The following is a 57,671-nucleotide window of genomic DNA, read 5'->3' as shown; positions in this document are numbered from 1 at the left end:
TGTTGAGAAGAGAAAGTTAATATAGGTAGTAGAGGGTAGGTCGCAGGTAGCAGCAATTTACCTGCAACCTATTTCCTGCAACCTAACCCCTACACAATGAAATTCAGAACAGAAGTTGATATTCCTGCATCAGAAAAGAAAATTGAAATTGAAGATAAAATATTTTCAATAGGTTCGTGCTTTGCCTCTGAAATGACGGATTTACTGCAAGACGGGCAACTTCAGACTTTAAATAACCCTTTTGGGACCATTTTTAACCCTTTTTCCATCAATTATGCGGTCAATAGATTACATGATTCCGCATTTTATGAAGAAGAGGAGTTGATTACCTATAATGAAGAATATATTTCTCTGGATCATCACACCAGTTTTGATACCCGTTATATTCATCAGACCTTAGATAAGATTAATGGAGCCATTGAAGCGGGAAATGCCTTTCTTCAGGAAGCTGACTGGATCATTATCACCTACGGATCTTCATTTATTTATGAATTTCTTCCCAAGAAAAAACTGGTGGCCAATTGTCACAAAATTCCTCAAAAGTTTTTTGAAAAAAGACTGCTTTCTCATCAGGAGCTTACAAATTCCATTTATCAAACAATTCTTGATCTTAAAGATATTTGTAAAGAAGGTGTACAGATTTTGTTCACTGTTTCACCTGTAAGGCATACAAAAGATGGAATGGTAGAAAACCAGTTAAGCAAGTCTAAACTGATTACTGCGATCCATGAATCTATTTCGATGCTCGAAGACTGTCATTACCTGCCTGTTTACGAAATTTTAATGGATGACCTCAGGGATTACCGTTTTTATAAAGAAGATATGATTCATCCCAGCACACAGGCGGTTAATTATATTTTTGAAAAATTCGGGAATGCTTATTTTTCAGGAGAAACTCAGAATTTTATCAAAGAAAATTTTAAGATTATCAAAGCGCTGGAACATAAGACGAGTGACAAGAAAGATCCAAAGTTTATTGAATTCAGAGAAAAGCTGGATCAAAGAATCGAAATTCAGCGTAAAAAGGTAAAACATAAAATATTTTAAATGCGTGATTTTACCAAAATTGATTATCTCAAAACCGGTAATGAAAGACAGAGAAAAGCTTACGAAATTCTGACAAAGTATCACGTTTTTGAGAAAATGAAGGACTATTCTCCCATTTTAGCGGGAACTGTTCCTATAGAAATTGACATCAAAGGAAGTGATCTTGATCTTATTTTCGAAGTGGATTTACAATATGAACAAGATTTTCTGGATGATTTACTATTTTGTCAGCTTATTCCTCAAGACACAGACGTTGAATATCCGATTATAAACGGTGAAAAATGCATTACCTTAAATTTTATGCTGGAAGGGTTTCCCATCGAAATTTTCGGACAGAATAAACCTACAATACAGCAAAACGCTTATCTTCATATGATGGCTGAATACAACATATTACAGGAAAAAGGAGAAGAATTTAAACAAAAAATAATAGAACTTAAAAACCAGGGAATAAAGACAGAACCCGCTTTCGGAATATTGCTGGGACTTGAAAATCCCTATGAAGATCTATTGAAATTTTAAATAAAATGATTGATACACATACACATCTATACGCAGAAGAGTTTGATGAAGACAGAAAAGAAGCTATTCAAAGAGCTTTAGATAAAGGAATTACAGAATTTTACCTTCCTGCCATCGATTCTGAATCTCACGAGAAAATGCTGCAACTGGAAACAGAATATCCGGGACAGATCTTTTCAATGATGGGGTTACATCCTTGTTATGTAAAGCCGGAATCGTGGGAAAAAGAACTTGAAATCGTAAAAAATTACCTTGATCAGAGACATTTTCCGGCAATAGGAGAGATCGGGATTGATCTGTATTGGGATAAAACAACGTTAGATATCCAGGTAAAAGCTTTTGAACAGCAAATTGACTGGGCTATAGAAAAAGACCTTCCCATTGTTATTCATACAAGAGAAAGCTTCGATGAGACATTTGAAGTACTGGAAAGCAAGAAACATCCTAAATTAAGAGGGATTTTCCATTGTTTCTCAGGAAATCTTGAACAGGCACAGCACGCTGTTGACCTTAATTTCATTTTAGGAATAGGTGGAGTAGTAACCTTTAAAAATGGGAAAATAGATCAGTTTCTGAACGAAATTCCTCTGGATAAAATTGTTCTGGAAACAGATTCTCCTTATCTGGCTCCGGTTCCCCATAGAGGAAAAAGAAACGAAAGTTCCTATCTTGACTTGGTAGCAGGAAAGCTGGTAGATGTCTACGGAAAGGATTTTTCTGAAATAGACCGCATGACTACAGAGAATGCAAAAAATCTTTTCAGATAATAAAAACATTAAGTTTTAAGATAAATAAAAACCCCTTTCCAATGTTGAAAAGGGGTTTGTTTTTTATTTCTTTCTGGTGAAATTCTTATTCTTTGGCTTTTTAAACCCAACTGAAGCTCCCGCAGAAGGCTTTTTACGGTTATTATTCGGCCTTGAATTATTACTATTGCCTGTTTTAGGTTTCTCACCACCTGCATTAAAAGGTTTGTTGTTAGAATCTCTTTTCTGGGCAACCAGATCATCAGTATGGAACGGATGGTCTTTGATGACAGGGATTTTCTTTCCAATCAGTTTTTCGGTATTCTTTAAGTTCAAAAGATCGAGTCCGTCTACAAAAGATATAGAATTACCTTCAGCTCCGGCTCTACCTGTTCTTCCGATTCTGTGTACATAGGTTTCAGAAACATCGGAAAGCTCAAAATTGATCACGAATTTCAATTCATCAATATCAATTCCTCTTGCTGCAATATCCGTGGCAACAAGAACTCTTGTTTTCCCGGATTTGAAGTTGTTCAAAGCATTTTGTCTCGCATTCTGAGATTTATTACCGTGAATGGCTTCAGCAGAAATATCGTCTTTCTGAAGTTTTCTGGAAATCTTATCTGCACCATGTTTTGTTCTTGCAAATACCAATACAGAATCTGAAATATCATTTTGCAGAATGTGAGAAAGCAAATTCAGTTTGTTATCTTTTTCTACAAAATACACAGATTGTTTAATGGTATCCGCTGTAGAAGAAACGGGAGTAACCTCTACTTTTATAGGATTGTTTAAGATAGAATTAGCCAGTTTCTGGATTTCAGCCGGCATTGTTGCTGAAAAGAATAAAGTCTGTCTTCTCTGAGGTAAAAGTTTAATGATTCTTTTTACATCATGTACAAATCCCATATCCAGCATTCTGTCTGCTTCATCAAGAACAAAGATCTCAAGATTTTTTAAGCTTATGATGCCCTGAGCAATAAAGTCAAGAAGTCTTCCCGGTGTTGCTACCAGAATATCAATTCCTTTTCTCAAAGCAGCTTCCTGGTTTCCTTGTTTTACCCCTCCAAAAATAACAAGTTGTTTTAATGGAAGATATTTACCGTAAGCATTAATATTTTCCTCAATCTGAATGGCCAGTTCTCTGGTTGGAGTAAGGATTAATGCTTTTATATGTTTATTGGGAATTTTATTTTTGGATAAATTCTGTAGAATAGGGATGGAAAAAGCAGCTGTCTTTCCTGTTCCTGTCTGCGCACAACCTAGAAAGTCTCTGCCTTCTAAGATATCAGGAATAGATCTTTCCTGGATAGGAGTAGGAGTCGTGTATCCCTGTTCCTGGATTGCTTTTGCAATAGGTTCTATTAAGTTTAAGTCTGTAAAATTCAAATGAATTATTTTAAAATTTAAATAAAAATTCCTTCAGTCTGAAAGAATTACATTTTGCAAAGGTAGTCTAAATATTTTTAAGTATCTTATTCCACTTTTTTAGACTTATTTACTATGCGAAAACAGAAATGGTCACCCAATATGAGAAGCCATTTTATTGATATGAAAATCTGAAGTTTATTTAAATTTATATCCTACACCAGCTTGCAGAAATCCAATTTTAATAGGAACTGCATTGCTTTTATTCATTTCTATAAAATTGAAATTGTATCTGGCGTCCACAAAAAACTTTTCATTAATTTTATATTCTGCACCCAGGAAAGGAAATAAATTCAAGGTTTTTAAAGATTCGTAATTGTGGGTTTCTGACTCATCAAAAAGATTATCCATTTTTACTTTGGATGATATGTTAAACCCTAAGTTGATTCCTGCAGATGCAGAAAGTTGCGGAATAATATAGTATTTTACTGAAATAGGAACCTGTATCTGATTGAACTTGTAATCAAAGTTCATATTACCCATGTTTACCACTTCATTTCCCACCAACTCATACCAGGGATAAGCATCTTTACCACCCAATTGAGTATACAGTAATTCAGCCTGCAAACCAAATTTAGAGGATAAAGGTTGTTCTGCTACGATACCTGCATAGAAATAGGATTTTGAATCCAGTCCAGTTCCAAAAAACTTCATGTTGGATAAGGAATATCCTCCTTTTACACCAAAGCTCATAGATGCCTGGTCTTTTGTGTTTTCTTGGGCATTAAATAGTGCTGAGAAAGCCATTGCTGCAAGAAAAAAAATGTTTTTCTTCATGTTTATTTTAAATGGTTACTAATTTTACAAAAAAATAATTCCTCCAAATGAAGGAATTACTGTTACAAAGATAATTTAAATATTTTTTAGTGAATCTATTTCACTTTATTCCATTGTTGGTTCTTTCTTAAGTTTTCAAAAAACTGATAGACTTCTGAAAGCTTTTCACTTCCGTGTTTTCCATAGTCTTCAATGTTTTTTGAAGTTCCGTCTGCGAATTTGATTCTTAAATAAGAGGTTGGAAGATCGGTAATATTTCGTTCACCATATTTGTCGTTTAAGCTTTTTACATTCAATCCATCCAGTAAACTGATGAGTTTATTGTAATCTTCTTCCTTGATGGTTCCTTTAAAAGTTCCCTCACGTGGCTTTGAAAACTCGTCTTTTGAAGGTTTGTCATTGAAATTAAAATGTTCCGCTTCAAAAACGGCTGTTCTGTCGGCACTGATGGTCATTTTAAAGACAGGACAGAATCCAAAACATGGAGTAGCCTCATATTCAATGGTAGAATATTTGGAGTTTATTTTTTGAGAAGTGCAGGAAAATAATAATATAGATGCACAAAAGGCTAGTAAATATTTCATAGTTTTTTTCAATTTCAGAGGATGTTTCAATAATTGTTCCAAAAAGAGAAACTCTTCTTTTGTTTTTATGTTAAATATAAAATGCAAAACCTGCTAACCTTTTATTTGAACCATTAAGATTGTATTAAGTGTTAAGAATATGAAGATGAGCTCCGCTTTATACTTAAGAATCGGAATGATTCATCTTAACTACTCTTTATTTCTTAAACCTTCTTAATGGTTTAAAATATTGTCTAAAAGAAATAGAGTTAATTGTATAAAAAAACAGCCTCAGATTTTTCTAAGGCTGTTTTGTATGTTGCAGTTCCATTGTAAAATAAAACTGGTGAATCAATGTTTTTCCTATCCGTGCAATTGCTTCCAGATAGCATCTTTAAGCTCCATAAGGCCTTCTCCGGTAACTCCTGAGAAGAACAAAGGCTGCTTGTTTTCAGGAAACTCTGCTGCAATTTCTTTCTTCAGCTCATCATCCAAAAGATCAGATTTTGAAACAGAAACAATAAAGTCTTTATCCAAAAGTTCAGGATTGTATTCTTTCAATTCATTCTCCAGAATTTTAAACTCCTGGAAATGATTTTCAGAATCAGAAGGAATTAAAAATAGCAAGATAGAGTTTCTTTCAATATGTCTCAGAAATCTGTGTCCTAATCCTTTTCCTTCTGCTGCTCCTTCAATAATCCCCGGAATATCAGCCATTACAAAAGATTTGTAATTTCTGTAATCTACAATTCCAAGATTAGGAGTCAGAGTGGTAAAGGCGTAATTGGCAATTTTTGGTTTTGCTGCAGAAACAGATGCTAAAAGTGTAGATTTTCCAGCGTTTGGAAATCCAACAAGTCCTACATCGGCCAAAATTTTAAGCTCGAAGACCACATAGCCTTCTTCACCATCCATTCCGGGTTGAGCATATCTTGGAGTCTGATTGGTAGAAGATTTGAAAAATTCATTTCCTCTTCCACCTTTACCTCCTTGCATCAGAATTATTTCCTGCTTGTCATCAAGGATTTCTCCGATAATTTCACCTTCTTCATTTTTAGCGATAGTCCCAATGGGAACATCGATATAAATATCAGAACCGTCAGCTCCTGTCAGCTGGTTTTTTGCTCCGTTTTCACCTCGTTCTGCTTTTATGTGACGGGTGTATCGAAGTGGAAGTAAAGTCCATTCATTAGCATTTCCTCTCATGATGACATGACCTCCACGACCTCCGTCGCCACCGTCAGGACCACCTTTAGGAATATACTTTTCACGGCGAAGGTGGGCAGAACCAGCACCTCCGTGTCCGCTTTTACAATGGATCTTTACGTAATCTACAAAGTTAGACATATAGTTTGTGTTGCGAGTTGCAGGCTACGGGACGAAATTTTCTATCCCGCACCCGTATCCCGATTATTTAATTTTCTCTACCTCAGCGAAAAGTTTTTGGGAAATCTCATCAATTTCTCCAACACCGTTTACCTCTACATATTTACCCTGCTGCTTATAAAGCTCGGCAACTTCTGCTGTTTTAGTATAATATTCTTTAATTCTGTTTTCGATGATCTCTACATTGCTGTCGTCTGATCTTCCGCTGGTTTCTCCTCTTTTAAGAAGTCTTTCAACCAAAATTTTATCCTCTACTACCAATGAAAGACAGATGTCAATATCGTCATTCAATACATCTTTAACGATGGTTTCCAAAGCTTCTGTCTGAGCAGTTGTTCTTGGGTATCCGTCAAAAATAAAACCATTGGTATCAGTAGGTTTTTTGATCTCGTCGATCAGCATATCTGTTGTTACCTGATCCGGAACCAATTCTCCCTTATCGATGTATGACTTAGCCAGTTTTCCAAGTTCAGTGTCATTTTTCATATTGTATCTGAAAAGATCACCTGTTGAAACCTGTTTTAAATTGAATTTTTCGATTAGATTCTGAGCTTGTGTTCCTTTTCCACTTCCTGGAGGGCCGAACAGAACAATGTTTATCATAATGTTGATACGCTTCCAGCCGTTAGTGATACACTGTTGGCTTTTAGCTTTTTTAAGTTAATATTTTACTTTTATTTCGATTAAGTTTAAAGCTAACAGCCAATAGCCAGTAGCTAATGACAATAATTAATGGTTGATTTGTCCGTCTTCCAATTGATATAAATTAGGTAGGTTTCTTCCCAATTCATCATAATCAAGGCCGTATCCAAGTACAAATTTGTTTGGAATTTCCATTCCGATATAATCCAGCTTGAAATCCTTTTTGTAAATCTCAGGTTTCAGTAAGAAACTAGCCAGCTTTACAGATTTAGGACGTTGTGTTTCCTTAAAATATTTGAAAAGACTTTCAACCGTATTTCCTGTATCTACGATGTCTTCTACAAGAATAATGTGACGGTCTCTTACATCTTTAGTCAGCTCCATTTTCTGATAAACAATCCCTGTAGATTCAGTTCCAACATAAGAACTCATTTGAATGAAGGCAATTTCGCATTCCCCCGGGTAATATTTTAAAAGATCTGAGAAGAACATTACCACCCCATTTAAAACACCAATGAAAACAGGTACTTCATCTTTGTAATCTTCATAAATTCTTAACGCTGTCTCTTTTACAATTTCCTGAATTTCGGCATCCTTTAAATAAGGAACGAAAGTTTTGTCGTGAACTTTAATGCTTTCCATAAAATTTTTAGTAGGAGGCAAAGTTACGGATTTTTGATTAAAATACTTTCCTGTTTTTATCAGTTTGAAAAGTTTGGTGGTTTCAGGACTGTAGAATTGAATAATGAGATGAAGTCTGTTTAAATCATAATAAGGGTAAGCTTTTTTATGAGATAGAAAGGTATAGCTTCAAAAAAAGGACTTTGAAAATGATTCAGAAAAATACGTGTTTAAAAAAGGAGTGTAAGAAGGGATGATAAATGTCCTGATTATTGACGAAAATTGAATGTTCTCAAAAATTACTATCTTTGTTCTTTCAAAACCCAAAATACAGACATGTAGGATATCATTTCTTTCAGATTCAATAAGACGGTAACAAAGATGTTGCTGGTGTTCAACCATTATTAAGAAAGAAATCATGATTTTACTGCAAAATATATCCTTTGGGTTTCCGGGAGGAAATCTTCTATTTAATCATATCAATTTAACAATACAATCTCACACCAAATCAGCTTTGGTGGGAAGCAACGGCATGGGGAAATCAACCCTGTTGAAAATGATTGCTGGCGAAATACAGCCTTTAAAAGGGAATATCAATATCCATGGTGATATTTTTTATGTTCCTCAGATGTTCGGGAACTTTAATCATCTTAGCATTGCTGAATGTCTGAAAATTGATCAGAAACTTCACGCTCTCCAAAAAATTACCGAAGGAGAGGTGGATGAAATTTATTTTGAAATTCTCAATGACGATTGGGATATTGAAGAGCGTTGCCAGCAGGCATTGGAACATTGGAACCTCGATAATTTTGAATTAACTCAAAAGCTGGAAGGCTTGAGTGGCGGTCAGAAAACCAAGGTCTTTCTTGCCGGAATTGAGATCAGCCAACCTGATAGTATCATATTGGATGAACCTACCAACCATCTGGATCTTGAGGGAAGGAAGCTCCTGTATGATCTTATTGACAAAACAGATGCAACAGTTGTTATTGTAAGCCACGACCGCACATTGCTCAATCTCGTTGATGTCATATTTGAGTTAAGTAATCAGGGAATTGCATCTTATGGAGGGAACTACGATTTCTATGCTGAGCAAAAAGAAGTGGAGGAGGAAGCTTTGCATAATGATATTCACTCGAAAGAAAGAGCTCTGAAAAAAGCAAAAGAAAAGGAAAGAGAAACCTTGGAACGAAAACAAAAGCTGGATGCAAGAGGTAAAGGAAAGCAGGAAAAATCAGGAGTAGCGAGGATTATGATGAATACGCTTCGTAATAATGCTGAAAAAAACAGTTCAAAACTGAAAAGTGTACACGCTGAGAAAATCAGTGGTATTTCTGATGATTTGAGAGATCTGCGTTACTCTTTAAAAAATTCGGATCAGATGAAAGTGAATTTTAATGATTCCAATCTGCATTCAGGAAAAATACTTGTGGCTGCTGAAGCTATTAACTTCAATTATGGAAAGGAAAAACTCTGGAAAGAAAATATCAGCCTTGAGTTGCGAAGCGGCGATAGAATCTCAGTTAAAGGCTCCAATGGCTCCGGAAAAACTACGCTGATCAAGCTTCTGCTGGGAAATAGTAAGCCTTCGGAAGGGAAAATAACAAGGGCAGAATTCAACAGTATCTATATCGATCAGGAGTATTCTCTGATTGATCATGATTCAACGCTTTATGACTTTGTTCAGACCTTCAATGACAGTGCATTACAGGAATCTGAAGTGAAAACATTATTGTCAAGATTTTTGTTTTGGAAAGATACCTGGGACAAGAAATGTGGAATGCTGAGTGGAGGTGAACGTTTGCGGTTACTTCTTTGCGGACTTTCCATCAGCAATAAAGCACCAGATATGATTATTCTTGATGAACCTACCAATAACCTGGATCTGCAAAATGTAGAAATTCTCACTCATTCTATTAAAGATTATCATGGAACATTATTGGTGATTTCGCATGATGAAGTTTTCCTGAAAGAGATTGGTGTGAATAGTGAGGTTTTGTTGGATTAAGAACTGTATTCATACTTTGTCATTCCGTAGGAATCTAAATATTATGAGGTTTCTGCGAAAGGCTAATTATTTGTTTTCTGCGAATGAATAATGTAGTTGTATTCAATAGGGGCGGCTTTAGCCCGCCTTTAAATATAGAATAAGAATCCATTGGCTTTAGCCAAAACCTATCATAAAAAAACCTGGAAATCAATTTTCAGGTTTTTATTTTTATATGAAAAAAAGATCATTTCTTCGTTTTCTTAATCGCATCCAGATAAATCTTTTCTTTTATAAGTTCTTCTATGGTCACAGGTATTGATTTTTTCAGTGTCCTAAATTAATAATTCTGCTGAAAGTAACATAACCTTTGTCATTGTGAGCAAAGCGAAGCAATCTCTATATAGGCTGTTTTATTCTATCCAAAATAATATCCATCTTCTGTTGCAGTTCATAATCACCTGAAAGCTCAATTAAAGGAGTATTCATCCCGGACAGCCATTCCAAATGGGATTTTAAAGTTCTGTTCGCAATACCGGTGTTGTGATCGTAATCTTTAGCCCAATCCATAAACTCCTGGAATTTTTGGGCTCTTTCCGGACTGGTAATGATTTCATCACCATATCTTTCGTATTCTCTTTTTCTCAGTCTTTCCATTCTGAGTTCAGAAGGCAGATAGAGAAATATAATCAGATCGAATGCCGGAAATACATTTTCACCCCAATGAATGATTGAACCTCCAAAAATCCAGCTGTCTGTGGAGTGAAGTTTATCTGAAACAGCTGCGTTTCTTATTTCCGGGTTTTGTCTTTCTGTAAAGGGATTTGATGTGGTAAGCCAGAAAAAATCATCACTGTCTAAGTATTCAATATGGAGTTCCTCAGACAATGCCTTCCCTAATGTTGTAACTCCGGAACCGGAAGCTCCGAAAATATGTATTCTCATGGTTTTTAATTTTATAAAATCTGCGGGAATTTTTAATGTTTTGAAATCCAATGATTAATTTCATCTAACACCTGCTCCCGTATTTCCTCATTCAAAATCTCATGACGCATTTCCGGATAGATTTTCACATCCACATGCTGAAAACCGTCAGTCTTTAAGTTGTTGACGGTATGCATTACCCCTTTTCCAAAATCACCAATCGGATCATTCTGTCCACTTACAAATAAAAAAGGAAATGACTTTGAAATAGAAGATGCCCAGTTTCTCGCTGTAGCCTTTTTATAAATAGTAAATAAAGTATAAAAAGCATTATGAGTAAACGGAATCCCGCAAAGCTCATCCTGTTCAAAAGCTTTTCTGTTGTTAGGATTTATACTGAGCCAGCTGGTATCACTGAAATCTTTATCGTTTTTAAAATGCTTGTTATTGACACTCGTAAAAACAGAATTCAAGAAAGTACGATGATGTGGGGCGATGGCATTGGTTAATGATAAATAAGCTCTTAACAAATCTATTCCCGGTAAAGGCCCGCCGGTTCCCGTAATGACAGCTCCTGCAAACTTATTGCTAGCCTTTTGAAGGAGACAACGGGTGATAAAAGATCCCATAGAATGTCCCATAATAAAATGAGGAACCTCCGGAAACTGCTCTGCAAGATGATCTGCCATCATTTCTGCGTCTGCAACAAGCCTTTCATCCGGTTTTTCAAGCTGAAAAAAACCAATATCTTTTTTCTCTTTGACAGATTTTCCGTGTCCCAAATGATCATACGTCAATACAGCAATCCCATGAGCTGCAAAATATTCTGCAATCTCTGTGTATCTTCCACTGTGTTCCTGCATGCCGTGAACGATGAGTAAGGTGGCTTTTGCTGTTTCCGGAGAAAACAAGGTGTAGAAAAGTTGTGAGCTGCTGTTTGTTTTTGAGACTAGATAACTTGATTTTTTGGATGTAGACATAAGAATTTGTTTATAGGCTAATCAAAGAGTAAATAATTTTATAGATTATGAAATTAAGATTTTATTTGTCATCCATAATCGAACTTGGACTAATTATTCCAATAAATGTCTTAGGTATTTATAAGCAGAATAATATTCAATATCATTAGTTAAGTTTTTTTCCATATATTCTAATTCATTCAAAACTTCAATGTTATCAGGGCATTTAGATTTTAAAAGCGAACTGAAAAATTCGAAATCAAGGATATTTCTTTTTGTTGCTAATTTTCCCAATTCATAATGATATGAAATTTTTTTATTTATATTTTTATTTGGTATTAATTCATTGTTTATTGTTGGTAATGCAATTTCTGGAAAAAAGCTTTCTTTTTTACCTGTTAGTAAATCTATATTATCTTTAGTAAAGGATATATATTCCTTAAGATTTAAATAAAACTTATCAATAAAATAATTATACCTCGCATGTTCTTTTACCTTAGAATAAATAATTTTTAAAGAATCAATGTCATAAATAAATTCGGAGTCTAGAAATTTTTCAAAACAAGCTGAGATTATACTAAGTAGCGTTTCAAAGTTTTGTATGGTAATATTTTGTTCTAAAATTTCTATCTGACTTTTAAATTTTATTAAAATATTTTCTAATTTTTTTATTATTAAATCAAAATAATTATTTAAAAAAAGGATATGACGATTTTTGATATCCTCAATTTTGATACTAATTTTTTCAAAATTATAGTTGTTGTCTATATGGTATCTTAAATATTCAATATTCTCACTGTTTGAATTATAACTGAATAAAGTTGAAGAAATAAATTTTCCATTAACCTTTCTAATTGGATGCCCTACGAGTTCATTTCTTATATCTCTATTTAAAGAATATGTCAGATCATTTTTTAAATCACCTTTATTTTTATTACAGTTGAAAATATATAATAATTCTTCTATAAAATCTTGTTGTACATATATTGCTTGTAAAAAACTTATATAAAAGGCAAATTCACTTGAATTATTTTGAATTTTTGGTATTTCGAAAATCAAAGAAAATGTATCATGAAAGTATCCTAAAATATCTCCAAAATAATTTGTTTTAACTTCATCTGTGAATTTGATCTTATTATTGCAAAACTTGTATTCAAGTATAAAATCATTCCAAATATCTGCTATTTTATTTAACTTGTTTTCTGTATTATGATTTAATATAACCATGAAAGTAAATATAGTTATTTTTATAAAGATAAATATTAAGGAATCCTTGGGATTAATTAGCTATTCAACTTCATGATTTTCACCCTACCCCAAAATAAAATCCACCACAAATTTGCTCACCCAATTTTTTAAAAGTAATTTTGCACGAATCTAAAAACAAAAGTAAAATATGTCAACTTATGTAGTTGTAGGTCTTCAGTACGGAGATGAAGGCAAAGGAAAAATCACGGATGTTTTATCAGCAAAATCGGATTATGTAGTGCGTTTCCAGGGTGGAGACAACGCTGGTCACACGGTTTATGTGGGTGAAGAAAAATTCGTTTTGCACCTTCTTCCTTCAGGAGTTCTTCAATGCAAAGGGAAATGTATCATTGCGAACGGAGTAGTGGTAAACCCTAAATCTTTTATTAGAGAAGTTGGTCAGATCGAGAGCAAAGGCTTGAGAACAGATCATATCTTTATCAGCAGAAGAGCGCATGTAATCATGCCTTACCACATCCTTTTGGATACTTACCGTGAAGAGGAACACGGAGGAACACAAATCGGAACTACCAAAAAAGGAATCGGACCTTGTTATGAAGATAAAATTGCAAGAGTCGGGATCAGAATGGTAGACCTTTTAAATCCTGAAATTTTAAGAGATAAAATCGAGAAAAACTTAAAAGTTAAAAATTCTCTTTTTGAAAAATATTACGGAAAACCAACTTTAGACGTTGAAGAAATCTACAATGAATATTTAGAAATCGGAAAACAACTTCAGGACAGAATCGTTGATACTGAATTAGAGCTGAACGAAGCAATCAGAGACGGTAAAAACGTTTTATTCGAAGGAGCACAGGCATTAATGCTTGATATCGACTTCGGAACGTATCCATACGTAACTTCATCTTCTCCATCTACAGGAGGTGTTTGTTCAGGAGCTGGTGTTCCGCCAACTGCACTTCAGAACTTAATTGGTGTGGCAAAAGCATACTGTACAAGAGTAGGAAACGGACCTTTCCCTTCTGAATTGGATAACGAACTGGGTGAAAAAATCAGACAGATCGGTGGTGAATTCGGAGCGACTACAGGTAGACCAAGAAGAACAGGTTGGTTAGACCTTGTTTCTTTAAAGCATGCTTGTATGATCAATGGTATCAACAACCTTGTAATCACTAAGCTTGACGTTCTTACAGGAATTGAAAACCTGAAAGTGGTAACACACTACAAAACTGAAGACGGAAAAATCATCGATTATTTCACTTCTTCAACAGAAAAGCTATACAACTACGAGCCAATCTATCAGGATTTACCAGGTTGGAGCGAAGATATTACTAAAGCAAGAAGCTATGATGAACTTCCTGATACTGCTCAGAAATACATTGAGTTTATTGAGAAATATTTAGGAATCAATGTATACTTAGTTTCTGTAGGTCCTGAAAGAAGTCAGAACATCATCAGAAAAGAATTATTCTAATATTTTTAGACTTAAAATAACAAAGAGATCATCATAGGATGGTCTCTTTTTTTGTTTAAAGTTTACTTTACCGGTTTGTTAATCAATCCTTGTCAAGGTTTTAAACCTTGACAAGGATGTTAGGGAGCTGATCAATTAAGAGAGGATTCCAGTTTTGAATTTTTGTATACTTTTGTTTTAGTAGAAAAATATAAATAAGAAAAATAATGGAAGAGAATAAAATACCCCAGCGTTTTCTGAACAATATAGTGATCAGTTTATATCTTACAATGGCATATTCTGTTTTAATTATTGTTTATTTAGGATTACCATTCAATGTGAGTTCAGATTTTTTGCTGATCTTTTTTATTGTCTGCAGTTTGCTTTTTAGCATAGGAGCAATCTATTTTGCCGCTAAAAGCTATTCGAAAACAAAGATCAGCTCTATCATTTTGATTATTATTAATACGCTTGGATTACTGATACCGCTTGCTCTTCTTTTAATGCTTATATGATTTCTTTACTAGGCTATTAATCTGTTATTTCTGTTTTTCTGTTCTTATTTATTTTTATGAAAACTGTAGGGTTTATCTCTATAAATTTTCTATTTATAAATGTTAAAATTTAAACATTGTCATAAAACTTTCTAATATTGTGTTGTTTTGGTAAAATTTTGGCAAATGTTTTGATATTACAACAGTGCTTATCGATAAGAGCTAACAAAACTAATAATCACAATTTTTAACAGTTTAAATAGTAGTAGTGATGAAACAACATAACCAAAATCAGGAATTTCGTTTTAATGAAGTCCTGTTCGAGCACCGCAATAAAGACTATGGTGCCTATGCATTAAGAAACGAATCAGATAGAATATTAACTAAAGCACTTTTCATAGGAGCAAGTTTAATGGCAGCAGTATCCATTACACCATTTGTGATCTCTGCATTCAAACCTGTAGAAACTCCTACAGGAACCATTTATAATCTTCCGCATGTGATTGATATTCAGGATGTAGAAAGACCGAAAGATCCACCTGTACAAATTGTAAAACCCACTCCGCCAGCTCCTGCTGTAAAGACATATGATAACACATTGCCGGAACCTAAAGCAACAGTTACCAATGAAAAACAAGTAGAGGATAAAATAAACGCGGTAGCAAGTACACAGACATCAGAAGGTAAGGAAACTCCAAATACTGCCTATATTCCGATTGCTCCAAGAGTTATCGGAGGTGATGGGCCGCCTACAGTAAAGGCTGATCCTGTAGTTGAAAAAACAGACCCTTCAGTAATTGATAGAGATCCTAGCGTAGAAGCTAGCTTTGCAGGAGGAATAGACTCCTTCAGAAATAAAGTAATGAACAGCTTCGACGGCTCAGGAGTCGAATCAGAAGATGTTGTAAAAACGACAGTTACCTTTATTGTAGAAATGGACGGAACCATCTCAGGGGTAAAAGCTAACGGAACCAACGCCGATTTTAATAATGAGGCAATGAGAACAATTAAAATGATTTCCAATAAAGGAAAATGGATTCCCGCCAAAAACAAAAAAGGAGAATACGTAAGAAGTTATTTCAAATTTCCCATCTCCATGAAATTTGATAATTAATACGGAAAAGTAAATTTCAAATAGTTATCCACAAAGAATTTTTTTTGTGGATAATTTTTTTTATTGTTAAATTGCTTATTAACAATATTTTAACTCAATTTTGATTTTCCCCACTTACCGAGAGCAAAGAAAAAAGTGTATTTTTGAAACTTAAAGTTCTAATAATGGCAAAAATCATAGGTATTGCTAATCAAAAAGGAGGGGTGGGTAAAACTACCACCGCTGTAAATTTAGCAGCAGCATTAGGAGTATTGGAAAAAAGAATATTAATCATTGACGCTGACCCTCAGGCGAATGCAACTTCCGGCCTGGGTGTGGAAGATGTTCAGTATTCTACATATAATCTACTGGAGCACAGTGCAGATACAAGAGTTTGTATCAAAAGAACGGCAACTCCAAACCTTGATATTATTCCGTCACATATCGATCTGGTAGCTGCGGAAATCGAATTGGTAGACAAGGAAGACCGTGAATATATGCTGAAGAAAGCATTAGCTACAGTAAGAGATGATTATGACTATATTATCATCGATTGTGCACCGAGTTTAGGTCTTATTACAGTCAATGCGCTTACGGCAGCAGATTCTGTAATCATTCCGATTCAATGTGAATATTTTGCATTAGAAGGACTGGGGAAACTTTTGAATACTGTTAAAAATGTTCAGAAGATCCACAATAAAGATCTTGGAATTGAAGGTCTTCTTTTAACAATGTATGACAGCCGATTGAGATTATCCAATCAGGTTGTGGAAGAAGTGAATCTACACTTCCCGGAAATGGTTTTTGAAACCATTATCAGCAGAAATGTAAGATTGAGTGAAGCACCAAGTTTTGGAGAAAGTATCCTGAATTATGATGCAGAAAGTAAAGGAGCAATTCAGTATATTCAGTTAGCTGAAGAAGTTCTTTTAAAGAATGAAAACTTAATAAAGAATTAAATTAATAATAAATGGCCAATAGGTGAATGCTAGGCATCACTTATCAAACATCATTTATCAATTATATCTATGAAGGATAAAAAAAGAGCTATGGGACGCGGCTTGGGCGCCATTTTAAGTGCAGAATCCAAAGCAACGATCAACTCCGCTACTGATGAGGGAGCAGATAAGTTTGTGGGAAATATTGTAGAAGTTGCGCTTGAAGATATCTATCCGAACCCGACGCAGCCGAGAACTTATTTTGATGAAAAAGCATTAAACGAACTTGCACAGTCGATCAAAAATCTGGGTGTAATCCAGCCGATTACTTTGAGAAAAGACGGTGAAAGGTTTGAAATTATTTCCGGGGAAAGACGTTACAGAGCAACGAAAATTGCAGGGTTAACTACAATTCCTGCCTATATCCGTTTAGTCAATGATCAGGAGCTTCTTGAGATGGCTCTTGTTGAAAATATCCAGAGAGAAGATCTTGATGCTATCGAAATTGCTTTGACTTATCATAGGCTTTTAGAAGAGATCGGTCTTACTCAGGAAACACTGAGCCAGAGAGTAGGGAAGGACAGAAGTACCATCACCAATTCCATCAGATTATTAAGGCTGAACCCGGATATTCAGAATGCCATCAGAAGTGGTGAAATTTCTGCAGGACACGGAAGAGCTATTATCAGTCTTGAAAGTGAAGAAGATCAGCAGATTCTGTTTGATCTGATTATCAAAGAAAAATTAAACGTTCGTCAGGCAGAGCAGGCTGCTGCTGCATTGAAGAACCCAAAGTCTCCCGCTGCAAAAAAAGCAAAAGTGGAACTTTCCAATAACTATAAAAAAGCCCAGAAGACCATCGCTGATATCTTAGAGGTAAAAGTGGAAATCAAAGCTTCTGGAAATGGTAAAAAAGGTAAAATTGTTCTGGACTTCAAAAACGAAGAAGAGCTGGAATACATTTTATCCCATATTAAATAAATGAAGAAAATATTTTTCACATTTTTCTTGTGTATTGCTGCACTGGCCTTTTCACAAGTAAAACCTATTGATACCGTTCGGATGCAGACTCCTCCGAAAGAGGAATCACGTTTAGTGAAGCCGAGTAAGACGGAGGCAAAGATCATTGAAGATCTTGAAAAAGCAAATGGCCCCACGGTGAAAACGATAAAACTTAATCCTACCAGAGCAGGATTGTATTCTGCTGTTTTACCCGGATTAGGACAGTTTTATAACAAAAAGTACTGGAAAATTCCCATTGTATGGGGAGCGGTAGGAGCAGGAGTCGGTATTGCTGTATGGAATGATAACCAATACAAAAAGTATCGTGAATATTACGTAGCAAAACTGAATGGTACACCTAATGAATTTGTAGACAGTCATCCGTGGCTGGACAAAAAAGCTTTGGGAAATGCTCAGGACAGAGCCAAAAGACAAAGGGATTATGCCATCGCCATTACAGGGTTGATCTATATTCTGAATATTGTAGATGCTGTAGTTGATGCTCACCTTTACGAAAGCCGTCATGACCCGGATTTGGTTTTTAAACCATCAGTAATCCAGGATCAGTATGGATATAGTGCTCCAAAAACAGGATTCAGTTTAAGTTACAGATTTTAAAATATAACATACCTGCAGAAAGATCTGAAGATTGAATGCAGGAGTAAAAAAATAAAAAGATCATATGAAAATAGCATTAGTGGGTTATGGTAAAATGGGTAAGATCATTGATGAGATCGCACAGAAGAGAGGTCATGAAGTTGTTGCCCGCCTGAAGGAAACCCCAACTGCTGAGAATCTTAATAATCCGGATGTTGTGATTGAATTCTCATTACCGGAAGTAGCATTTGAAAACATCAAAGCTTGTCTTGAAAATAAAATTCCGGTGATTTGCGGAACTACAGGATGGCTGGATCAAAAAGATGAAATAGAAAAATTAGCTGTAGATAACGGTACAGCTTTCTTATATGGTTCCAACTTCAGTTTAGGAGTGAATTTATTTTTTGCCTTAAACGAAAAGCTTGCCGATCTGATGAAAAATGTAGATGAATACTCTTGTCAGTTAGAGGAAATTCACCATATCCATAAAAAAGATGCTCCAAGTGGAACGGCTATTTCTATTGCTGAAGGGATCATCCAAAACAACCCGAAATTTGATGCATGGAAACTGGAAGAAACAGAAGGTAAACAGCTTGGAATTTTCGCAGTACGTGAAGATGAAGTACCGGGAACTCACAGCGTGTATTACAGAAGCGAAGTAGACGAAATCGAAATCAAACATACTGCTTTCAACAGAAACGGTTTTGCATTGGGAGCTGTAGTAGCTGCTGAATGGATTAAAGATAAAAAAGGAAACTTCGCAATGAAAGATGTTTTGGGACTTTAATTTGTAACAAATTCTGTAAATTGCAGACCAATAAAACAGAAAATGATGAATAGTGAATTGTAAACAGCGGACTGCTTTTATCATTTATTACTCATCATTTTATCATTTATATCTTAAGAATAGGCACAAAAATTTATGAATTATTTTTTAACTTATACAGTATATGTCCTCATACTATCCGTATTGATGGGGATTTCATCTTGGAAACTGTTCAAGAAAATGGGCTATAGCCCTTTATTTGCTTTTATCCCTTTTTACAACTATTTCATCATTCTGAAAGAAACAAAACACCCGAAATGGTGGGCAATTCTTTCTTACCTTCCGATAGTAGGGCCCATTATGATGTCTGTTTTTCACCTTTATCTAGTGAAAAAATTCGGGAAAACACTTTTCAAAGATCAGATTCTTACCGTAATCCTTCCATTTATTTATATGGCAGTGATTAACTATTCTAAAGATGTAGAGTTAGAAGATGAAAATGCCAACGAGCTATTTCTTACAGATGAAGAGAAAAATGATAAAAAGAAAGATACATTCATTGGTTCAATTACCTTTGCAGTAGTTTTTGCAACCATCATCCACGTTTTTGTAACACAGCCATTCGGAATCCCTACAGGATCTATGGAAAGAACATTACTGGTAGGTGACTTCCTTTTTGTTAACAAATGGAGCTACGGATACAGACTTCCGATGCGTCCGGTAGCTATACCTTTCCTTCAGGGAACAATTATGGATACAGGACAGAAAGGCAATCCGAAAGATGATCCCAAATCTTATGTAGATGGAGTAAAACTTCCTTACACAAGAATTTTACAATTCAACAAACCACAGAAAAATGATGTTGTAGTTTTCAACTATCCTCAGGATTCCGTACATACTGCAATTGATAGAAAAGATCCTTACGTAAAAAGATGTGTGGCTGCTGCAGGTGACACTTTTGAAATGAGAGCCGGAAGACTTTTTGTAAATGGAAAACCGGAAACTGTTTTAGGTGATCAGGAAGTACAGCACAGATATATTGTCACTACAGATGCTCAATTAGATATCCCTACTTTATATAAAGCGTATGGATTTTTACCGGTTCAGGAGGTTCAACAAAATAGTGGAGGTTTCCTTTATGGGTTTCAGGGTTTAACGGATAAAACGGCTAAGGAAATTAAAGAACTTCCTCATGTTATTGATATGAAGGAAGAGGTTTCAACAAAAGGTGAAGCTGCAGTATATTACAGAGACGAAGCTAAAACTAAAATTGATACAACACAATCGATCTTCCCAATCAACAAACCTTGGAATCAGGATTGGTATGGCCCGGTTAGAATTCCTAAAAAAGGAGATGTTGTAGCCATTAATCAGGAAACACTTCCAATGTATCAGTGGATTATTTCTGAATATGAACACAACAGCTTAGAGAAAAAGAACGGAAAAGTTTTCATCAACGGAAAAGAAGCCAGCCAATATACTATTCAACAGGATTATTATATGATGGTAGGAGACAACAGGGATGCTTCACTAGATGCAAGATTCTTTGGTTTTGTTCCGGAAGAAAATATTGTTGGAAAGCCAATGTTCACATGGATGAGCCTTCAGGGTGCTTTTGCTGACAGCAGTTCTACGTATCAGGCGCCATTCAAAATCCGTTGGGAAAGAATGTTCAAAGCAACCAATACAGGAGAAGCCAATAAAACCTCTTACTGGTGGATTGCAGCGATGATTCTGATCCTGTTCTTCGGATGGGAGTATTTCATGAAATTATTCGGAAAGAAAAAAACTGAAGACGACTAACAGAAAAATTAAACTTAAAATAGAATGAAGTATTTGAAAAAATACTTCATTTTTGTATTATGAATATGAAGAACGTATTATTACCGGCATTTTATATGCCACCAATTTCATGGTTTTCAGTGTTTTTAAATCCTGAGAGTGAAATTGTACTGGAACAGTTTGAAAACTTTCCCAAACAGACTTATAGAAACAGAGCCAACATCTATGGAGCCAACGGGAAATTGTCATTAATAATCCCTATCAATCATAACGGAAAAAGAGAATACAAAGATGTTGAAATCTCTTACCGTGAAGACTGGAGAACGCTTCATTGGAAATCAATCAAAACAGCGTATCAGAGCTCTCCGTATTTCGAATATTATGAAGATAAATTCAGAAAAATATTTGACCTTAAAGAAAAGTTCCTTCTTGACTTTAACCTTAAAGGGATAGAAGTAATCCAACAGATACTGAAAACAGAAAAGGCACACTCTTTGAATGAAGAATATATCAAAAATCCTGAAAGTATCAATTTCAGAGAAAAGTTTTCGGCAAAGCTTCCTTCAGAATTTCAGATGGAAGACTATTACCAGACGTTTTCTGATAAATTAGGATTTTTGGAAGACCTTTCGGTTATTGACCTTATTTGTAATAAAGGTCCGGAATCACTGGTGTATATAAAAAATATAAAACAATTATAGCATACCATCGCTATTAAGGAAATATTTAGCATAGAACACATGAAGGTGGCGATTGGGATATGTCTTTAAAAAATTAAATATCAAAATATGAAAAAGGTATTATTAGCTGCAGTTTTTTTAGCAGGCTTTAATTTCTCTTTTGCACAGGAGTCTAAAGCTAAAAGTATTGATCCAAACGAAGATAAAGATCTGATGACATGGTATCATAAAGATTTTGCAACTTCAAAAGTATATGGAGTAAATACGGCAAATGCTTATAAATACTTAGAATCTAAAGGATTGAAGCCTAAAACTGTTGTGGTAGGAGTTCTGGATAGTGGAGTACAGGTAGATCATCCCGGATTGGTAAAGAACTTATGGTCAAACCCTAATGAAATTCCTGGAAACGGTAAAGATGATGATGGAAACGGATATATTGATGATGTACACGGATGGAACTTTATAGGAGGTAAAAACGGTGATATCGATATCGATAATATGGAGGTAACAAGAGTTGTTGCTAAATATAAGCCTGTTTTCGAAGGAGACGATTCCACAAAGAACAAAGCCAATCAGGCTAAAATGAAGGATGAGTTTGATATGTATATGAAGGCCAAAGATATGTTCAATAAAAAAAGTATCGAGGCAAAACAAAGCTTTCAGACCTATTCTATGCTAAACGAGCTGATTCCTAATATGGTAAAATTATTGGGAGGGAAGCCTGTGACTTCAGAAACAATTTCAGCTATTAAAGCCCCAACAGATCAGAGAGATGCTATTGCCCTGGATTTCTTGGGACAAATCTCTCAAAGTCCGGAATTTAAAGGGAAATCTGCAGAGGAATTTGAAAAGAAGATGAAGGAGGAGATGAAAGAAGCAATCGATCATTTTGCGCCTGCAGCAAAACAATATGACCTTTCCTATGATCCAAGAAAAGAAATTGTGGGTGATAACTATGATGACTATTCTGAAAAAATCTACGGAAATAATCACTATGAAGGAGCAGACGCAGAACACGGAACCCACGTAGCAGGAATCATTGCCGGATTGCCACAAGGAAAAGAAGTTCAGTACGGAGTAGCCTCGAAAGTTGCTAAAATCATGTCTGTAAGAACTGTTCCGAATGGAGATGAAAGAGACAAAGACGTTGCTAATGCTATCAGATATGCCGTTGATAACGGAGCAAAAGTTCTAAACATGAGCTTCGGAAAACCTGTTTCTCCAGGTAAGGATGTTGTTTGGGATGCTTTTAAATATGCTGAAGATAAAGGGGTGCTTTTAGTGAAAGCAGCTGGAAATGAAAATGAAGATGTAGCAGAACATTTGGCATATCCTACCAACTTTAAAAACGTTACTGATGAAAAGCCATTTGTAAGCAACGTTCTTGTGGTAGGGGCAAGTACTAATAAAAACAATGCCTTGAGAGCCGATTTTTCTAATTATAATAAGAAAATGGTAAATGTTTTTGCTCCGGGAGAGGAAATCTATTCTACCGTTCCTAAAAATCAATATAAATACCTTCAGGGTACTTCTATGGCTTCACCTGTAGTTGCCGGAGGAGCAGCTGTTTTATTAGCTTATATGCCAGATCTGAAGCCTTATCAGATCATTGAAGCGCTTGTAAAAAGCAGTAACCCAAGTACAGCAGATGGATTTGGAGACCAATCCCAGGCGGGTGGAGTGATCGACCTGAAAAAAGCTGCAGAATACGCTTATACCAATTTCTACAAAGGGAGTAAGCCGTCAAGTAATACCAAGCCTTCGAAATCCGTAAAAAAGGCTGTTAAAAAATAATTTATCTCCCTGTGTTTAAGGAGAAATCATAAAGAGTCCGAATTTTTTCGGACTTTTTATTTTTTATTTTAAATTTTGGCACGGTTTTTTGTAACTTTATAGTAACAAAATAATAAACAACAAAATGAAAAAGTTACTACTTGCAGGGATGTTGGGAACATCACTTTTTGCAGTTTCGTGTTCCTCTGTTAACAAAGCAGCTACATCTCAAAATCAAAGAGCAGATTTCCTGAAAATAAAAGGAGACTGGCAGATTGTGAGCATAGATTATGATAAAGGTTATAAAATTAAACCTTTTGACGAAGGCGCAGACGCACAGTGCTTCGTAGGAAGCCACTGGAGATTGATTCCTAATAACTGGACAGGAGCGTATACTTTAAACGGAGGTGGAGACTGCCCGGCAATTACACAGCCTATCAAATTTGAAGTAAAAGGCGGTAATACGTTTATGTTTAAAAAAATTGCTTCAGGTACAAAAGCAAAACAAAATACAGCGGGGTACAGCCTTACTCTGATCAATCAGACTACAGATCAGTTTTCGCTTGAGCAAGATGTTCCTTTTGAAGGAGGTAATGTAAAAGTAGTTTACAACTTCCAGAGAGCAGGAATGAAATAATTTATCAACATAAAAGATCAAAAAAAATGAAATTTACAAAAACATACGTAGGAGCTCTTTTCTTGTCATCAGCATTATTATTGACAAGTTGTGAAGCCGTTCAGAATTCAAATCACCAACAAAGAGGTACAGCCGTAGGTGTTGCTTCAGGAGCAGTACTGGGAGGTATCCTTGGTAATAATGTAGGTAAAGGAGGAAACGGTGCTATTGGTGCTGTATTAGGAGGTATTATCGGAGGTGTTGCTGGTAACGTTATCGGTAACAAAATGGATAAGCAGGCAAAAGATATTAAAGAAACTTTACCAGGTGCTCAGGTAGAAAGAGTAGGAGACGGTATTAAAGTAACAATGAATGAAAGTATTGTTAACTTCGCTTTTGACTCTTCAAACCTTACTTCGGTAGCCCAAACAAACCTTGATAAATTAGCTGAAGTATTGGCTAATAACCCAGATACAAATATCAATATCTATGGTTACACAGACAGCAAAGGTGCGGATGCTTATAATCTTAAACTTTCTCAGAGAAGAGCTGATGCTGTGAAAGCATATTTATCAGGAAAAGGAATTGCATCAAACAGAATGTTTACAAAAGGTGAAGGAGAAGCAATGCCTGTAGCAAGCAACGATACTGATGAAGGAAGAGCTAAAAACAGAAGAGTAGAGTTTGCTATTACTGCCAATGAAAAAATGATTAACGACGCCAAACAAGGCCAATAGTTAATTTAATATATAAATATTTTCGTAAAAGACCGCCCCGGCGGTTTTTTTTGTATTTTTATGCTAGAAACTTTGAATTTATTATTTTTGTATTTGAAATAACATAAATGAAGAAATATTTAAAGCTGCTCCGTGTGGAGCAATGGGTGAAAAACCTTTTTGTATTTGTCCCTCTGTTCTTTTCAGGTAATATTACCAATATAGATCTGCTCCTCAAAAGCATTTTTGCATTTGTTATATTTTCGCTTGCTGCCAGTGTGGTGTATATCCTGAATGATTATAATGATATTGAAGCAGACAAAAAACATCCTGAAAAAAGGAGAAGACCTTTGGCGAGTGGAGCTATTTCAAAATCAAAAGCCATAGGAATTCTTATCGGTCTTATTGTTGCAGATATTGCTCTTGTATTCTTTACCAAACTTTATTTCCATGAGCTACTCTGGAAATTTGCAATCATCATAGGGTTTTATGTGGTAATGAATCTTGCCTATACTTTTAGGCTTAAACATGTTCCTATCATTGATATTTTTATTATTGCCATAGGATTTGTATTGCGTGTACTGGCTGGAGGTTATATTACCGGAATCAGTATTTCGCAATGGGCGATTCTGTTAACGTTTGTGTTGGCATTAGTACTGGCTATCGGGAAAAGAAGAGGAGAGCTTATCAATGCTCAGGTTTCAGGAAAAACAAGAAAAGCTCTGGATGGATATAACGTTCAGTTTGCAGATATTGCCTTATCCATTTCTATTACGTTAGCTATCATTTGTTATCTGATGTTTACACTGTCTCCAGAAGTTCAGGAAAGATTTCATGAACGGGTTTTCTATACGGTGATTTTCGTTGTGTTCGCATTGTTAAGATATCTTCAGCAGACATTGGTTTATAACAGGACAGAATCTCCTACAAAAATTGTTTACAGAGACCGTTATATACAGGTTACTCTGTTGCTTTGGGTAGTTGCATTTTTAATTCAAATTTATTTTAAGAAATGAAGCCTAATTTCATACAGAAAGTTACAAACTGGGGAAACTTTCCCATAGTAGAGAAGGAAATGAGATCCGAGGACAGTTTCAGAAAAATAAAAGAATTTGTACTCAATCACAACGAAGTTATTGCAAGAGGGAATGGAAGATGTTACGGAGATGCTTCGCTGGGAGAATCTATATTTTCAACAAAAAAATTAAATAAGTTCATCAATTTTGACCGTTTGAACGGGATCATAGAATGTGAATCCGGAGTACTGCTTTCCGATGTACTGGAAATAGCTGTTCCGCAAGGATATTTTCTGTATGTAACCCCTGGGACAAAATTTGTATCAGTAGGAGGTGCTATTGCTTCCGATGTTCATGGAAAAAATCATCATGCTGAAGGATGTTTTTCAGAATATGTGATTGAATTTAAGCTAATGACTGAGAACGGGGAAATTATTACCTGTTCCAGAGAAGAAAATTCAGAAAAGTTTTGGGCTACCATTGGAGGAATGGGACTTACCGGTATCATTCTTACAGCGAAATTTAAACTTAAAAATATAGAATCTGCATACATTCGTCAGGAAAGTATAAAAGCAGACAATCTGGATGAAATATTTAAACTGTTTGAAGAAAGTGAAAACTGGACCTATACGGTGGCCTGGATTGATTGTCTTCAGAAAGGGAAAAATATTGGTAGAAGTATTTTGATGAGAGGAGAGCACGCTTTTCAGCATGAACTTCCACAGAGCTTTTCAAAAACACCCCTACGGTTGAAGAAAAAATTACAGCCTACAGTTCCTTTTTATTTTCCGGGATTTGTACTGAATGCCCTCACTGTTAAAATATTCAACTGGCTCTACTATAAAAAACAGTCTAAAAAAGAAGTGAAAAACTTTATCGACTATGAGACGTTTTTCTATCCTTTGGATGCCATCACAGATTGGAATAAGATCTACGGGAAATCCGGTTTTATACAGTACCAGATGGTGATTCCTAAAGAAACCGGAAAAGAAGGAATGAAAAGAATTCTTGAAACGATAGCCAATAGCGGGAACGGATCATTCTTAGCGGTTTTAAAACTTTTTGGAAAGAACAATCCTCAGGCCTACAACTCATTCCCTGTGGAAGGGTATACACTGGCTCTGGATTTTAAAGTCAATTCAAAACTGAAAAAACTGGTAGATCAGCTTGATGCTATTGTTCAGGAGTTTGGAGGAAGAATTTATCTTACCAAAGACAGCATGAGCAGATCATCATTGACCAGCTACCTGAAAAATATTCAAAATCCTAAATTTGTGTCTTTACAGCACAAAAGAATCATAAATAATAACTCATAATGATAGTTCTGGGAAGTACATCTGAAGTGGCACAGGCTTTTGTGGAAAAAGCACTTCAGGAAGGAGAAAAGTTTGAAAAAATCTATCTTTTTACCTCAAATAAAGAAACTACAGAGCGTTTTGCTAGACATATTGATGTAAAGTTTCTGCAGCAGGCGGAAGTCATTGAACTGGATCTGACGAAAGAAATTGATTACAATAGATTTGATAATATCAATTCAAATGTATTATTTTGTGCCGTAGGATATTTAGGTGATGGAACAGAAGAAGGATTGTATGATAATCGAAATACAGAACGTATCATCGACATCAATTATTCGAAACTGGTTCCTGTGATGAATTATTTTGCCCATAAGTTTGAAAACAGAAGATCCGGAACGATCATCGGGCTTTCATCCGTGGCAGGAGACAGAGGAAGACAGAGTAATTTTATCTATGGAAGCGCAAAAGCAGCTTTTACAGCGTATCTGAGTGGTTTAAGAAACTATCTTTTTGATAAAAAAGTACATGTTCTTACCATAAAACCAGGGTTTATGGCCACTAAGATGACAGAAGGACTTCCTTTGAATCCGAAGTTGACAGCAACTCCCAAACAGGCCGCTGCCTGTATTTATAAAGCCTTCAAAAAGGAGAATAACGTGGCATATGTTTTGCCGGTTTGGAGTGTTATTATGATGATTATCAGGAATATTCCTGAGTTTATATTCAAAAAATTAAAGCTTTAAAAAAATGAAAAAATTGTATTGTTTTGATTTTGACGGAACCTTGACGTATAAAGATACCATGTTTATGTATCTTAAATTTTACGATTCTACAAAATACCGTATACAATTTTTAAGACATGTACCTCTGTTTATTCTGCTGAAACTGAAACTGGCCGAAACGGAAAAAGTAAAAAAAAGCTTTATCGGTTCCATTTTAAGAGGACAGACTCAGCAAAAAATCGAACAGAAATCTAAACAGTTTTTTGAGCAGCATTATCCTAAAATAGTGAGGGAAAATGCGTTAGACTTTATAAAAAATATCGATAGGAATAATACACAAAGTTTATTGGTAACTGCGTCATTAGATATTTGGGTAAAACCTTTCGCCGATGAACTGAAAATGGAGCTTGTTTCTACGCGGGCAGAGTTTAAGAACGGGGTTTTCACAGGAAATTTTGTAGGAAAAAACTGCAACGGGAAAGAAAAACTGGTAAGAATTAAAGCAGAAATCAACGATTCTAAATACGATAAAATTATTGCATTTGGGGATACTTCAGGAGATCGGCCAATGTTGAAATGGGCAAATGAGGGACATTACCAATTTTTTCATTAATTTTGGGAGATAAAATTGTAAAAAATGAAAAGCCTGTTAATAGCATGTGCAGTAATTTTTATGAGCTGTGCAAGTACTTCAACTCAGAAATCTTCTGCTGTACAGGAAAATACGGAACTTCTTGTCTCTGAATCTCAGGGAGGAGCTGAGGCGCCCGGCTTTAAAATCATTAAAGACGAAACAGATTTCCGTACTATTATTAAAGGAAGTTTTGGAATTGCAGACCTGGGAAATGAATCGTATATCAAATACCCGCAGTTTCCGAAAAACAAAAAAGTCGTTTTATACAATTTGGGAACCTTCAGATCAGGGAGCCATAAAATTGAAGAGATCAAAAGCATATCTGTGAAAAACCAGATTCTGTATGTAGAAGTTCCGGCCGGAGAACCCTCAGGCGGAATGGAAATTCAGGTGATCTCCAGCCCTTGGTTTATTTTTACTGTTCCTGCAGATTACAAGTTTACCTCCGTAGAATTAAAATATTCAAAATAATAATGGATAAAGTATATTTAGATAATGCCGCAACCACTCCGCTTGCAGAAGAAGTTATAGATGCAATGGTTGGCACTATGAAAATGAATTTCGGAAACCCGTCTTCAACACACAGTTTTGGTCAGGAAGCAAAAATCCTTATTGAAAATGTAAGAAGACAGGTTGCAGACTATCTTCATGTAAGTCCTGCTGAAATCATTTTCACTTCCTGTGGTACCGAATCAAACAACATGATCATCAAATCCTCGGTAGAACATCTGGGAGTAGAAAGAATCATCAGCTCTCCTCTGGAACATAAATGCGTTTCTGAAAGTATTCTGGATATGAAAAGCAGAAAAGGAGTAGAAGTGAACTACATCCGTCCCAATGAAAAAGGAGATATTGATCTTGCTAAATTAGAAGAGCTTTTAAAAGCTTCAGATAAAAAAACACTGGTAAGCTTAATGCATGCCAATAACGAAATCGGAAATATCATCAACCTTAAACAGGTTGCCCAACTGTGCAAAGAACATCATGCGCTTTTCCACTCAGATACTGTACAGACCATGGCTCATATGAACCTTGACTTTTCAGATATCCCCGTAGATTTTGCATCCTGCAGTGCCCACAAATTTCACGGACCAAAAGGAGCTGGGTTTGCATTTATCAGAAAAGCAACAGGTTTAAAAGGAATTATTACCGGAGGACCTCAGGAAAGAAGCCTTAGAGCCGGAACTGAAAATGTTTGCGGTATTGTAGGGTTAGGTAAGGCATTAGAGCTTTCCCTAAATCATATGGAGGATTATACCCACCATATGCAGGATATCAAAGATTATGCAATTGAAAGACTTTCTGCAGAAATAAATGGGATTAAATTCAACGGAAGAAGTGCTGAAAAGGAAAACAGCCTTTATACCGTTTTAAGTGCTTTATTGCCTTATAAAAATCCATTAATAGGGCTTCAACTGGACATGAAAGGAATTGCAATCTCTCAGGGAAGTGCATGCTCATCAGGAGCATCAAAACCTTCAATGGTAATGATGATGGTGCTTTCTGAGGACGAAATGGATCACTGTACACCATTACGTATCTCTTTCAGCCATATGACGACCAAAGCGGAGATTGATACATTAGTCAATGCCTTGAAAGAAATTTCAAGCGATTACACTATAGAAAAAACTAATGTTGAGCATAGATAGTCTTATGCTCTAAAAATCGTAATTTTGAACATCCAATAAAGGATTAAAAGAAAAATAATATTAATTAAAATAAAAGAGACAAAAAATGGCTTTAGAAATTACAGACAGCTCATTTCAGGATACGGTTTTAAAATCAGATAAACCGGTATTAGTAGACTTCTGGGCAGTATGGTGTGGACCTTGCAGAACTTTAGGACCAATCATCGAAGAAGTAGCATCAGATTTTGAAGGTAAAGCAGTAGTTGGGAAAGTAGATGTAGACAACAACCAAGAGATTTCTATGCAGTATGGTATTAGAAATATTCCTACAGTTCTTATTTTTAAGAATGGAGAAGTAGTTGATAAATTAGTAGGTGTAGCTCCAAAAGAGGTAATCGCTGAAAAATTAAGCGCTCACTTATAAAAAAAATAAGTTTGATAATGAACGCCTTCCAGCATTGGGAGGCATTTTTTTTAAAATAATTTGCAGATAACAAAAAAAGTTGTAATTTTGCAACCACGAAAAAGAAACGACGTTCTTTAAAATAATGATCCGGTAGTTCAGCTGGTTAGAATGCCGCCCTGTCACGGCGGAGGTCGCGGGTTCGAGTCCCGTCCGGATCGCAGAGTTTTCTCAATTTCTTTTAAAAAAATTGATCCGGTAGTTCAGCTGGTTAGAATGCCGCCCTGTCACGGCGGAGGTCGCGGGTTCGAGTCCCGTCCGGATCGCAGAAGTTTTCTCAATTTCTTTTAAAAAAAATTGATCCGGTAGTTCAGCTGGTTAGAATGCCGCCCTGTCACGGCGGAGGTCGCGGGTTCGAGTCCCGTCCGGATCGCAGAAGTTTTCTCAATTTCTTTTAAAAAAATTGATCCGGTAGTTCAGCTGGTTAGAATGCCGCCCTGTCACGGCGGAGGTCGCGGGTTCGAGTCCCGTCCGGATCGCAACTGCGATATTAAAGTAGTCAGAATACTGTAAAATAGATCTATTTTACAGTATTTTTTTTGTGTTATATGTTTGAGGAGAATGAGTATGAAAAGCCTTTCTCGTAAGCTGTGCAATGGTTTTACTTTTTTAACTTTATTCTCAAAATATTCCTGATACGGAAGATTATATTTTGAATAAAAATTAACATATAATATTAAAATTAATAATAATAATTATTATCTTCGTTTGATAATAAAAACCACCAGGTGTTGAATTAATGAAAATGGTGTTTTAGGTTTATTTGTATATGGGGGATGTATTTAAAATCAGGGAGTTAAGGTATATGCCCAGGTGGTCGGTTTTTCTTATTGATATTTCTGTCATTTTTTTTTCTGTTTTAGTTTCATATTTGCTTTTAAATAGTCTAAAAGTAAAATTTAATTTTGCAGAATATCAAAATGAAAAAATATTTTCCGTAGTTGTTGTGAATGTTTTGTGTATACTTCTATTCAAAACGTATGCGGGAATTATAAGGCACTCTACTTTTTTTGATTTTTTTAAAATTTTATGGTCTTCGGGTAGTGCTCTTATTGCTATGTTAGGACTTAATTTTATGTCAGAATTGATATTGGGTAAGCCTGTGTATTTGTATCCTGTTCTTTTTCTATTTTTCTTTATCTCTATTTTTCTGATGTTCTTTTTCAGAATGGCAACCAAACAGATTTTTGGTATTTTGCTTCCTAAGGAGGTTGCACACAAAGAAAGAATTGTTATTGTAGGGGTGGAAGATACTTCTATTTCATTAGCAAAGGCTATTATTCATAATCCCGATCATCCTTACCGTCTGGCAGGATTTCTTAGCACAAGATCGGATTCTCAAAAGGCAATGTTGCTTGGTCATAAAATTTATAATAAAAAACAATTTTTCAAAAGTGATACGCTGAAAGGTCAATTTGATGCGGTTTTAATCAAGGATGTTATGACAAAGTCTGAGATGGAAGAATGGACCAGTCTTGCATTGGATAATGGGTTGAAGGTGTTAAAAGCATCTGTAGTCAATATCACAAAAGAAGATGATATTGTAAGAAATATCCGCCCGCTTCAGATAGAAGATTTACTTGATCGCCCGGTCATTAAAATAGAAAATGATGAGGTAAAGAGTTACCATGTTCATAAAAATATTTTAGTAACCGGAGGAGCCGGATCTATAGGAAGTGAAATTGTAAGGCAGGTTGCCCAGTTAAATTCCTCACTTATTGTTGTTGTAGATCAGGCCGAATCTCCTTTATATGAGTTACAGCTTGAGTTGTTGGAAAGATTCCCTAATCAAAGGTTCAAATTTGTATTGGCGGATATTTCGAACTATTCCAGAATGGAAAAATTGTTTGATGATAATCAGTTTTCAATAGTTTATCATGCCGCAGCATACAAACATGTCCCTTTAATAGAAGATAATCCTCATGAAGCTATTTTCGTAAACATTGGCGGGACTCAAAATGTAGCCCTTTTATCAAAAAAATACAATGTTAATCGTTTTGTGATGGTCTCTACAGATAAAGCTGTAAACCCTACGAACGTGATGGGAGCTTCTAAAAGGACTGCTGAACTCTTTGTGCAGTCTCTGCAAAATTCTTCGCAGAACACAACAAAATTTATTACAACCCGTTTTGGAAATGTACTAGGTTCCAATGGTTCCGTAATACCCCATTTCAAAAAACAAATTGAAAAAGGAGGTCCGGTGACGATTACTCATCCTGATATCATTCGTTATTTCATGACTATTCCTGAAGCTTGCGAATTGGTACTGCAGGCAGGAACAATGGGGCAGGGAGGAGAAATTTATGTTTTTGATATGGGGAAACCGGTTAAAATTCTGGATTTGGCGGAAAGAATGATAAAATTATCAGGATATACTCCGGGTATTGATATCAAAATAGACTTTATAGGTTTAAGACCTGGTGAAAAGCTGTATGAGGAACTATTAACAGATCATTCTACCACTATTCCTACCCATCATGAGAAGATTATGATCTCAAGAGATCCGCTTATGGAGTTTGAAGAGATAGAAATTTTGTGTAAACAAATTATTCTGTCAGCAATGAATAAAGATAGTTTGCAGATTGTGAGAATATTAAAAACCATTGTGCCGGAATTTATAAGCAATAATTCCGAATTTGAAATTCTTGATAAGATATCTGAATATGAAGTATCTTGATGAAATTAAAGAATAAAATAAACAAAAAACTAATATAAAATAATAATTTTGCTATTTTATTTCCAAACGGAATGAAAATTGCTAGAGAAAGAATTAATTTAAATATACAGATTAATATACGCTTTACACCAGTAAAATTACTCGTAAAATAGTGAAATATATGGTTAGCTTCTTACAATAAGTATCTTAAATTAATTTAGATAGATTTAAAATAATAACACAAGTAGACTTAGAATAATAACATATGAATAAAAAGATTATTACATATATAACACTGTTATCGGTTATATTGTTATCATGCAGACCGAAGCAGAATATGGTTTATATGTCGAAACATAACATGGAAGAGGAGGTTGCGAAAGCAAAATTTCAGGGCTTGCATATTCAGGAAGGAGATGTGCTTCTCATTCTTGTTTCCGCACTTGATGAAGTTGCTGTAAAACCTTTCAATCTTAATACAACAAATAAAGTAGGAAGCAATTCTAATACCGGAGTAAATCAATATGTCCAGCCAAGTGAGTATTTGGTAAATGAAGAAGGAAATATTTATTTTCCTGTAATAGGAAATGTATATACTAAAGGAATGACGCAGGTACAGCTTAAACAGGACCTGGAAACTAGGTTGAAAAGATACCTGACAGACCCTTTGGTTACAATTACCCTGAAAAATTTTAATGTAAGCATCTTAGGGGAAGTAAAGAATCCTGGACAGAAAGAAAGTATTTCCCAAAAGATCAATATTTTCCAGGCTCTTGGTCTTGCGGGGGATATGACAGATTTTGGAGACCGTACCAATGTAAAATTGATCCGTTCCGGAGATGATGGGACAGATCAGATTGTCAATGTTGATCTTACGAGATCAGATATTGTAAATTCACCGTACTATTATATGAGGCAGAACGACATATTGTATGTACAGCCGGACAAAAACAAACAGGTTCAGGCCAACTCTAATCCGAACAGAGCCCTTACATTCCAGATTATTGGTGCTTTACTGACAGCTGGTACACTTATTATTGCTTTAACTCGTAGATAAAATATGCAGCAGATAGAATTTCAGGAAAGTGAAGAGTCTTTAGATCTGAGAAAGATCATTGGAAAGTATTTAGGCAAATGGCCTTGGTTTATAGCATCTGTATTATTATTTGTTATCGTTGCCTTTGTATATCTTCGGTATGCTGTACCTCAGTATCAGTCTACCACAACTCTAAAATTTGATAAAAAACAATCGGATCTAAGTGGTGCTTTGATTGATCTTGACAATCTTGGGCTTGGCTTGGGAAATGCAGACGAGCTTAAAAGTGAGGTTGCTGTAGTAAGTTCCAGACCTATTTTGATGAAGGTTGTTGAAAACCTTAATCTCAATGTACAATATTATAACTCTGGTGAAATAAGGGATTCTGAATTATTTATAAAAGTACCTATCGAAGCCAAAATTATATCTTATAAAACTGATATCAAGAAATTTGTTTCATCCGAATATCTTGTGAAAGAAGTCAATGGAAATGATTTCGTTTTAGAGGGTATAGATCAGAAAAAAATAAAAGGTAGTTTCAATAAAAATCTGGCTCTTGATTTCGGAACTGTAGTTCTCCAAAAAGTTCCGGGACTTACTTTTAAGGATAAATATAAAATTGTGTTCTGGAATCCTCAAGAGAAGGTAAAATCTTTGGAAAAAAAGGTTCAGGTTGATATTCCGGATCAGAAAGCGATGCTTATGGACATTAGCATCATAGGAACTGTTCCTGAAAAATCAGAAGCTATTCTTAATGAAGTAACCAAACAGTATAACCTGGATGGGCTAAGAGATAAAAACTTACAAGCTCAAAATACTCAGGAGTTTATTGATAAACGATTAGAAGTTATTTCACGAGATCTTTCTGGCGTTGAAAATCAGAAAGAAGACTTCCAGAACCGTAACCGAATTGTAGACTTGCAGGCGCAGGCGCAGTTGGCGCTTCAAAATACGACCGATAACACAAAACAACTTCTTCAGCAGCAAACGCAGCTGGATCTCCTTAACTCTCTTCAATCTGAAGCTTCCAAGGGTTCTAATCAGCTTATGCCTTCTAATTTAGGATTAAACCCTTCTCTGGAACAGGCAATTTCACAATATAACACTCTTGTTATTAGCAGAAATAAAACTCTGAAGCAGGCTACCAATGAAAACCCTGCTGTGATAGAAATGAATAAGGAAATTTCATCATTGAAAGAAATTGTAAGAGATAATATAAGTCAGCAAAAGGCTACAATTCAGGCATCTATTGCACAGATAAACAGTCAGATTTCTGCCAGTAACGGAATGATTGAAAAAGTTCCCGGACAGTCGAAAGTTTACAGAGGTATCGAACGTCAGCAGAATCTTAAAGAACAGCTTTTCCTTTTCCTTTTACAGAAAAGAGAAGAGAACGCAATCAATCTTTCTGTTAATGTTCCGAAAGCTAAAATTGTAAATCCTGCTTATACAATTGATGCACCTGTCTCTCCAAAGAAGATTATAATTCTGTTGGCTGCACTTATATTAGGATTGCTTGCACCTGCAGGAATATTTTATCTTTTCTTTATGTGGGATGATAAAATTTACAATCGTGCCGATATTGCAGAAATTTCATCACTTGGGGTACTCGTAGATATTCCTTCGCTGAAAGACGATCAGAATCACCTTGTACAGAGAAACGATTTCTCAGAATTAGCAGAATCATTCAGAATATTGGTTTCCAATCTTAAATTTGTACTTCCTAAGAAAGATTCGGCGAAAGTCATATTGGTAACTTCTTCAGTGAAAGGAGAAGGAAAAACACTGGTTTCAGTGAATCTTGCTCTGACATTGGGAAGCAAAAACGGAAGATCGTTACTAATTGGTTCGGATGTTAGAAATCCACAGATACAGAGATATGATGATGAGCGTATTAAGAATACTGGTCTTACGGAATATTTATATGATGAAACGATAAATGTGGAAGATCTTATCCATACTTCCGATACCAATCCTGAATGTGATGTCATTTATGCAGGATCTATTCCTCCAAATCCTCAGGAACTTCTTTCTAACGGTCGTTATCAGAAGCTTATCAGTGAGATGTCATCCCGTTACGAATATATTGTAATTGATTCCGCTCCGCTGATGTTGGTTTCAGATACATTGAGTATTTCTGATACAGCTGATGCTTCTATATATGTTGTAAGATCAGGAGTATCAAGAAGAATATTAATAGAATTTGCAAATAAACTTGTAAAAGAATCAAAAATAAAGAATGTCTCTTTCGTAATTAATGATGTTGCTAAAAATGTAGGAGGATATGGCTACGGTTACAACTATGGCTATGGTTACGGATATACTGTGGATAAAAAGAAAAATTGGTGGCAGAAACTTTTTAATAAATAATCAATTATCTTCAAAAATAGACATAAAAATAAAGTAAGAACATCACATATAATATGAATATACAGAATAAAATTGGGGTAATCGGACTGGGGTATGTAGGATTACCTCTGGCCCGTTTATTTGCAACAAAATACGCGGTAGTTGGTTTTGATATTAATCAGACCAGAATTGTAGAACTTAACAGTGGAAAAGACTCTACTTTGGAGGTGGAAGATGAAGTACTGCAGCCGGTTTTAGTAAAAGAGAATCCATTTTCAGGTTTATCAAAAGGATTGCTTTGCTCATGTGATCTGGAAGACATTAAAGAAGCAAACATCTATATCGTAACTGTTCCTACACCGGTAGACAAACATAACCGTCCGGATCTCACGCCTTTATATAAAGCATCTGAAACAGTAGGGAAGGTATTGAAAAAAGGAGATATTGTTATTTATGAATCTACTGTTTATCCTGGCGTTACAGAAGAAGAATGTATCCCTGTGCTGGAAAAAGTTTCGGGATTGAAATTTAACGAAGATTTTTTTGCAGGATACTCTCCTGAAAGAATCAATCCGGGAGATAAAGAACGTACCGTAGAGAAGATTTTAAAGGTAACTTCAGGTTCTACACCGGAAATTGGTAAAAAAGTAGACGAATTATATAAATCTGTAATTGCAGCAGGTACACATTTGGCACCGACTATCAAAGTTGCTGAAGCATCAAAAGTGATCGAAAATTCACAGCGTGATATTAATATTGCTTTTGTGAATGAGCTTGCAAAGATATTTAATCTCTTGAATATTGATACACATGCAGTTTTAGAAGCCGCAGGAACCAAGTGGAATTTCCTGAAATTCAAGCCCGGATTGGTAGGAGGGCACTGCATTGGGGTAGATCCTTTCTACCTTGCTCAGAAAGCACAGGATGTAGGATACTATTCTGAGCTGATCCTTACAGCAAGAAGACTGAATGATTCTATGGGGCAGTTTGTTGCTTCCGAGGTGGTAAAAACAATGATCAAGAAAAGAATCAATATTACAGATGCCAAAGTGCTGAATCTTGGAATCACCTTTAAGGAAAACTGTCCGGATGTAAGAAATACGAAAGCAGCAGATGTTATTAATGCACTGGAAGACTATTCTATCAATGTGACAACGTATGATCCGTGGGCGAACCCGGAAGAAGTAATGCATGAATATGGCATTACATCTACAAATTCTATGGAAGATGTTAAAGAGAAGTTTGATGCAGTTGTTCTCACAGTTTCTCATGATGAATTCCTGAATATTGATCTTTCCAGTTATTTAAAAGAAGGTGGGGTGGTATATGATGTTAAAGGAATTTTAGAGAAATACGATAATCGTTTATAAAAAAGAAATTAGAAAATGAAAATAGCAGTAGTAGGAACAGGATATGTAGGTTTGTCTAATGCCGTCTTATTGGCCCAGCATAATGAAGTTGTAGCTTTAGATATTGTTCAGGAAAGAGTAGAATTGCTTAATTCTAAAAAATCTCCTATTGAGGATGAAGAGATCAGTACATTTTTAAGTACAAAACCGCTTAATTTTAAAGCTACTTTAGATAAAAAGGAAGCTTATGATAAAGCTGAATATATTATTGTTGCCACGCCCACAGATTATGATCCTACAACAAATTACTTCGACACAAGCAGTGTAGAAAATGTAATAAATGAAATTGCAGAATATAATTCCGAAGCTGTAATTATCATTAAATCTACAGTTCCGGTGGGTTATACTGCAGATTTAAAAAACAGACTAAATACAAATAATGTGGTGTTTTCTCCTGAATTTTTAAGAGAAGGCAAAGCCCTGTATGATAATTTATATCCTTCCCGAATTATTGTGGGGGAACAGAGTGAGCGCGCAAAAATTTTTGCAGAATTACTGAAAGGAGGTGCCATAAAAAAGGATATTCCAGTTTTATTTACAAATCCTACAGAAGCAGAGGCAATTAAATTGTTTTCAAATACCTACTTAGCATTGCGTGTGGCTTATTTTAACGAATTAGACAGCTATGCACAGATCCATGAACTGGATACCCGTCAGATTGTAGAAGGTGTTGGTCTGGATCCAAGAATTGGTTCGCATTATAATAATCCGTCTTTTGGCTACGGAGGATATTGTCTTCCTAAAGATACCAAACAGCTTTTGGCAAATTATAACGCTGTTCCTAATAATATTATTCAGGCCATTGTAGATGCAAACAGAACCCGTAAAGACTTTATAGCAGATTCCGTACTTGCCAAAAAACCAAAAAAAGTAGGCGTTTTCCGTCTGATCATGAAATCAGGTTCAGACAACTTCAGAGCATCTGCTATACAAGGTGTAATGAAAAGGATTAAAGCTAAAGGAGTTGAAGTTGAAGTGTTTGAACCGGCTCTTAAGGAAGAATATTTTTTCGGTTCCAAAGTGGTAAAAGATTTAGTGAAATTTAAGGAAGAGTGTGACGTAATTATATCTAACCGTAACACTACTGAACTATCTGATGTCCAAAGTAAAGTATATACTAGAGATTTATTTGGAAATAACTAATGGAAAAAATATTAATAACAGGTTGTGCTGGATTTATTGGTTTTCATTTATGTGAAAAACTTTTAAATCTTGGCTATGTCGTTGTAGGTCTGGATAATATCAATGATTATTATGATATAAACCTGAAATATGATCGTTTAAAAGAATTAGGTATACATAGATCAGAAGCCGAAAAGGAAAATAATTTAGTTGAATCCTTTACATTTTCAAAATTTAGTTTTATACGTTTGAATTTAGAGGATAGAGAAAATTTGCCCAATCTTTTTAAAGTACAAAATTTTGACTATGTAATTAATTTGGCTGCTCAGGCAGGTGTTAGATACAGCTTAGAAAATCCGATGGCTTATGTTGACAGTAATTTGGTAGGTTTTGTAAACGTATTAGAATGCTGCCGACACAACAAAATTAAACATCTGGTATATGCATCAAGTTCATCTGTATATGGTGAAAACGATAAAATTCCGTTTGGTGAAAATGACCAAGTAGATCAGCCGGTAAGTTTGTATGCTGCAACCAAAAAAGCAAATGAATTAATGGCACATACTTATAGCCATTTATATAAACTTCCAACCTCTGGTTTGCGATTTTTTACAGTATATGGACCTTGGGGAAGACCAGATATGGCACCCATGCTGTTTGCTGATGCTATGACTAATCATAGAGAAATAAAGGTTTTCAATAATGGAGAAATGAGCAGAGATTTTACCTATATCGATGATATTGTAGAGGGAATTATCGTTACTCTCAACCATCCTTCTGATAAAGGTAATTTTTATCAATTATTCAATATTGGAAACGGATCTCCTGTATCATTATTATATTTTATTGAGTGCATGGAAAATTCTTTAGGATTAAAAGCAAATAAAAAAATGATGCCAATGCAGGCGGGAGACGTTGTAAGAACCTGGGCAGACACTACTGAGTTGAATGAATTAGGATATAAGTGTATTGTACCTATAGAAACAGGCGTTTCAAAATTTGTTGAATGGTTTAGTGATTATACAAATGAATAAGCTAATCAGCATAATTAAAAACAACGAAAAATTGGTAAAGAATTTTTCTTATTTATCAATTATCAAAATTGTAACATTGTTTTTACCGCTCTTTACTTATCCTTATTTATTGAAAACATTAGGTCAAAGTAACTATGGATTATTAATATATTCTCAGGCGGTTGTTGGATATTTTGTTATTTTCGTAAATTTCGGATTCAGTATTACAACAACTAGAGAAATTTCCCAAAATAGAGATAACTTATCAAGAATATCAGAGATAATATCAGCTACTTACTTTGCTAAAGTTTTATTTTTTGTTATTTCGCTTTTAATCTTGTATTTGTTGAGTATATATATAAATGATATTCATCAACACTTTTCTTTATTTTTATACACTTTATTATGGCTGGGATTATTTGAAGTTTTTTTTCCAATATATTATTTTCAGGGAGTTGAAAAAATGAAATATATAACGATGATTACTCTTGTCAGCAGGGTGATTTTCTTTATTTGTATTTTTATTTTTATCAAATCGAAAAATGACTATGTACTTTTTCCTATCATAAATTTAGCAGGTTCCCTCGTAGGAATTATTTGTTCACTTTATATTCTTTATAAAGATGGAATAAGATTAATAAAGCCCTCATTTAGAGAGACTATTTATCATATAAAAAGTTCCTATATAATGGGATTGGCACTTGGCTCTAATTCTTTGAAATCAAATTTAAATCTTATTTTAATTAAGAATGTTCTTAGCTTTAATGAGGTTGCTGTATTTGATTTAATTTCAAAGTTGTTGAATATAGCAAATACTGTAATAGATTTAATTAGTCAAACGGTTTTTCCAAAGCTAGCGAAGGAAAAAAATAAAAAATTCTTTTTAAAGCTTTTAAAATTCGTTACAGTAATATCTATAGCCATGACTCTTTTATATATAGCTTTTGGAAATATGGCTATTGATCTTCTTTCAAATAATCAAATAAAGAATGCATATCCTGTTTTGATTTTAATGAGTGTGATGGTTCCTATATATTCCATCGGAACAATGTTGGGAAGAAATTGTTTGAATGTATATGGATATGACAGACATGTACTTTATAGTATGATCATATCAAGTTTCATATATATTCTGGTTTACTTATTACTTAAAACTATTCTAAAAGTAGACTTCAACATATATGTGTTTGTTGGTGTTTATTTATTATCATTTTTTGTTGATACTTTATATAGATATATTATCTGTAAAAAAGAAAAACTAATTTAATATGAAGAAGTTATATAGAAATTTGATAAAACTGTACCAATATGTGTACAACTTATTTTACAGTATATTTTGCCTTAATAATGTAAGAATTTTTGTTAATAATCACATTACAGTAGGCCTTAAGTATATAAAAAAACAAAAAACAAACTTTCCTCACCCAATAGGAATTGTGATAGGGCAGAAAGTGGTTTTAGGAAATAATTGTACAATATATCAAAATGTTACCATTGGATCTAAAGATACGGCAAACTATAAGACCAGTAAATATCCAACCTTAGGTGATAATGTAACGATATATCCTAATAGTATAATAATAGGTAATGTGACAATTGGAAACAATGCCATCATCGGTGCGGGTTCGTTAGTTCTTACTGATGTAGAAGAGAATTCTATAGTAGCAGGAGTACCTGCAAAAAAGATTGAAAAAAATAATATGGTTAGTGCAAGTGTAATAATGTCTGTCTATAATGAAAAGATTGATTGGGTTAAGGAATCAATCGAATCCATTATTCATCAGACTTTTAAAGACTTTGAATTTTTAATAGTATTAGATAAACCGGATAATATTGAATTAAAAGAATATATACATTCAATTTGTGAAAGTGATAACAGAGTTATTTTCATTATTAATGAATCCAATATAGGTTTAACAAAGTCACTAAATAAAGCGATCAGCATGTCTACCGGTCAGTATATTATCAGAATGGATGCTGATGATATTTCTGTTAAAGATAGGTTTGAAAAGCAAATAGCCTTTATGAACTCAAATAAAGACATTTTAGCTTCAGGCGGTAGCATAGAAAAATTTGGTAATACAAGTGAACTTCTGAAAATAGAGACTGATTCGACAAAAATTTTGGAAAAATTCGTTATTCCCAGTCCACTCTATCCTCCATTGCCACATCCTACTGCTATCATTAGGAGAGAAGTTTTTTTTGAAATGGGAGTTCGCTATAATGAGGACTTTTTAGTGACTCAGGATTATGAGTTGTGGAATACTATTATTAAGATAGGAAAGATTGGTAATCTTGAAGATATATTATTAAAATATAGAATAACAGATAATCAAATTACTAGTAATAAAAAGCAATTACAGAGAACAAATAAAAGTAAAATAATAAAAAATCATATTGAGTTTTTTATTAATAAAAATACTAAAGGAAATTATAAAATTCCCTCTAAAATAACAATTAACGAAATCAAAGAATTAAAAGTTTTTCAAGATAGAAGTGAATTATTATTTAGAAATCAACTTACAAATTTTATAATTTGTTATTATCTATCATTAGATAATTATAGTGTTTCCAGTCTGTTTTATTTTATAACACACGATTTTTTTAATAATAGAATACCTAATTCTCTTAAGAAAACTATACTCTTAAATCATATTAGGAAAAATCCAAAAATTATTCAGTAAAATAAATGAAGTATAAAATATTCTTATATATATTATTATTTTGCTATATATATCCTATATATATGAAATTTTTCCCTATCCCAACCGATAGAATTATTCAGGTATTGGGGTTAGGGTTTATTTTCGTGGATATTCCATACAGAAAATTAGTTTTTAAGATTAAAAATCTCAGCTCATTTTATTTTGCTTCATTATTAATTTTAGTTGTAATACTAATTGTTCAGAACTGGAACTATAGTTCACTTGATCTTTACTATTTTAAAGATCATTTTGATATCTTTTTGTATTTTTTTCCAGCCTATCTTATCATTTATATTTTATATAAAATTAATAAGGATAAAATTGTTAGTAATTTATTAGATTCCATTGTTATCCTTGCAGCATTACAGGCTATTATTTCTTTGGTTTTCTTTTTCGTACCATCTATATTTGACGCCTATACTTCTTTGTTATCTCAAAATGCAAGTCAGGGTTTAACAAGTAGATTAGGACAGGTTGAAAAAAGATTAATAGGTGTTGGAAGTGCTTTTTTTACGGGTGTAATAAAATATGCTGTTGCTTTTTTCATAGCTATTATTCTTCCCTATTTAAAAACTGATTTATATAAAAGAAAAACAATTTATATAATATCCTTTGTGTTAATCATAATTGCCGGATTGATGACGGGAAGAACATTTTTCGTTGCTATTTGCTTGGGATTAGTTTTATACCTTTTGATTGATCCCCGAAATACCCTTAGACTTATATATAAGGTTATCCCATCAATTCTTGTAATAACAATGGTAATATATTCAATAATGATTTCAATAGGAAATCAAGAGCGTATTGACAGGGTTTTTAATTTTGTTTTTGAATTATTTATTAATTATCAAAAAAGTGGAGAGCTTACAAGTTCTTCAACTGAAGGTTCTATAAGTATGTATAAATTTCCAAAGACATTAAAAACATGGGTCATTGGAGATGGAAGAATGCAAAACCCAAATGGTTCATATTATATGGGATCAGATATAGGGTATGTTCGAATGATTTTCTATTTTGGGATAATCTCCACTGTACTCTATATGATGTATCAGGCATACTTATGTTATTTACTGTCAAAAAAAAGCCCTTCGTGGATCTTCAAAGCATTTTGTTTAATCGTATTATCCTGGATAATTATTTTAAACTTTAAAGGGTTAGCGAATTTGAACCTCTATTTGTTATTGTTTTTTATCGCGTTAGGTGTTAATAATGTTGTTGCTAAACAAAATAGCATGATCAAAAATAAAAATATAAAATGATAATTGATTTTTTAGATAGGGTTTATTCTTCATTAAGATCTAAAGAAAATAAGATCGAGTCATTATTCAGGTTTATTATTAGAAAGCTAAGCAATCTGATATTACCACTATACCTTAATCTTACAAAAAAAGATTCAAGGTTGCCATTAGGTGATAAGGAAAATATTATCGTATCACTCACAACATTTCCAGGAAGAATATCCAAATTATGGATGGTTATAGAATGTATGTTACGACAAACTTTGCTTCCCAATAAAATTGTATTGTATTTAGCAAGAGATCAATTTCCTAATGAGTTAAAAGATATACCGGATAATTTGCTGGGGTACTATAAAAAGAAGCAATTAGAAATAAAATTTGTAGAGGAAGATCTCAGGTCTCATAAAAAATATTATTATGCCTTTAAGGAATATAAAAACGATGTTATCATAACAATAGATGATGATATTTTTTATCCATCCAATATCATTAAAGATTTAATGGATTTGCATGAAAAATTTCCTGATACAATTTGTTGCCACAGAGCGCATAAAATCGTGAGAAATGATGATGATACTATAAGCAAATATTCTAAATGGAAAAAAGTCTTTGGAAATTTTGGACCAACATTTGATCTATTTCACACAAGTGGGGGAGGAACTTTGTATAAGACTGATTTTTTTAGTGAAGAAGTTGTAAACAAAGATGCTTTTGTCAGCTTATGTTTTATGGCAGACGATGTCTGGCTGAATATTATGGCTCAGTTGAATAAGACAAAGACCGTGAAATCCAGTTATTTTTCAAACTTAATTCCCATTGAAAATAAAAATTCACTCTTTAAATTAAGCCAGGAAAACGTGGCAGATGGAGGTAATGATAAGCAGTTACAGAATCTGATTCAAAATTATAATATTAATAATTATGAAATATTTAAGTGATTTTATAAAGCTTAGTGCAGTATTATTATTTAGCTTTTCTTTTGCTCAGCAAAACAGAGTAAGCAGATATAATGCAGATATGCAGGCATCCAAAAGTTTTGGTGTGCAGAAAATGGAACTGTCATCGGTGAGTAAAAATACTTACGATTTCATGGCATTAGGATATTTTATCAATGCAAATAACAATATGTATCTTAAGACAAAAGATAAAAAATACATTGATACTAATATTTCTGTCATAAAACCCATTCTTATTGATACCAATTCAAATACGTCATACCAAAAAAATGGTTGGGTGATGAATGCAGGAAAAGGCAATCAGAATGCAAAAGAGAACGGAAAGGAACATTTAATTTCAGAAGGCTATTTTTTCAGATACATCGGTGAGTTTTTGGATATATTAACCAAGAATAAACTGTATACAAATTATCAGCCGGCGATAGAAAGTGGTTTAAAATACTCCTTCGATAAATGGAAAGACAGAAGCTTCAGCCAATATGGAGATTATTCATTATTATTTCATCAGAGACTTCACACAGGAGCAAATTGGGCTGTTGTTGCGTTATATCTGATGAAGTATGATCAATCCAATAAAAATTCATATGCCACATTTGTAAATCAGTTTGATCAGCAGCTTAAAAAAGCATTGGTTTTAAATAAAGGCACAGGTAGCGTTTTGTATTATACGTGGAACAGTACCTATCCGGATACTTTTTGTAAGGCGTTACAGAAAATTAAAAATTATAAACCGGTTGTACAGGATGTATCGCATGGAAATCATGTCGTATTATATTTAATAAAAGCAAAAGAATTGGGAAATGCCAATTGGGCTGACTTTAATTTCAGTTATCTATGCAATACCTTGAAGCTTAAGATTCTTAAAGGAGATAGTATTGCCGATAATGTAGATGGCACTACAGATCCAAGTGTACAGAATACAGGATGGAAAATATCCGATGGCTGGATGAAACTTATCTATTTTGATGCAAGTTTATATCCATTAATCGAAAAAAATCTTACCAATTACAGTAATAAAATTAGCAATTCTTCTTTAGAGCTGCAGTTTAATTCAATTTATCCATAATGATACTTCACATTACAAACGATTACTCAGGATCTACAGTTTATAAGAATTTAGTGAGGGAACTGGATAATAACGGGGTAGAGCAGATTGTATATAATCCATTTCGGGAAGTTTCCAGAATAGGGAAAAATAAAATAGATTTTAAAAATACCCGCTCTCAGATTATCTACAGCCATATTTTATCAAAATATGCAGATCGGGTTTTGTATAAGAAAAAAATAAAAAAAATAGTACAAGACATTGAAGCAAAAATAGACCTCAAGACCGTCAGATTTATTCATGCTCACACATGGTACAGCGATGGTGGAGTAGCCTATGAGCTTCATAAAAAATATAATATTCCCTACATATTAGCCGTACGTAATACGGATCTTAATGTGTTTTTAAAATATTTTCTGCACGAAAGAGGCTATGGTAAAAAAATACTTCTGAATGCAAATAAGATCATAACCATTTCGGCAGTCTATAAAAAAAGAATGCTGGAAGATCCCCGCCTGTCTCACATCCTGAACGATCTACAGCAAAAAGTAATGGTGATCCCAAATGGGGTAGATCCTTACTGGATAGAATCAAGAGTTGAGAAAAGGAAAACTGTAGAGGATGAAAAAAGCATTCAGTTGCTTTATATAGGGAAATTTAATAAGGGAAAAAATGTCTTCAACCTTATTAATGCTGTTAAGAATCATAATCACAAAATTCAGAATAGGATAAAATTAACACTGATTGGAGGAGGTGGAAATGACGAGAAAAGGATTATGGATTCTATTAAAAACGATCATTCCTTTGAGTTTGTAGGAAAAGTAGACAGTATGCCTGTTTTAAAATCTTATTACGAACGAAGCGACTACTTTACAATGCCTTCCAAAGCAGAAACCTTTGGCTTGGTCTATATAGAAGCGCTTCTGCAGGGTTTACCGGTGATGTACACGCAAAATGAAGGGATCGACGGTTTTTATGATGATACGATCGGGGAAAAAGTGGAAGACACTTCTGTTTCTGCAATCGAACGAGGACTTGAACGTTTAATCCAAAAACGAGATCATTATAGTTTTGATATTGAACAATTGTTAGAAAATCATGACTGGAAGAAAATAGCTGAAGTATACCAACAATTATATACATAAAAAATAATGAATATATTATATATCCACCAATATTTTGTAACCCCTCAGGAACCTGGAGGAACAAGATCGTATTGGCTGGCACAGGAACTTATTAAAAACGGGCATAAAGTCACCATGCTCACCTCATCATCCAAATTTTCAGAGGATATTAAAGTTGTACAAGTTGATGGTATTGAAGTCGTTTATATAAAAGAAGACTATGACCAGAATATGAGTGTTTCCAGAAGGTTAAAGGCTTTCTTGAAATTTATGTACAAATCGTCTGTGCTGGGATTGAAACAGAAAGATATCGATTTGGTGATTGCTACATCTACTCCTCTTACGATAGGTATTCCGGCACTTATATTAAAATGGTTTAAAAATAAACCTTTTGTTTTTGAAGTAAGGGATCTATGGCCGGAGGTGCCTATACAGATGGGAGCCATAAAAAACAGTTGGACAATAAAAACGACTCGTCTGCTGGAAAAAACGATTTATAAAAATGCTTCCCGTGTTATTGCACTTTCTCCCGGTATGCAGGATGGAGTTGTAAAATATATTCCAAAAGAAAAAACATCAATGATTCCTAATATGGCTAAAATGGATGAATTCTGGCCAAGAGGAAAAAACGATCAATTGATGGAAAAGCTAGGCTTAAAAATAGATTCCTTCAAAATAGTGCATTTTGGGTCTCTGGGATTAGCAAATGGAGCTCATTCAATTATTGAATCCGCCAAATTATTAAAAAATAGAGAAGATATAGAATTTTTGTTTGTAGGAGGTGGTTCTACCGAAAATGATTTAATAGAGGAAGTAGAAAAAAACAATCTTAAAAATGTGAAATTTCTCGGTAAGTTCCCTATGACTGACGTATCTGAGATTGTTAATTTTTCGGATGTTTCTGTGATTTCCTTTTTGGATCTGCCGATTTTGTATACCAACTCTCCCAATAAACTTTTCGATTCTTTGTCTGCAGGAAAACCAATTATTGTAAACTCTGCCGGATGGACAAAAGATATAGCTGAAGAATACCATTGCGGATATTATGTAAACCCAAACCATCCGGAAGAACTTGTACAAAAAGTACTTTATCTGAAAGACAACCCTGATGTGGTAGATAAAATGGGACAGAATGCAAGGAAATTGGCTGAAACAGTTTACGACAAATCTATTTTGTGCAAAAAATTTGTTGAAGTTATCGAACAGACAGAATAAATGGTCAGGAGAAAGAATTTCGTACATAAGAGTAAGTAGGTATTTGTTCAATCATTTTTTAATGCTAAAACTACCTGAATTTTGAAGAATAATCTTTTAAAAAGCTTTTAAAGTAGGGTATTTTATTTTTTTTGTATTTGACAATCTGAGCCTTACAAAAGCTTTGAAAGAAAAGGAATAGGTTTCTTTGGAAAAGCTAAAAAAAGCTATATATTTGCACCAGTTAAAAACAACGCTTTTTAATTGATCCGGTAGTTCAGCTGGTTAGAATGCCGCCCTGTCACGGCGGAGGTCGCGGGTTCGAGTCCCGTCCGGATCGCAAAAAGTCTTCTAGAAATAGAAGACTTTTTTTATTTATAGCTATACAGAAAAAAAATTATAAATAGATCTTTACTGTTTATTTACACGGTGAGTTTAAAGGATTATTAATATAATCTTTCCCCTGAGGAGGTTGTACAAAATAAGGCGTTCCATAGGTGTTTCCGGATCGGAAAAAATCAGTTGAAATAACCTGGGCACCACTGCTGAAAGCAGCCTTAGATCTTGTAAAATCATTAGTTTTAGCTTCATAAGTTTCAATGTCAGATCGTGTTCTTACCATATAACCTTGTTGTACCAGATTTTGTATTTCTTTCTGTCTCACGATTGCGTTATCTCTCAATATAAATCCGGCAAAAGAATCATCCGGTTCACTGTTCAAAAACATCACCCTTTCCTTTAATGATCCATCAATGAGATAGGGATTGTTTTTAGAAGATAAGGTTCCGGCACTACCGGGAAGCAGCATAAACATGAATTTCCCTTTACTGTCATTAAGCTTTGGCCAGTTGTTGTGGGTTACAGCTTCTTGAAGTGTCCTGTATTTACCCTGAACTTCTTTTGGGGTGATGATTTTATCCTTTCCCAGATAGTGTACAATTTCTTCATCCAGCTCATCATAAGCTTTTTTATCAAAGGGTAGTACTTTTGTACTGTTTTCAAGAATAGGAAAACCGGAATCCTTGGCTTCAATCATCATGAAGACTGGAGTATGTTCCGGATATTGATCAGACCATGTTTTAAGAGTTGTAAGCGCATCTTTTAAAGTAGGATAGTGTGTTCTGAAATCTATATCTGCCATATGAAGTACTTTGAACCCCGGCTTATTGAGTCCTTTGGTATTCAATGGAGCCAGATCAGTGATTCCTTTGGCTTTTAATACCTCATACGTTGCAGGATGGCTGAATCTGCCGCCTTCAGGATCATAATAAACATCTATTTCCAGTCCTCTCAGATTGGCGTTGAGCTGCTCTGTGAAGTCAGGATGATTATAGTTTAATCCCTCTTTCATATCCATTCCGTAAGGATGATACTCTTTAAATTTGGCTTTTTGCTCCTCAGACATCATACTGCTGTATTTTTGCATCATTCCGTTAATGATAGGAGCTACCAGATCCAGTACTTTTGGATCTGCCGGCTGGGCATAAGAATTGTGAGTTCCCACAATCTGCAGCTGATTGATTCTTACATTCTGGCATTTATCCTGTGCCTGTACCAGCGCTGTCATACAAAATGCAGCTCCATATATATACTTTTTCATATGAATAAAAAACTTTGATTAAAAATTGAAATTGAATCCCAGTTGCCCACGTATTCCTGAGTAGGAGATATTTTCTACGCGATCCTTTGTTCCCATATAATAGCGGTTGGGTTCATTAAAAATATTGTTGAGTTCTACAAACAGACGGACTTTTTTTGTAAGGCTGTAAGAAGTGGAAAGGTCTACCGTGAAATTTTTATCAAAATACTGATAATGGTCAGCTCCGGCAGCAGCTCTGATTTCGCTTACATAATTTCCTTTATAATTTCCGGCAAGACGGATCATCAGCTTACTGGTTTCATAAAACAGGATCGTATTGAAAATATGCTTTGCCTGATTAGGAATTGTGGTAGACATAGTTCCTGTCTGTTTGCCGTTTTCATAGACCGGCATATTCATTTTAGAAGAAATATAAGTGTAGTTTCCTTCAAAACCTATGTTTTTCAAAAATCCCGGGAGATTTTCAAAACGTTTAGATATCCCGAATTCAAAACCAAAGAGCTTGGCTCCCTCCAGGTTTTTAGGAGCAGTAAACGTATAAGTTCTTCCTGCCAGATCTACCACAGACTGATCTTTATAGATGAGATTGGTGATATCTTTATAGAATACTCCGGCTGTTATCAGATCAAGTTTTCCGAAATAGTTCTCAAACATAAGATCAAAATTATTTGAAAATGTAGGATCCAGTTTGGTATTTCCCTGAGTGATGGTGTTGGTGATATCATTAACGATGGTTCCGGGATTTAGATCATTAAAATCCGGCCTTGCAAAAGAGCGGGTATAAGCCAGCCTCAGGATGCGGTCACTACTGATATTCCATTTCATATTGACCATCGGAAGAACTACATTGTATGTTTTATTGTCCTTAATGTCTTCCATTTTATTATCCTTATCAGCTACTACTTTTTTGCCCCAGAACGTAACATCATTATATTCATTTCTGAAGCCTCCCAATACCTGAAGTTGTTCTGAAATCTTCCATGTTCCCATCAGATAAGCAGCCCATACATTTTCCGTACCTCTGTAGGAACTGGTAATATTAGAATTGCTGTCTTTACTGCTCACCTGCATCAGTCCTAAGCTGTTTTGAGTACCCGGATTGTACATTTGATCAATCTGTGCATTGGTCATCTGATCAATGATTACCGCATTGTAAGGATTTCCTAATGGATTCATGAAACCTCCTTTATACGGAAAATTCTCGCGCTCAAGCTGATTCAGATAAGTGACCGGAGTTCCGGGGACTCCCAATGAGGATTTGGGCATCCAAACAAGCAGAGAACTGTTGACGATTTTGTTTTTATTGTTGTATTTGGTCCCGAATTTAAGCTCAAAATTATCGGCAACTTTATATTTAATATCCATTTGCCCTCTGAGATCTGTTTCGCTGTTGCGGTTTTGGCTCAAGATTATTTGATTTAATTTAAGCTTATCTGCAGCTATTGCCTGCTGGTTGTATGGCTGAGTGTATCTTCCCGTGTCACCAATGCCGTCCGGAGCATCCATTGCCATATATTTTCTTCCGTCAGCAGACAGGTTTCCATAGGTCATAGGCTGTATGAAATTGACCATAGGATAACCTCTTTCATAAGGATCAAGATTGTCCGGAGAATTGAATTTAAACTCAGAACGTGCTTTGGATAAAGACCAATTAACCTCCATACGCTGTCCTACCTGATGATTACCACTCAGCTGCATAGAGTACAGGTCCGTAAGATAATCTGCATGACGAGCCTGCAGAAGGACATTTTTACTGTCAAAATTAAAATAAGTTTCCCTTACCGACTGACCGTCTTTATATTGGCTGTATAATGCTTTTGCATATAATTTATTCCTGCTGTCTATCTCATAATCCAATCCTAAATTGAACCCTAAAGTTCTTCGGTTAGCCAGATAGTCACGAAGCTGCAGCTGATTGATAGAATAGGAGGCTGTTTTATCTTTCAGACCGTAGTTGTAAATATTTCTCATCTGATCAATAGCTGTAGAACGCTCCCAGATCACTGCTGAGGTAATGAATTTCAGCTTATCAGTAATTTTATTCCCGTAGACAATGGAAGTATTGTAAGTAGGGGATTTGGACATGTTGACATAGCCCGAAGCCATACTTATAGCCAGAGTTTCTTTATTGGGTGAAGTTTTTGTGATAAAATCCACATTTCCGCCAATGGCATCTCCATCAAGATCGGGTGTTAACGCTTTAGATAAACGCACATTCTGAATAAGTTCCGAAGGAAAAATATCCATCTGTACCCCGCGGTTGGCATTATCACCGCTGGCACTCGGCATTCTGTTTCCATTCAGAGTAGAAGCTGTCCACTGAACAGGTGTTCCTCTTACTGCTACAAAACGTCCTTCACCCATATCCCTTTCGATTGATACTCCCTGCATACGTTGTACGGCGTCTGCGGCATTCCGGTCCGGAAGTTTTCCAATAGCATCAGCAGAAAGTACTTCTGTGATGGTATTGGAGTTTTTCTTCATCGTAATCGCTCTGGCTTGTGATGCTTTATATACACTGGTAACAACTACTTCCTGAAGATTGTTTTCTTTAAACTTAGCTCCGAATTTAATTAATCCAAGATCTACTTCCTTTTTATCCGTAACGGTGAAAGGGATGTAAACACTATCATAACCTTTATATTCTACAACAAGTCGATAACTTCCGTCATAAACAGTATTGAGAATAAAAGAACCGTCAGTGTCAGAAGTTATCTTTTGTCCGCTGTTTTCAATATAAACCAGGGCATTAGGTAGGTTTGCCTGACTGTCTACTACGGTTCCGTGAACGGTAGTTTGTGCAAAGGCCAATGGGCCAAGAAGAAAAAATGCTGCTTTTGTTAAAAAAAGTCTTTCTCGTGACATCCTTAAAAAGTTTGGTGCAAAGATGTCAGCTCCTTCAAAAGTTTTGGTTCATTTAAATTTTATGCAACTTTTTCTGTGGAGTTCGAGGTGAACTGTATTGTAAATCAGTATGTTGCTAATATTAAATAATTGTAACTAATGAACAAGCTGGGAAGGAAGACAGTCAAATTCCTTTTTAAAATATTTATAAAAAGTAGATTTGGATTTAAAACCACATTGAAACGCAAGATCTGTTACACTGACCGAAGGGTCTTCCAACAAAATCTGTTTGAAGTGCTGTATACGGTTTCTGTTGGTGTACTCATGGAAATTGGAATGAAGATGTTTATTAAAAGTGATACTTAAATCTGCCTTGCTTATTTTCAAATGGCTGGAAAGCTGGTCTAATGTAAACTCTTCATCCAGATATTCATGGCTCTCCTTATAGAACGAGATGATAGCATTCAGTACAGTCTCAAAATCTATTTTTGAAAGATCCTTATACTGATAGGTTTCTTTGGACGCAGAAAAATCTGCTGTATTTTGCTGTACCTGTAGTTTGTGCTGGTACGTTAAAATATAAACGTACAAAATCCACCCGAACTGGAAAAGAAACAGGAGGCTGTAGATCTTCTGATAGATCAAAGTATCCCAACCCAGCTTGTAAACTGTCCAGAACATCAATACTCCCAGCAATACATAACAAACCAGATAACGGAAATTACCGGCTACAGGATGAGTAATATTTTTGCGGTATTTTGTAAGTAAGTAAATGCACAGCACAAGACAGGCAATCCAATAATAACTATAATAAACGAAATAGGACTTATAAGATGTGATGGCCAGATCTGCCCAGGAAAGATCAAGCATCTTTGCAGAAATAGCAATCGCATGATGAATGACCACCAGAGTTAGCGGAACAATAAGGTACTTAAGTTTATCTCTCCATTTTGCGTGGATTAAATGCGTAGTGATATATAAGAAAATAAGACCTTTAAAAACACGAAGGCTTCCCGGAATTTCATACAGAACAGATTCATAGCCAAATCTTTGGATAATGAAATATTCATAGCCCATATCCAGAGTAACCACTCCGATATACAGGAGCAGCATATTCAGTACAGATTCTCTGTTTTTGATAAGAGACATGAGCAGCGTAAGGGTGATAAGTGCCTGTAGTACAACTACCATAATGATGTATAACATGATAACTGATATTTTACCAAAATTATAGATAATATGGAGATGGATTCTTTAACAAATTATTAAATATCAGCTTAAAAACAGACAGATAGTTAAGGGGTAAATCCTGATCCGTTTTTCAGGGATTTTCCGGTTTTGTACATTGAGCGGATATTAGTACTTTAGCTAATAAGCATACACCGAATGTCCAAAGGAAGATTTATTTTGTTTGCAATACTTAAGACTTGGCTGATTTCCACTTTGGTTTCCTTCGTATTTTTGATTCTGTTTTTAAGCCTTACCAAAGAAGTAAGAAATCCACCGAGAAACTGTGACATGAGTGGATTGGTCTATGGTTTTACCCTTTTCTGGATAGTATTTTTGAGTCTATTGTCTTTAAGCAGTCTGCTTTCTCTTTTAAAACCGTTCCAAGGAAAATTAAAAACCGCAGTATGTTGGTTTCTTTTACCTGTTATAGCTTCTGTTTTTTCCTTTTTCACTATTACTGATGGAAAGATAGATGGTGAGGAAACGATTATTTTTCTGATTATGAATCTACCCTGGCTGGCTTTTTGGATGTTTTACTATTACAGATTCAATATCCGTTTCAATACAATCAACCACTGATATTATTATTCATGAAAAAACAATTTCAAAACTGGACCCTCTTTTTTCTGGCAGGAATCATTGCCATCATTGCCGGATTGATTGCCTCTGTTGTTCTCATGACAGGATCATCTGCCGAAGACGGATTATTCGGAATGTATATTTTGTTCAGTCTGATTCCCATATTACTCGTGATTATCATAGACCGGATTCTGGTATGGAAATTCGGAAATAAAAATGTCAATAAAGTTCAGTTTGCCATACTGTTTTTTATTATCCTTTTATGGATTGTAAGATTTGTAGTGAACCTTTTTCTTTAAACGATCATGATGAAAAACCTGTTTTTATTCTGTATGATAATGGTCTCTGTAATGATTTCTGCACAGCCTTTTATCTTAAAATCCATAGGAGAAGCAAAAGAATTCAGGCTTACGCTTTATTATGGAGCTCAGGGCAAAGGAGCTTTTGTGCAATATTCAGGGAAGAAAGAAATCATTCCTCTACAGGTAAAAAGCTTTACAGTAGACGATAGCGGAAGAAATGACGGGCAGCCTGATATTGAGTATTATGTCTGGAATGAAATCATCGGAGGCAAAATTACGGGAGTATATACTTTCGAAATGATGCATCATACAGCTTCAAACATTACCTATACAAGAGGGAAGGACAACAGAATATTTAAGATGGAAATGATTGAGGATGAAAAGAAATATGACGGAAGCAGTAAATATCTTCTGCATAATGCTGTCCTTACCTTTAATCACTTTTATAACAACCATTTTACGATTGCTTATCCTGACGGGAAAAAGACCGCTATTGAACTTTCGGCTCCGGATAAACCCTCTTTTACCAGGCAGAGTATTATAGAGGATTATAACTTTGACGGGTATGATGATATCGCATTTTCTGTTCCCGATGAAGGAATGGGTGTTTACAGAACATTTGAAATCTATCTTTATAATCCCGGAAGCAGACGCTTTGAAAAACTTAAAGAACCGGATTATTTCCGCTCAAGCTGCTCGTGTCTATGCGATGTGACAGTAGAAAAGGATAAAAAACTTTTAACAACAGGATGCAGGGGAGGAGCCAGATGGCATGAGGATACTTACCGGTTTAACAAAAAAGGAACTTTAGAATGGATTTCTACAAAAGAAAATACCGATGAATAACGTCCAGCTCAATGTCTTGAAATATCTTTAAAATCTATGTTTTTTTTAGATTATTCAACGATAACTCCTCATTTACAGTGATAAAGCCTCCGTTTTTTTACGGTATTTTTAAGAATGTCTTTTATGATTCAAATTTAGGTCTGATATTTGTACTGGGTAGCCAAACTAAATGGCCGATTTATTTATGAAAAACATATCTGTGAAAAAATCTATTCTTTATGCATGTTTTTGCGCTGTTTTCCTTGTTTCCTGTAAAAAAGAAATAGAAAAAATAAGCGATACTTTTAAAGACACTGTTTCTTCTTCGGAAGTTGCGGAGGTAGAAAAGGATTCTATAAAGAAAGATTCTGTTCCTGTCGTAAAAAAAGAATCTGTTCCGCCTGTTATGCAGGAGAATGGTTTTTATAATGCTTTTGTTCTTCCAAAGGATAAAAAGATGCGTGATTCTGTTTATGCAGAATTCAGCAAGAAATACAGTGTAGAAGAACGAACTGCTATTTTAGCTTTAAACAGGCTGGACTCTAAGAGTAAATGGAATTCTGATACATTGGTAGTTCCTGCGAAAATAGATACAACATTGATGGCGTATTCACCGTTTCCTATGCAGCTGGATGTATTGAGCGGGGTGAAAAAGTTTGTCATCTTCTCATATCCTATACAGGCTTTTGCCGTATATTCCAATGGAAGTCTTGTGAAATGGGGGCCAACGAGTATGGGGAAAAAAGCTGCCCAGACTACAAGAGGGCTTACTTTTGCCAACTGGAAAAAGAAACTCGCAATTTCTACCGTGAGCAGCGAGTGGAAACTTCCCTATAACTTTAATATTCACAATATAGGAGGAATCGGATGGCATGAATATACCCTTCCTGGATATCCAGCTTCCCATTCCTGTTTACGATTGCTGAGAAGAGATGCCCAATGGCTGTATTCCTATGCAGATACCTGGATTCTGAACCCCGGAGGTGCTACAACCAAAGCCCGAGGTACAGCTGTAATGGTATTCGGAGATTATAAGTGGGGCGGAAGAAAACCATGGAGAAACCTTTTGGATGATCCTAATGCCAATAATATTTCTGTAGAAGAGCTGACGAAACTTTTAGAACCGGACGTTCCGAAAATGCTTAAAGAACAAAGCAACAGAGAAAAAGTAGCGGATTCTATCAAAGCAGCAAAAGCCGCAGCTACACCTATTCAGAATGAAAAACCTATAGAACCTGTGTCTAATTAATTTTTTTTTCAAACTGTAAAGTAGATTCTTCAGCAAACGATCTAAGCTTAAGCATTTCCTCTTTACCTTTATGTTGTCCGAATCTGGCAGCAATATAAGTAAGAAGAATAAAAAATAACATGATAAAAGAAGCGCTCAGTGCCCAAGGGTATTCGGCGCTTTTTATTTGCTTTTCTACGTAATACATAGTGAAAAAAGTCATCCATAGGATAGAAAAAGAAAAATACAGGAACATAAAGAAGGTCCATACTGCAGAACTGGGTCCGAACACTCCGCGTATTGTGGTATGTTCATCTTCTATTTCTACCCGTAAGGCAAGATGAGGTTTCCAGTAGTTATCATACTCTGTTTTCACCCAGATGGTGGCAACTTCTTTATTGATATTCCCGGAAAACTCGTCTTTATGTTCTTCTATATATTTTTTCAGATTTTCAGCATACTCTTCCTTGGTAAGATGAGTAAACATTTTAAATCTGGGCCGGGTTCTTATTTTGTCTAAGGTGGTTTCTTCAGTATTCATATGTTTATTCTTGATAAGGAATCGGATCTTGCAGGGTGAATCTTACTGTGAGCCTTTCATTTTTCCTTTGAATGATCATGGTAATATTCCGGCCTTCGCTAGACTTCATAATCTCTACAATTTTTTCCAGTGTCATCTCAGAAGTTAGATCTCCGTTAATACTCAGAATTCTGTCATCCTTTTTAAGGCCTGC

Annotated in this window: 54 protein-coding genes and 5 tRNA genes (2 of these 59 running past the window's edge); 45 read left to right on the top strand and 14 right to left on the bottom strand. The window is 34.9% G+C overall.

The features are described 5' to 3' along the window. From JOE44_RS11400 to JOE44_RS11385, 4 genes are all read left to right on the top strand, one after another. Positions 1-20: the 3' end of a polyprenyl synthetase family protein gene (locus tag JOE44_RS11400; RefSeq protein WP_034697588.1), read on the top strand. It extends 952 nt beyond the left edge of the window; the window shows 20 of its 972 coding nt (coding positions 953-972); its start codon lies off the left edge, out of view; its stop codon occupies positions 18-20. 76 nt (positions 21-96) lie between these two features. Continuing rightward, positions 97-1,047, top strand: coding sequence for a GSCFA domain-containing protein (locus JOE44_RS11395; RefSeq protein WP_209785680.1), 951 nt, complete (start codon positions 97-99; stop codon positions 1,045-1,047). Further along, positions 1,048-1,569: a DUF4269 domain-containing protein gene (locus JOE44_RS11390; protein ID WP_209785679.1), complete on the top strand. Its 522-nt coding sequence runs from the start codon at positions 1,048-1,050 to the stop codon at positions 1,567-1,569. 5 nt (positions 1,570-1,574) lie between these two features. Further along, positions 1,575-2,336, top strand: a complete 762-nt coding sequence (locus tag JOE44_RS11385; RefSeq protein ID WP_209785678.1) for a TatD family hydrolase — start codon at positions 1,575-1,577, stop codon at positions 2,334-2,336. Positions 2,337-2,399: 63 nt separating this feature from the next. Here JOE44_RS11385 and JOE44_RS11380 read toward each other — a convergent pair whose 3' ends face one another. The 6 genes from JOE44_RS11380 to hpt all read right to left on the bottom strand — a co-directional run bounded on the left by JOE44_RS11380 (position 2,400) and on the right by hpt (position 7,753). Next, positions 2,400-3,704: a DEAD/DEAH box helicase gene (locus tag JOE44_RS11380; RefSeq protein ID WP_209785677.1), complete on the bottom strand. Its 1,305-nt coding sequence runs from the start codon at positions 3,702-3,704 to the stop codon at positions 2,400-2,402. Between the two features lie 177 nt (positions 3,705-3,881). Next, complete coding sequence (locus JOE44_RS11375) at positions 3,882-4,520, bottom strand: porin family protein (RefSeq protein WP_209785676.1); 639 nt, start codon at positions 4,518-4,520, stop codon at positions 3,882-3,884. A 95-nt stretch (positions 4,521-4,615) separates the two neighbouring features. Further along, positions 4,616-5,104 (bottom strand): DUF6438 domain-containing protein, encoded by a 489-nt coding sequence (locus JOE44_RS11370; protein WP_209785675.1) that lies wholly within the window; start codon positions 5,102-5,104, stop codon positions 4,616-4,618. A 342-nt stretch (positions 5,105-5,446) separates the two neighbouring features. Beyond that, positions 5,447-6,430, bottom strand: a complete 984-nt coding sequence (gene obgE, locus JOE44_RS11365) for a GTPase ObgE (protein ID WP_209785674.1) — start codon at positions 6,428-6,430, stop codon at positions 5,447-5,449. 63 nt (positions 6,431-6,493) lie between these two features. Next, positions 6,494-7,072: an adenylate kinase gene (locus tag JOE44_RS11360; RefSeq protein WP_209785673.1), complete on the bottom strand. Its 579-nt coding sequence runs from the start codon at positions 7,070-7,072 to the stop codon at positions 6,494-6,496. Between the two features lie 126 nt (positions 7,073-7,198). Next, a complete protein-coding gene (gene hpt, locus JOE44_RS11355; protein ID WP_047380929.1) occupies positions 7,199-7,753 on the bottom strand; it encodes a hypoxanthine phosphoribosyltransferase in 555 nt (184 codons plus the stop codon). Between the two features lie 397 nt (positions 7,754-8,150). Here hpt and JOE44_RS11350 point away from each other — a divergent pair, with 397 nt between their 5' ends. Continuing rightward, complete coding sequence (locus JOE44_RS11350; protein ID WP_209785672.1) at positions 8,151-9,740, top strand: ABC-F family ATP-binding cassette domain-containing protein; 1,590 nt, start codon at positions 8,151-8,153, stop codon at positions 9,738-9,740. A 378-nt stretch (positions 9,741-10,118) separates the two neighbouring features. On the opposite strand, the gene JOE44_RS11345 is transcribed toward JOE44_RS11350, so the two are convergent. The 3 genes from JOE44_RS11345 to JOE44_RS11335 all read right to left on the bottom strand — a co-directional run bounded on the left by JOE44_RS11345 (position 10,119) and on the right by JOE44_RS11335 (position 12,829). Further along, positions 10,119-10,664, bottom strand: coding sequence for an AAA family ATPase (locus JOE44_RS11345; RefSeq protein ID WP_209785671.1), 546 nt, complete (start codon positions 10,662-10,664; stop codon positions 10,119-10,121). 32 nt (positions 10,665-10,696) lie between these two features. After that, on the bottom strand, positions 10,697-11,623 hold the full coding sequence (locus JOE44_RS11340) for an alpha/beta fold hydrolase (protein ID WP_209785670.1): 927 nt from the start codon (positions 11,621-11,623) through the stop codon (positions 10,697-10,699). Positions 11,624-11,716: 93 nt separating this feature from the next. Further along, on the bottom strand, positions 11,717-12,829 hold the full coding sequence (locus tag JOE44_RS11335) for a hypothetical protein (RefSeq protein WP_209785669.1): 1,113 nt from the start codon (positions 12,827-12,829) through the stop codon (positions 11,717-11,719). A gap of 169 nt (positions 12,830-12,998) precedes the next feature. Between JOE44_RS11335 and JOE44_RS11330 the strand changes: the two genes are divergently transcribed. The 36 genes from JOE44_RS11330 to JOE44_RS11155 all read left to right on the top strand — a co-directional run bounded on the left by JOE44_RS11330 (position 12,999) and on the right by JOE44_RS11155 (position 48,669). Next, positions 12,999-14,285, top strand: coding sequence for an adenylosuccinate synthase (locus tag JOE44_RS11330; protein ID WP_209785668.1), 1,287 nt, complete (start codon positions 12,999-13,001; stop codon positions 14,283-14,285). 744 nt (positions 14,286-15,029) lie between these two features. Then, complete coding sequence (locus JOE44_RS11325) at positions 15,030-15,872, top strand: energy transducer TonB (RefSeq protein ID WP_209785667.1); 843 nt, start codon at positions 15,030-15,032, stop codon at positions 15,870-15,872. Positions 15,873-16,036: 164 nt separating this feature from the next. Continuing rightward, complete coding sequence (locus JOE44_RS11320) at positions 16,037-16,810, top strand: ParA family protein (protein ID WP_209785666.1); 774 nt, start codon at positions 16,037-16,039, stop codon at positions 16,808-16,810. Between the two features lie 69 nt (positions 16,811-16,879). Continuing rightward, the gene (locus JOE44_RS11315; protein WP_209785665.1) at positions 16,880-17,770 is read left to right on the top strand and encodes a ParB/RepB/Spo0J family partition protein; all 891 of its coding nucleotides are present in this window, start codon (positions 16,880-16,882) and stop codon (positions 17,768-17,770) included. Next, the gene (locus tag JOE44_RS11310) at positions 17,771-18,409 is read left to right on the top strand and encodes a DUF5683 domain-containing protein (RefSeq protein WP_209785664.1); all 639 of its coding nucleotides are present in this window, start codon (positions 17,771-17,773) and stop codon (positions 18,407-18,409) included. It abuts the gene before it with no gap. A gap of 64 nt (positions 18,410-18,473) precedes the next feature. Then, the gene (gene dapB / locus JOE44_RS11305) at positions 18,474-19,175 is read left to right on the top strand and encodes a 4-hydroxy-tetrahydrodipicolinate reductase (RefSeq protein ID WP_209785663.1); all 702 of its coding nucleotides are present in this window, start codon (positions 18,474-18,476) and stop codon (positions 19,173-19,175) included. A gap of 135 nt (positions 19,176-19,310) precedes the next feature. Beyond that, on the top strand, positions 19,311-20,957 hold the full coding sequence (gene lepB, locus JOE44_RS11300) for a signal peptidase I (RefSeq protein WP_105683822.1): 1,647 nt from the start codon (positions 19,311-19,313) through the stop codon (positions 20,955-20,957). Between the two features lie 65 nt (positions 20,958-21,022). Next, on the top strand, positions 21,023-21,637 hold the full coding sequence (locus tag JOE44_RS11295; RefSeq protein ID WP_209785662.1) for a WbqC family protein: 615 nt from the start codon (positions 21,023-21,025) through the stop codon (positions 21,635-21,637). Between the two features lie 87 nt (positions 21,638-21,724). Continuing rightward, positions 21,725-23,410: a S8 family serine peptidase gene (locus JOE44_RS11290; RefSeq protein WP_209785661.1), complete on the top strand. Its 1,686-nt coding sequence runs from the start codon at positions 21,725-21,727 to the stop codon at positions 23,408-23,410. Between the two features lie 124 nt (positions 23,411-23,534). Next, positions 23,535-24,026 carry a lipocalin family protein gene (locus JOE44_RS11285; protein ID WP_209785660.1) on the top strand — a complete coding sequence of 164 codons (492 nt, stop codon included), beginning with the start codon at positions 23,535-23,537 and terminating at the stop codon, positions 24,024-24,026. A gap of 26 nt (positions 24,027-24,052) precedes the next feature. Then, entirely contained in the window at positions 24,053-24,742 is a 690-nt protein-coding gene (locus JOE44_RS11280; RefSeq protein ID WP_209785659.1) for an OmpA family protein, read from the top strand. A gap of 107 nt (positions 24,743-24,849) precedes the next feature. After that, a complete protein-coding gene (locus tag JOE44_RS11275) occupies positions 24,850-25,737 on the top strand; it encodes a decaprenyl-phosphate phosphoribosyltransferase (RefSeq protein WP_209785658.1) in 888 nt (295 codons plus the stop codon). After that, entirely contained in the window at positions 25,734-27,053 is a 1,320-nt protein-coding gene (locus JOE44_RS11270; RefSeq protein ID WP_105683827.1) for an FAD-binding oxidoreductase, read from the top strand. Before JOE44_RS11275 ends, JOE44_RS11270 begins: the two co-directional genes overlap by 4 nt. After that, positions 27,053-27,778 carry an SDR family NAD(P)-dependent oxidoreductase gene (locus JOE44_RS11265; protein ID WP_209785657.1) on the top strand — a complete coding sequence of 242 codons (726 nt, stop codon included), beginning with the start codon at positions 27,053-27,055 and terminating at the stop codon, positions 27,776-27,778. Before JOE44_RS11270 ends, JOE44_RS11265 begins: the two co-directional genes overlap by 1 nt. A 4-nt stretch (positions 27,779-27,782) precedes the next feature. Then, positions 27,783-28,370, top strand: a complete 588-nt coding sequence (locus tag JOE44_RS11260) for an HAD family hydrolase (RefSeq protein ID WP_209785656.1) — start codon at positions 27,783-27,785, stop codon at positions 28,368-28,370. Positions 28,371-28,394: 24 nt separating this feature from the next. Then, positions 28,395-28,862 carry a hypothetical protein gene (locus tag JOE44_RS11255; protein WP_209785655.1) on the top strand — a complete coding sequence of 156 codons (468 nt, stop codon included), beginning with the start codon at positions 28,395-28,397 and terminating at the stop codon, positions 28,860-28,862. A gap of 2 nt (positions 28,863-28,864) precedes the next feature. Next, positions 28,865-30,040, top strand: a complete 1,176-nt coding sequence (locus JOE44_RS11250) for a cysteine desulfurase family protein (protein WP_209785654.1) — start codon at positions 28,865-28,867, stop codon at positions 30,038-30,040. Between the two features lie 85 nt (positions 30,041-30,125). Next, a complete protein-coding gene (trxA, locus tag JOE44_RS11245; protein WP_027374941.1) occupies positions 30,126-30,443 on the top strand; it encodes a thioredoxin in 318 nt (105 codons plus the stop codon). A 126-nt stretch (positions 30,444-30,569) separates the two neighbouring features. Beyond that, positions 30,570-30,643, top strand: a tRNA-Asp gene (locus JOE44_RS11240). A 31-nt stretch (positions 30,644-30,674) separates the two neighbouring features. After that, positions 30,675-30,748 (top strand) — tRNA-Asp (locus tag JOE44_RS11235). Positions 30,749-30,781: 33 nt separating this feature from the next. Continuing rightward, positions 30,782-30,855, top strand: a tRNA-Asp gene (locus JOE44_RS11230). 32 nt (positions 30,856-30,887) lie between these two features. Next, a tRNA-Asp gene (locus JOE44_RS11225) sits at positions 30,888-30,961 on the top strand. Positions 30,962-31,251: 290 nt separating this feature from the next. Then, the gene (locus JOE44_RS11220) at positions 31,252-33,159 is read left to right on the top strand and encodes a nucleoside-diphosphate sugar epimerase/dehydratase (protein ID WP_209785653.1); all 1,908 of its coding nucleotides are present in this window, start codon (positions 31,252-31,254) and stop codon (positions 33,157-33,159) included. A gap of 325 nt (positions 33,160-33,484) precedes the next feature. Next, positions 33,485-34,195: a polysaccharide biosynthesis/export family protein gene (locus JOE44_RS11215; protein ID WP_245169762.1), complete on the top strand. Its 711-nt coding sequence runs from the start codon at positions 33,485-33,487 to the stop codon at positions 34,193-34,195. A gap of 3 nt (positions 34,196-34,198) precedes the next feature. Then, positions 34,199-36,544, top strand: a complete 2,346-nt coding sequence (locus JOE44_RS11210; RefSeq protein ID WP_209785651.1) for a polysaccharide biosynthesis tyrosine autokinase — start codon at positions 34,199-34,201, stop codon at positions 36,542-36,544. A 53-nt stretch (positions 36,545-36,597) separates the two neighbouring features. After that, positions 36,598-37,893, top strand: coding sequence for a nucleotide sugar dehydrogenase (locus JOE44_RS11205; protein ID WP_209785650.1), 1,296 nt, complete (start codon positions 36,598-36,600; stop codon positions 37,891-37,893). Positions 37,894-37,908: 15 nt separating this feature from the next. Continuing rightward, complete coding sequence (locus tag JOE44_RS11200; RefSeq protein ID WP_209785649.1) at positions 37,909-39,075, top strand: nucleotide sugar dehydrogenase; 1,167 nt, start codon at positions 37,909-37,911, stop codon at positions 39,073-39,075. Continuing rightward, positions 39,075-40,088, top strand: a complete 1,014-nt coding sequence (locus JOE44_RS11195; RefSeq protein WP_209785648.1) for an NAD-dependent epimerase — start codon at positions 39,075-39,077, stop codon at positions 40,086-40,088. Before JOE44_RS11200 ends, JOE44_RS11195 begins: the two co-directional genes overlap by 1 nt. Further along, entirely contained in the window at positions 40,081-41,334 is a 1,254-nt protein-coding gene (locus tag JOE44_RS11190; protein WP_105683838.1) for an oligosaccharide flippase family protein, read from the top strand. The genes JOE44_RS11195 and JOE44_RS11190 overlap by 8 nt, the downstream gene beginning before the upstream one ends. Before the next feature lies 1 nt (position 41,335). After that, complete coding sequence (locus tag JOE44_RS11185) at positions 41,336-42,751, top strand: glycosyltransferase (RefSeq protein WP_209785647.1); 1,416 nt, start codon at positions 41,336-41,338, stop codon at positions 42,749-42,751. Between the two features lie 62 nt (positions 42,752-42,813). Next, positions 42,814-44,031, top strand: coding sequence for a hypothetical protein (locus JOE44_RS11180; RefSeq protein WP_209785646.1), 1,218 nt, complete (start codon positions 42,814-42,816; stop codon positions 44,029-44,031). Further along, positions 44,028-44,948 (top strand): glycosyltransferase, encoded by a 921-nt coding sequence (locus tag JOE44_RS11175; protein ID WP_209785645.1) that lies wholly within the window; start codon positions 44,028-44,030, stop codon positions 44,946-44,948. Before JOE44_RS11180 ends, JOE44_RS11175 begins: the two co-directional genes overlap by 4 nt. Then, the gene (locus JOE44_RS11170; RefSeq protein ID WP_209785644.1) at positions 44,932-46,032 is read left to right on the top strand and encodes a hypothetical protein; all 1,101 of its coding nucleotides are present in this window, start codon (positions 44,932-44,934) and stop codon (positions 46,030-46,032) included. Before JOE44_RS11175 ends, JOE44_RS11170 begins: the two co-directional genes overlap by 17 nt. Next, positions 46,032-47,156: a glycosyltransferase gene (locus tag JOE44_RS11165; RefSeq protein WP_245169761.1), complete on the top strand. Its 1,125-nt coding sequence runs from the start codon at positions 46,032-46,034 to the stop codon at positions 47,154-47,156. Before JOE44_RS11170 ends, JOE44_RS11165 begins: the two co-directional genes overlap by 1 nt. 6 nt (positions 47,157-47,162) lie before the next feature. Continuing rightward, positions 47,163-48,350 carry a glycosyltransferase family 4 protein gene (locus tag JOE44_RS11160; RefSeq protein WP_209785643.1) on the top strand — a complete coding sequence of 396 codons (1,188 nt, stop codon included), beginning with the start codon at positions 47,163-47,165 and terminating at the stop codon, positions 48,348-48,350. Between the two features lie 245 nt (positions 48,351-48,595). After that, positions 48,596-48,669 (top strand) — tRNA-Asp (locus tag JOE44_RS11155). A 78-nt stretch (positions 48,670-48,747) separates the two neighbouring features. Here JOE44_RS11155 and JOE44_RS11150 read toward each other — a convergent pair. The 3 genes from JOE44_RS11150 to JOE44_RS11140 form a co-directional block, all read right to left on the bottom strand. Continuing rightward, the gene (locus JOE44_RS11150) at positions 48,748-49,929 is read right to left on the bottom strand and encodes a phosphatidylinositol-specific phospholipase C domain-containing protein (protein ID WP_209785642.1); all 1,182 of its coding nucleotides are present in this window, start codon (positions 49,927-49,929) and stop codon (positions 48,748-48,750) included. Positions 49,930-49,947: 18 nt separating this feature from the next. After that, a complete protein-coding gene (locus JOE44_RS11145; RefSeq protein WP_209785641.1) occupies positions 49,948-52,794 on the bottom strand; it encodes a TonB-dependent receptor in 2,847 nt (948 codons plus the stop codon). 135 nt (positions 52,795-52,929) lie between these two features. Beyond that, entirely contained in the window at positions 52,930-53,979 is a 1,050-nt protein-coding gene (locus tag JOE44_RS11140; protein WP_209785640.1) for a response regulator transcription factor, read from the bottom strand. Positions 53,980-54,159: 180 nt separating this feature from the next. Here JOE44_RS11140 and JOE44_RS11135 point away from each other — a divergent pair, with 180 nt between their 5' ends. The 4 genes from JOE44_RS11135 (at position 54,160) to JOE44_RS11120 (ending at position 56,958) form a co-directional block, all read left to right on the top strand. Next, complete coding sequence (locus JOE44_RS11135) at positions 54,160-54,582, top strand: hypothetical protein (RefSeq protein WP_209785639.1); 423 nt, start codon at positions 54,160-54,162, stop codon at positions 54,580-54,582. An 11-nt stretch (positions 54,583-54,593) separates the two neighbouring features. Continuing rightward, positions 54,594-54,881, top strand: coding sequence for a hypothetical protein (locus JOE44_RS11130; RefSeq protein ID WP_209785638.1), 288 nt, complete (start codon positions 54,594-54,596; stop codon positions 54,879-54,881). Between the two features lie 6 nt (positions 54,882-54,887). Beyond that, positions 54,888-55,730 carry a hypothetical protein gene (locus tag JOE44_RS11125; RefSeq protein WP_209785637.1) on the top strand — a complete coding sequence of 281 codons (843 nt, stop codon included), beginning with the start codon at positions 54,888-54,890 and terminating at the stop codon, positions 55,728-55,730. A gap of 199 nt (positions 55,731-55,929) precedes the next feature. Then, positions 55,930-56,958, top strand: a complete 1,029-nt coding sequence (locus JOE44_RS11120) for a L,D-transpeptidase (protein WP_348635054.1) — start codon at positions 55,930-55,932, stop codon at positions 56,956-56,958. On the opposite strand, the gene JOE44_RS11115 is transcribed toward JOE44_RS11120, so the two are convergent. Both JOE44_RS11115 and JOE44_RS11110 read right to left on the bottom strand, forming a co-directional pair. After that, positions 56,951-57,478, bottom strand: a complete 528-nt coding sequence (locus tag JOE44_RS11115) for a hypothetical protein (protein WP_209785635.1) — start codon at positions 57,476-57,478, stop codon at positions 56,951-56,953. The genes JOE44_RS11120 and JOE44_RS11115 overlap by 8 nt on opposite strands. 4 nt (positions 57,479-57,482) lie before the next feature. Continuing rightward, positions 57,483-57,671, bottom strand: partial view of a PDZ domain-containing protein gene (locus tag JOE44_RS11110; RefSeq protein ID WP_209785634.1) — the final stretch only. 1,131 nt of this gene lie beyond the right edge of the window; 189 of the gene's 1,320 nt are visible here — the last part of the coding sequence; the start codon falls outside the window, past its right edge; its stop codon occupies positions 57,483-57,485.

It is taken from the genome of Chryseobacterium sp. PvR013, assembly GCF_017833095.1.
GTDB classification, from domain to species: domain Bacteria; phylum Bacteroidota; class Bacteroidia; order Flavobacteriales; family Weeksellaceae; genus Chryseobacterium; species Chryseobacterium culicis_A.
The sequence above is the reverse complement of the archived record's forward strand: the minus strand, read 5'-3'. Positions and strand labels throughout refer to the sequence as shown.

Coding starts and splice junctions, on each gene's coding strand:
- JOE44_RS11395 (WP_209785680.1), top strand. CDS start 97: ATGAAATTCAGAACAGAAGTTGATATTCCTGCATCAGAAAAGAAAATT.
- JOE44_RS11390 (WP_209785679.1), top strand. CDS start 1,048: ATGCGTGATTTTACCAAAATTGATTATCTCAAAACCGGTAATGAAAGA.
- JOE44_RS11385 (WP_209785678.1), top strand. CDS start 1,575: ATGATTGATACACATACACATCTATACGCAGAAGAGTTTGATGAAGAC.
- JOE44_RS11375 (WP_209785676.1), bottom strand. CDS start 4,520: ATGAAGAAAAACATTTTTTTTCTTGCAGCAATGGCTTTCTCAGCACTA.
- JOE44_RS11370 (WP_209785675.1), bottom strand. CDS start 5,104: ATGAAATATTTACTAGCCTTTTGTGCATCTATATTATTATTTTCCTGC.
- obgE (WP_209785674.1), bottom strand. CDS start 6,430: ATGTCTAACTTTGTAGATTACGTAAAGATCCATTGTAAAAGCGGACAC.
- JOE44_RS11360 (WP_209785673.1), bottom strand. CDS start 7,072: ATGATAAACATTGTTCTGTTCGGCCCTCCAGGAAGTGGAAAAGGAACA.
- hpt (WP_047380929.1), bottom strand. CDS start 7,753: ATGGAAAGCATTAAAGTTCACGACAAAACTTTCGTTCCTTATTTAAAG.
- JOE44_RS11350 (WP_209785672.1), top strand. CDS start 8,151: ATGATTTTACTGCAAAATATATCCTTTGGGTTTCCGGGAGGAAATCTT.
- JOE44_RS11345 (WP_209785671.1), bottom strand. CDS start 10,664: ATGAGAATACATATTTTCGGAGCTTCCGGTTCCGGAGTTACAACATTA.
- JOE44_RS11340 (WP_209785670.1), bottom strand. CDS start 11,623: ATGTCTACATCCAAAAAATCAAGTTATCTAGTCTCAAAAACAAACAGC.
- JOE44_RS11335 (WP_209785669.1), bottom strand. CDS start 12,829: ATGGTTATATTAAATCATAATACAGAAAACAAGTTAAATAAAATAGCA.
- JOE44_RS11330 (WP_209785668.1), top strand. CDS start 12,999: ATGTCAACTTATGTAGTTGTAGGTCTTCAGTACGGAGATGAAGGCAAA.
- JOE44_RS11325 (WP_209785667.1), top strand. CDS start 15,030: ATGAAACAACATAACCAAAATCAGGAATTTCGTTTTAATGAAGTCCTG.
- JOE44_RS11320 (WP_209785666.1), top strand. CDS start 16,037: ATGGCAAAAATCATAGGTATTGCTAATCAAAAAGGAGGGGTGGGTAAA.
- JOE44_RS11315 (WP_209785665.1), top strand. CDS start 16,880: ATGAAGGATAAAAAAAGAGCTATGGGACGCGGCTTGGGCGCCATTTTA.
- JOE44_RS11310 (WP_209785664.1), top strand. CDS start 17,771: ATGAAGAAAATATTTTTCACATTTTTCTTGTGTATTGCTGCACTGGCC.
- dapB (WP_209785663.1), top strand. CDS start 18,474: ATGAAAATAGCATTAGTGGGTTATGGTAAAATGGGTAAGATCATTGAT.
- lepB (WP_105683822.1), top strand. CDS start 19,311: ATGAATTATTTTTTAACTTATACAGTATATGTCCTCATACTATCCGTA.
- JOE44_RS11295 (WP_209785662.1), top strand. CDS start 21,023: ATGAAGAACGTATTATTACCGGCATTTTATATGCCACCAATTTCATGG.
- JOE44_RS11290 (WP_209785661.1), top strand. CDS start 21,725: ATGAAAAAGGTATTATTAGCTGCAGTTTTTTTAGCAGGCTTTAATTTC.
- JOE44_RS11285 (WP_209785660.1), top strand. CDS start 23,535: ATGAAAAAGTTACTACTTGCAGGGATGTTGGGAACATCACTTTTTGCA.
- JOE44_RS11280 (WP_209785659.1), top strand. CDS start 24,053: ATGAAATTTACAAAAACATACGTAGGAGCTCTTTTCTTGTCATCAGCA.
- JOE44_RS11275 (WP_209785658.1), top strand. CDS start 24,850: ATGAAGAAATATTTAAAGCTGCTCCGTGTGGAGCAATGGGTGAAAAAC.
- JOE44_RS11270 (WP_105683827.1), top strand. CDS start 25,734: ATGAAGCCTAATTTCATACAGAAAGTTACAAACTGGGGAAACTTTCCC.
- JOE44_RS11265 (WP_209785657.1), top strand. CDS start 27,053: ATGATAGTTCTGGGAAGTACATCTGAAGTGGCACAGGCTTTTGTGGAA.
- JOE44_RS11260 (WP_209785656.1), top strand. CDS start 27,783: ATGAAAAAATTGTATTGTTTTGATTTTGACGGAACCTTGACGTATAAA.
- JOE44_RS11255 (WP_209785655.1), top strand. CDS start 28,395: ATGAAAAGCCTGTTAATAGCATGTGCAGTAATTTTTATGAGCTGTGCA.
- JOE44_RS11250 (WP_209785654.1), top strand. CDS start 28,865: ATGGATAAAGTATATTTAGATAATGCCGCAACCACTCCGCTTGCAGAA.
- trxA (WP_027374941.1), top strand. CDS start 30,126: ATGGCTTTAGAAATTACAGACAGCTCATTTCAGGATACGGTTTTAAAA.
- JOE44_RS11220 (WP_209785653.1), top strand. CDS start 31,252: ATGGGGGATGTATTTAAAATCAGGGAGTTAAGGTATATGCCCAGGTGG.
- JOE44_RS11215 (WP_245169762.1), top strand. CDS start 33,485: ATGTCGAAACATAACATGGAAGAGGAGGTTGCGAAAGCAAAATTTCAG.
- JOE44_RS11210 (WP_209785651.1), top strand. CDS start 34,199: ATGCAGCAGATAGAATTTCAGGAAAGTGAAGAGTCTTTAGATCTGAGA.
- JOE44_RS11205 (WP_209785650.1), top strand. CDS start 36,598: ATGAATATACAGAATAAAATTGGGGTAATCGGACTGGGGTATGTAGGA.
- JOE44_RS11200 (WP_209785649.1), top strand. CDS start 37,909: ATGAAAATAGCAGTAGTAGGAACAGGATATGTAGGTTTGTCTAATGCC.
- JOE44_RS11195 (WP_209785648.1), top strand. CDS start 39,075: ATGGAAAAAATATTAATAACAGGTTGTGCTGGATTTATTGGTTTTCAT.
- JOE44_RS11190 (WP_105683838.1), top strand. CDS start 40,081: ATGAATAAGCTAATCAGCATAATTAAAAACAACGAAAAATTGGTAAAG.
- JOE44_RS11185 (WP_209785647.1), top strand. CDS start 41,336: ATGAAGAAGTTATATAGAAATTTGATAAAACTGTACCAATATGTGTAC.
- JOE44_RS11180 (WP_209785646.1), top strand. CDS start 42,814: ATGAAATTTTTCCCTATCCCAACCGATAGAATTATTCAGGTATTGGGG.
- JOE44_RS11175 (WP_209785645.1), top strand. CDS start 44,028: ATGATAATTGATTTTTTAGATAGGGTTTATTCTTCATTAAGATCTAAA.
- JOE44_RS11170 (WP_209785644.1), top strand. CDS start 44,932: ATGAAATATTTAAGTGATTTTATAAAGCTTAGTGCAGTATTATTATTT.
- JOE44_RS11165 (WP_245169761.1), top strand. CDS start 46,032: ATGATACTTCACATTACAAACGATTACTCAGGATCTACAGTTTATAAG.
- JOE44_RS11160 (WP_209785643.1), top strand. CDS start 47,163: ATGAATATATTATATATCCACCAATATTTTGTAACCCCTCAGGAACCT.
- JOE44_RS11150 (WP_209785642.1), bottom strand. CDS start 49,929: ATGAAAAAGTATATATATGGAGCTGCATTTTGTATGACAGCGCTGGTA.
- JOE44_RS11145 (WP_209785641.1), bottom strand. CDS start 52,794: ATGTCACGAGAAAGACTTTTTTTAACAAAAGCAGCATTTTTTCTTCTT.
- JOE44_RS11140 (WP_209785640.1), bottom strand. CDS start 53,979: ATGTTATACATCATTATGGTAGTTGTACTACAGGCACTTATCACCCTT.
- JOE44_RS11135 (WP_209785639.1), top strand. CDS start 54,160: ATGTCCAAAGGAAGATTTATTTTGTTTGCAATACTTAAGACTTGGCTG.
- JOE44_RS11130 (WP_209785638.1), top strand. CDS start 54,594: ATGAAAAAACAATTTCAAAACTGGACCCTCTTTTTTCTGGCAGGAATC.
- JOE44_RS11125 (WP_209785637.1), top strand. CDS start 54,888: ATGATGAAAAACCTGTTTTTATTCTGTATGATAATGGTCTCTGTAATG.
- JOE44_RS11115 (WP_209785635.1), bottom strand. CDS start 57,478: ATGAATACTGAAGAAACCACCTTAGACAAAATAAGAACCCGGCCCAGA.